Origin of the sequence: Streptomyces sp. NPDC056144, assembly GCF_042264145.1 — a bacterium.
Lineage (GTDB): Bacteria > Actinomycetota > Actinomycetes > Streptomycetales > Streptomycetaceae > Streptomyces.
In genome coordinates this window covers 55,344-111,969 of the sequence record NZ_JBHJVF010000016.1, presented here as the reverse complement: position 1 = coordinate 111,969, position 56,626 = coordinate 55,344, and the positions used below count along the sequence as shown (strand labels likewise).

The 56,626-nt window shown below is 72.3% G+C and carries 49 protein-coding genes and 1 tRNA gene (1 of these 50 running past the window's edge); 34 read left to right on the top strand and 16 right to left on the bottom strand.

Annotation, left to right across the window (positions count from 1 at the left end; translation table 11 throughout):
- Positions 1-1,059: the 5' portion of an MFS transporter gene (locus tag ACFC0Z_RS32635; RefSeq protein ID WP_376445699.1), read on the bottom strand. The gene continues 222 nt to the left of window position 1, outside the view; the window shows 1,059 of its 1,281 coding nt (coding positions 1-1,059); its start codon is at positions 1,057-1,059; its stop codon lies beyond the left edge, outside the window.
- Positions 1,060-1,142: 83 nt separating this feature from the next.
- On the opposite strand from ACFC0Z_RS32635, the gene ACFC0Z_RS32630 reads away from it, so the two are divergent.
- From ACFC0Z_RS32630 to ACFC0Z_RS32600, 7 genes are all read left to right on the top strand, one after another.
- A complete protein-coding gene (locus ACFC0Z_RS32630; RefSeq protein WP_376445697.1) occupies positions 1,143-2,138 on the top strand; it encodes a LysR family transcriptional regulator in 996 nt (331 codons plus the stop codon).
- Between the two features lie 259 nt (positions 2,139-2,397).
- Positions 2,398-3,753 (top strand): nitrate/nitrite transporter, encoded by a 1,356-nt coding sequence (locus tag ACFC0Z_RS32625; protein ID WP_376445694.1) that lies wholly within the window; start codon positions 2,398-2,400, stop codon positions 3,751-3,753.
- A gap of 84 nt (positions 3,754-3,837) precedes the next feature.
- On the top strand, positions 3,838-4,986 hold the full coding sequence (locus ACFC0Z_RS32620) for a uroporphyrinogen-III synthase (protein ID WP_376445692.1): 1,149 nt from the start codon (positions 3,838-3,840) through the stop codon (positions 4,984-4,986).
- A 32-nt stretch (positions 4,987-5,018) separates the two neighbouring features.
- The gene (locus tag ACFC0Z_RS32615; protein WP_376445689.1) at positions 5,019-5,543 is read left to right on the top strand and encodes a GNAT family N-acetyltransferase; all 525 of its coding nucleotides are present in this window, start codon (positions 5,019-5,021) and stop codon (positions 5,541-5,543) included.
- Positions 5,544-5,606: 63 nt separating this feature from the next.
- On the top strand, positions 5,607-7,976 hold the full coding sequence (locus ACFC0Z_RS32610) for a HelD family protein (RefSeq protein ID WP_376445687.1): 2,370 nt from the start codon (positions 5,607-5,609) through the stop codon (positions 7,974-7,976).
- Between the two features lie 413 nt (positions 7,977-8,389).
- Positions 8,390-9,796: an NAD-dependent malic enzyme gene (locus ACFC0Z_RS32605; RefSeq protein ID WP_376445684.1), complete on the top strand. Its 1,407-nt coding sequence runs from the start codon at positions 8,390-8,392 to the stop codon at positions 9,794-9,796.
- Positions 9,797-10,130: 334 nt separating this feature from the next.
- A complete protein-coding gene (locus ACFC0Z_RS32600) occupies positions 10,131-10,412 on the top strand; it encodes an HU family DNA-binding protein (RefSeq protein WP_017237029.1) in 282 nt (93 codons plus the stop codon).
- Positions 10,413-10,563: 151 nt separating this feature from the next.
- Here ACFC0Z_RS32600 and murA read toward each other — a convergent pair whose 3' ends face one another.
- Positions 10,564-11,910, bottom strand: coding sequence for a UDP-N-acetylglucosamine 1-carboxyvinyltransferase (murA, locus tag ACFC0Z_RS32595; RefSeq protein WP_376445682.1), 1,347 nt, complete (start codon positions 11,908-11,910; stop codon positions 10,564-10,566).
- A 276-nt stretch (positions 11,911-12,186) separates the two neighbouring features.
- Here murA and ACFC0Z_RS32590 point away from each other — a divergent pair, with 276 nt between their 5' ends.
- The 10 genes from ACFC0Z_RS32590 (at position 12,187) to ACFC0Z_RS32545 (ending at position 23,887) form a co-directional block, all read left to right on the top strand.
- The gene (locus ACFC0Z_RS32590) at positions 12,187-12,747 is read left to right on the top strand and encodes a YqgE/AlgH family protein (RefSeq protein WP_360800741.1); all 561 of its coding nucleotides are present in this window, start codon (positions 12,187-12,189) and stop codon (positions 12,745-12,747) included.
- A gap of 53 nt (positions 12,748-12,800) precedes the next feature.
- Positions 12,801-13,091 (top strand): DUF3039 domain-containing protein, encoded by a 291-nt coding sequence (locus tag ACFC0Z_RS32585; protein ID WP_318106551.1) that lies wholly within the window; start codon positions 12,801-12,803, stop codon positions 13,089-13,091.
- A gap of 158 nt (positions 13,092-13,249) precedes the next feature.
- Positions 13,250-14,899, top strand: coding sequence for a beta-N-acetylhexosaminidase (locus ACFC0Z_RS32580; RefSeq protein ID WP_376445678.1), 1,650 nt, complete (start codon positions 13,250-13,252; stop codon positions 14,897-14,899).
- 262 nt (positions 14,900-15,161) lie between these two features.
- Entirely contained in the window at positions 15,162-16,037 is an 876-nt protein-coding gene (locus ACFC0Z_RS32575) for an FAD binding domain-containing protein (RefSeq protein ID WP_376445676.1), read from the top strand.
- On the top strand, positions 16,034-17,362 hold the full coding sequence (locus ACFC0Z_RS32570) for a (2Fe-2S)-binding protein (protein ID WP_376445673.1): 1,329 nt from the start codon (positions 16,034-16,036) through the stop codon (positions 17,360-17,362). Before ACFC0Z_RS32575 ends, ACFC0Z_RS32570 begins: the two co-directional genes overlap by 4 nt.
- Positions 17,359-19,689, top strand: a complete 2,331-nt coding sequence (locus ACFC0Z_RS32565; protein WP_376445670.1) for a xanthine dehydrogenase family protein molybdopterin-binding subunit — start codon at positions 17,359-17,361, stop codon at positions 19,687-19,689. The genes ACFC0Z_RS32570 and ACFC0Z_RS32565 overlap by 4 nt, the downstream gene beginning before the upstream one ends.
- A 96-nt stretch (positions 19,690-19,785) precedes the next feature.
- Complete coding sequence (locus tag ACFC0Z_RS32560; protein ID WP_376445668.1) at positions 19,786-20,274, top strand: hypothetical protein; 489 nt, start codon at positions 19,786-19,788, stop codon at positions 20,272-20,274.
- Between the two features lie 54 nt (positions 20,275-20,328).
- Complete coding sequence (locus tag ACFC0Z_RS32555) at positions 20,329-21,942, top strand: hypothetical protein (RefSeq protein WP_376445666.1); 1,614 nt, start codon at positions 20,329-20,331, stop codon at positions 21,940-21,942.
- Positions 21,943-21,959: 17 nt separating this feature from the next.
- Complete coding sequence (gene mycP / locus ACFC0Z_RS32550; protein ID WP_376445663.1) at positions 21,960-23,222, top strand: type VII secretion-associated serine protease mycosin; 1,263 nt, start codon at positions 21,960-21,962, stop codon at positions 23,220-23,222.
- Positions 23,223-23,230: 8 nt separating this feature from the next.
- Entirely contained in the window at positions 23,231-23,887 is a 657-nt protein-coding gene (locus ACFC0Z_RS32545) for a hypothetical protein (protein ID WP_376445660.1), read from the top strand.
- Positions 23,888-23,897: 10 nt separating this feature from the next.
- Here the strand turns inward: ACFC0Z_RS32545 and ACFC0Z_RS32540 are convergent, their stop codons facing one another.
- The 3 genes from ACFC0Z_RS32540 to ACFC0Z_RS32530 all read right to left on the bottom strand — a co-directional run bounded on the left by ACFC0Z_RS32540 (position 23,898) and on the right by ACFC0Z_RS32530 (position 29,297).
- Complete coding sequence (locus tag ACFC0Z_RS32540) at positions 23,898-26,009, bottom strand: serine/threonine-protein kinase (RefSeq protein WP_376445658.1); 2,112 nt, start codon at positions 26,007-26,009, stop codon at positions 23,898-23,900.
- 33 nt (positions 26,010-26,042) lie between these two features.
- Entirely contained in the window at positions 26,043-28,205 is a 2,163-nt protein-coding gene (locus tag ACFC0Z_RS32535; protein WP_376445655.1) for a PQQ-binding-like beta-propeller repeat protein, read from the bottom strand.
- A gap of 114 nt (positions 28,206-28,319) precedes the next feature.
- A complete protein-coding gene (locus ACFC0Z_RS32530) occupies positions 28,320-29,297 on the bottom strand; it encodes a serine/threonine protein kinase (RefSeq protein WP_376445652.1) in 978 nt (325 codons plus the stop codon).
- Positions 29,298-29,650: 353 nt separating this feature from the next.
- Between ACFC0Z_RS32530 and ACFC0Z_RS32525 the strand changes: the two genes are divergently transcribed.
- The 3 genes from ACFC0Z_RS32525 to ACFC0Z_RS32515 are packed head-to-tail and all read left to right on the top strand — an operon-like array spanning position 29,651 to position 33,144.
- On the top strand, positions 29,651-30,076 hold the full coding sequence (locus tag ACFC0Z_RS32525) for a hypothetical protein (RefSeq protein WP_376445649.1): 426 nt from the start codon (positions 29,651-29,653) through the stop codon (positions 30,074-30,076).
- Positions 30,077-30,090: 14 nt separating this feature from the next.
- On the top strand, positions 30,091-32,427 hold the full coding sequence (locus ACFC0Z_RS32520; protein ID WP_376445647.1) for a hypothetical protein: 2,337 nt from the start codon (positions 30,091-30,093) through the stop codon (positions 32,425-32,427).
- Between the two features lie 39 nt (positions 32,428-32,466).
- Complete coding sequence (locus ACFC0Z_RS32515; protein ID WP_376445644.1) at positions 32,467-33,144, top strand: hypothetical protein; 678 nt, start codon at positions 32,467-32,469, stop codon at positions 33,142-33,144.
- Positions 33,145-33,161: 17 nt separating this feature from the next.
- On the opposite strand, the gene ACFC0Z_RS32510 is transcribed toward ACFC0Z_RS32515, so the two are convergent.
- Complete coding sequence (locus ACFC0Z_RS32510) at positions 33,162-33,545, bottom strand: hypothetical protein (RefSeq protein WP_376445642.1); 384 nt, start codon at positions 33,543-33,545, stop codon at positions 33,162-33,164.
- Positions 33,546-33,629: 84 nt separating this feature from the next.
- Positions 33,630-33,701 (bottom strand) — tRNA-Cys (locus ACFC0Z_RS32505).
- Positions 33,702-33,900: 199 nt separating this feature from the next.
- On the opposite strand from ACFC0Z_RS32505, the gene ACFC0Z_RS32500 reads away from it, so the two are divergent.
- The 6 genes from ACFC0Z_RS32500 to ACFC0Z_RS32475 all read left to right on the top strand — a co-directional run bounded on the left by ACFC0Z_RS32500 (position 33,901) and on the right by ACFC0Z_RS32475 (position 39,884).
- Positions 33,901-35,370 carry an MFS transporter gene (locus tag ACFC0Z_RS32500; protein WP_376445640.1) on the top strand — a complete coding sequence of 490 codons (1,470 nt, stop codon included), beginning with the start codon at positions 33,901-33,903 and terminating at the stop codon, positions 35,368-35,370.
- Between the two features lie 45 nt (positions 35,371-35,415).
- Positions 35,416-35,616, top strand: coding sequence for a CopG family transcriptional regulator (locus tag ACFC0Z_RS32495; RefSeq protein WP_376445638.1), 201 nt, complete (start codon positions 35,416-35,418; stop codon positions 35,614-35,616).
- Positions 35,613-36,038 carry a type II toxin-antitoxin system death-on-curing family toxin gene (locus tag ACFC0Z_RS32490; protein WP_376445635.1) on the top strand — a complete coding sequence of 142 codons (426 nt, stop codon included), beginning with the start codon at positions 35,613-35,615 and terminating at the stop codon, positions 36,036-36,038. The genes ACFC0Z_RS32495 and ACFC0Z_RS32490 overlap by 4 nt, the downstream gene beginning before the upstream one ends.
- Before the next feature lie 120 nt (positions 36,039-36,158).
- Complete coding sequence (locus tag ACFC0Z_RS32485; RefSeq protein WP_376445803.1) at positions 36,159-37,955, top strand: DEAD/DEAH box helicase; 1,797 nt, start codon at positions 36,159-36,161, stop codon at positions 37,953-37,955.
- Between the two features lie 432 nt (positions 37,956-38,387).
- Positions 38,388-39,029, top strand: coding sequence for a helix-turn-helix domain-containing protein (locus tag ACFC0Z_RS32480; protein ID WP_360800791.1), 642 nt, complete (start codon positions 38,388-38,390; stop codon positions 39,027-39,029).
- A 60-nt stretch (positions 39,030-39,089) separates the two neighbouring features.
- Complete coding sequence (locus ACFC0Z_RS32475; RefSeq protein ID WP_376445631.1) at positions 39,090-39,884, top strand: S16 family serine protease; 795 nt, start codon at positions 39,090-39,092, stop codon at positions 39,882-39,884.
- Here the strand turns inward: ACFC0Z_RS32475 and ACFC0Z_RS32470 are convergent.
- The 4 genes from ACFC0Z_RS32470 to ACFC0Z_RS32455 form a co-directional block, all read right to left on the bottom strand.
- Positions 39,817-41,190 carry an MFS transporter gene (locus tag ACFC0Z_RS32470; protein WP_376445628.1) on the bottom strand — a complete coding sequence of 458 codons (1,374 nt, stop codon included), beginning with the start codon at positions 41,188-41,190 and terminating at the stop codon, positions 39,817-39,819. The genes ACFC0Z_RS32475 and ACFC0Z_RS32470 overlap by 68 nt on opposite strands.
- Complete coding sequence (locus tag ACFC0Z_RS32465) at positions 41,187-41,387, bottom strand: hypothetical protein (protein WP_376445626.1); 201 nt, start codon at positions 41,385-41,387, stop codon at positions 41,187-41,189. The genes ACFC0Z_RS32470 and ACFC0Z_RS32465 overlap by 4 nt, the downstream gene beginning before the upstream one ends.
- A gap of 17 nt (positions 41,388-41,404) precedes the next feature.
- Positions 41,405-41,986: an ArsR/SmtB family transcription factor gene (locus tag ACFC0Z_RS32460; RefSeq protein ID WP_376445624.1), complete on the bottom strand. Its 582-nt coding sequence runs from the start codon at positions 41,984-41,986 to the stop codon at positions 41,405-41,407.
- A gap of 104 nt (positions 41,987-42,090) precedes the next feature.
- Complete coding sequence (locus ACFC0Z_RS32455; RefSeq protein ID WP_376445622.1) at positions 42,091-42,561, bottom strand: Lrp/AsnC family transcriptional regulator; 471 nt, start codon at positions 42,559-42,561, stop codon at positions 42,091-42,093.
- A gap of 121 nt (positions 42,562-42,682) precedes the next feature.
- Between ACFC0Z_RS32455 and hppD the strand changes: the two genes are divergently transcribed.
- The gene (gene hppD, locus ACFC0Z_RS32450) at positions 42,683-43,828 is read left to right on the top strand and encodes a 4-hydroxyphenylpyruvate dioxygenase (protein WP_376445620.1); all 1,146 of its coding nucleotides are present in this window, start codon (positions 42,683-42,685) and stop codon (positions 43,826-43,828) included.
- Between the two features lie 14 nt (positions 43,829-43,842).
- Here the strand turns inward: hppD and ACFC0Z_RS32445 are convergent, their stop codons facing one another.
- The gene (locus ACFC0Z_RS32445; RefSeq protein ID WP_376445619.1) at positions 43,843-45,258 is read right to left on the bottom strand and encodes a tetratricopeptide repeat protein; all 1,416 of its coding nucleotides are present in this window, start codon (positions 45,256-45,258) and stop codon (positions 43,843-43,845) included.
- Positions 45,259-45,356: 98 nt separating this feature from the next.
- Between ACFC0Z_RS32445 and ACFC0Z_RS32440 the strand changes: the two genes are divergently transcribed.
- The gene (locus tag ACFC0Z_RS32440) at positions 45,357-46,757 is read left to right on the top strand and encodes an FAD-binding oxidoreductase (protein WP_376445617.1); all 1,401 of its coding nucleotides are present in this window, start codon (positions 45,357-45,359) and stop codon (positions 46,755-46,757) included.
- Between the two features lie 56 nt (positions 46,758-46,813).
- Here ACFC0Z_RS32440 and ACFC0Z_RS32435 read toward each other — a convergent pair whose 3' ends face one another.
- Positions 46,814-47,305: an SsgA family sporulation/cell division regulator gene (locus ACFC0Z_RS32435; RefSeq protein WP_376445616.1), complete on the bottom strand. Its 492-nt coding sequence runs from the start codon at positions 47,303-47,305 to the stop codon at positions 46,814-46,816.
- A 311-nt stretch (positions 47,306-47,616) separates the two neighbouring features.
- Here ACFC0Z_RS32435 and ACFC0Z_RS32430 point away from each other — a divergent pair, with 311 nt between their 5' ends.
- Positions 47,617-49,089 (top strand): RDD family protein, encoded by a 1,473-nt coding sequence (locus tag ACFC0Z_RS32430; protein WP_376445615.1) that lies wholly within the window; start codon positions 47,617-47,619, stop codon positions 49,087-49,089.
- 75 nt (positions 49,090-49,164) lie between these two features.
- Positions 49,165-49,842, top strand: coding sequence for an RDD family protein (locus tag ACFC0Z_RS32425; RefSeq protein WP_376445613.1), 678 nt, complete (start codon positions 49,165-49,167; stop codon positions 49,840-49,842).
- A gap of 22 nt (positions 49,843-49,864) precedes the next feature.
- Here ACFC0Z_RS32425 and ACFC0Z_RS32420 read toward each other — a convergent pair whose 3' ends face one another.
- Complete coding sequence (locus ACFC0Z_RS32420; RefSeq protein WP_376445610.1) at positions 49,865-50,122, bottom strand: hypothetical protein; 258 nt, start codon at positions 50,120-50,122, stop codon at positions 49,865-49,867.
- 378 nt (positions 50,123-50,500) lie between these two features.
- Between ACFC0Z_RS32420 and ACFC0Z_RS32415 the strand changes: the two genes are divergently transcribed.
- Positions 50,501-52,909 (top strand): immune inhibitor A domain-containing protein, encoded by a 2,409-nt coding sequence (locus tag ACFC0Z_RS32415; protein WP_376445607.1) that lies wholly within the window; start codon positions 50,501-50,503, stop codon positions 52,907-52,909.
- Between the two features lie 122 nt (positions 52,910-53,031).
- Positions 53,032-53,343: a hypothetical protein gene (locus ACFC0Z_RS32410; RefSeq protein WP_376445604.1), complete on the top strand. Its 312-nt coding sequence runs from the start codon at positions 53,032-53,034 to the stop codon at positions 53,341-53,343.
- A gap of 3 nt (positions 53,344-53,346) precedes the next feature.
- On the opposite strand, the gene ACFC0Z_RS32405 is transcribed toward ACFC0Z_RS32410, so the two are convergent.
- The gene (locus ACFC0Z_RS32405) at positions 53,347-53,946 is read right to left on the bottom strand and encodes a nicotinamidase (RefSeq protein ID WP_376445601.1); all 600 of its coding nucleotides are present in this window, start codon (positions 53,944-53,946) and stop codon (positions 53,347-53,349) included.
- Positions 53,947-54,035: 89 nt separating this feature from the next.
- Complete coding sequence (locus ACFC0Z_RS32400) at positions 54,036-55,364, bottom strand: nicotinate phosphoribosyltransferase (RefSeq protein WP_376445598.1); 1,329 nt, start codon at positions 55,362-55,364, stop codon at positions 54,036-54,038.
- Positions 55,365-55,477: 113 nt separating this feature from the next.
- Between ACFC0Z_RS32400 and clpS the strand changes: the two genes are divergently transcribed.
- Together clpS and ACFC0Z_RS32390 are read left to right on the top strand one after the other, a co-directional pair.
- Entirely contained in the window at positions 55,478-55,783 is a 306-nt protein-coding gene (clpS, locus tag ACFC0Z_RS32395; protein ID WP_041129438.1) for an ATP-dependent Clp protease adapter ClpS, read from the top strand.
- Positions 55,783-56,367: a DUF2017 domain-containing protein gene (locus tag ACFC0Z_RS32390; protein ID WP_376445595.1), complete on the top strand. Its 585-nt coding sequence runs from the start codon at positions 55,783-55,785 to the stop codon at positions 56,365-56,367. Before clpS ends, ACFC0Z_RS32390 begins: the two co-directional genes overlap by 1 nt.
- The last annotated feature ends 259 nt before the right edge of the window (positions 56,368-56,626 follow it).

The window sequence follows — 56,626 nt, the reverse complement described above, 5'->3', positions numbered from 1 at the left end:
CTGGACCAGGCCCATGCCCGTGACCATCGTCGGGGCCGTCGCCATCCCGGCCACGAGCAGCCCGGCGGCGAGGGCGAGGAGCGAGCTCGTCGTGGCGGCGAGCAGCGGCATCGCCATCGTGACGGTCATCGCCGCCAGGCACGTACGGAGTCCGAAGGTGCGGCGGGCGCGGCCGTAGAGCAGGCCGGCCGCGCAGGAGCCCGCCGCCTGGAGCGCGAGGACGGGGCCGGCGACGGGGCCGTCCACGAAGGCCAGGGCGACCACCTCCATCGATCCGAAGACCGCGCCCGTGGCGAGGAAGACCGCGAGCAGCGGCACCATGCCCCGGGCGCGCAGCGGGGAGCCCGCGGCGGTGCGGGGCGCGACCGGCGGTTCGGTGGAGCGCTGGGCCGTGAAGAGCAGTGCCCCGGTGAGGAAGAGGACGGCCGCGAGGAGTGTGCCCGCCTCGGGGAAGAGTGCCGCGCAGACCAGGGCGGCGAGGACCGGGCCGGTCATGAAGCAGAGTTCGTCGACGGCCTGTTCGAAGGAGTTCGCGGTGTGCAGGGCGTCCGGGTCGTCCCGCAGGAGGTGCGCCCAGCGGGCCCGGGACATGCCGCCCATGTTGGGCTGCGTCGCGGTGAGCGCGACGGTCAGGAAGAGCGCCCAGGCCGGGGTCTTCTGGTGGACGCAGAGGAGCAGGACCAGCTGGCCGAGCGCGGCGTACGCGGCGGCCGGTACGGCGACGCGGGACTGCCCGTACCGGTCGACGAACCGGGCGATCCAGGGGGCGGTGAGGGCTCCGGCGGTCATGCCGGTGGCGGTGACGGCCCCGGCGAGGGCGTAGGAGTCGTACCGGCCCGCGATCATGACCACGGCGCTGATGCCGAACATGCCGGTGGGGAGGCGGGCGACGAGGTTGCCCGCGGTGAAGGCGCGGGTGCCGGGGAGGGCGAAGAGGCGGAGGTAGGGGTTGCGGGGCGTCGCCCTCGGGAGGGGGCGGCGGTCGGTGTAGCGCGGGGCGAGGGCCGGGCCCGCCGGGGTCAGGGCGAGGTCGGCTCGCGTCAGGGATCCTTGCGGCATGGATCAAGGCTCGCGGGGGAGGCGGGTGGCGGTCCAACACCTGATCGGTCGCCATTCACGCACCTGCGTTGTTAAATGGCGCGGTGACCTCACCGGCTCCCCGTGACACCGACCCCCGTCTCCTGCGCGCCTTCGTCGCCGTCGCCGAGGAGCTCCACTTCACCCGCGCCGCCGCCCGCCTGTACGTCGCCCAGCAGGCCCTGAGCCGCGACATCCGGCGCCTGGAACGGGAGTTGGGCGCCGAGTTCTTCGTACGGACCACCCGGCAGGTCGCCCTCACCCCGGACGGCGAGCGCCTTCTCCCGCACGCCCGCCGGGTGTTGGCCGCCCACGAGGAGCTCGCCGACGCCTTCCGGGTCACGCCCTGGCCCCTCCTCGTCGACCTCAACACCCCCGGCCTCGCCCATGAGCGCGTGCTGCGCCGGGCCCGCGAACTCGCCCCCGACCAGGAGCTGATGAGCCGGTACGAGAGCGGGCTCACCGGCGCCGCGCGCGAGATCCTCGCCGGTCGCCTCGACGCCTCCTTCGGGCGGTACGGAGGCCTCGCCCCCGAGCTCAGGTCGCGGCTCGACAGCGTGCTCGTGCGGTACGAGCGGATGGCCGTGCTGCTCCCCGAGGACCACGCGCACGCCGGCCTGCCCGAGGTGCCGCTCGCCGCGCTGGCCGGGGAGCAGGTCTACGCGGGCGCGGGCAACGACCTCACCCTGGAGTGGACCGACCTCGCCGCCCGGCTCTTCGCGGGGCGCGGGATCGAGGTCGCCACGTCCTGGCCGGTGGCGATCGGCCACGAGGAGTTCCGGCGGATCATGGCGAAGCACCGCAACCCGGTGCTCGTCGTGGTCGGTTTCCCGCCGACGCCGGGCTGCGTCCTGCGGCCGCTCGTCGACCCCGTACCCCTGTCACCCGTGAGCCTCGTGTGGCGCAAGGGGCGCCGCCACGCCGGCCTGGACGCCCTGCGGGCCGCCGCCGCCGAGATCGGGGCGCGGGAGGGCTGGCTGGACCGGCCACCGGGCTCGTGGCTGCCGGAGGGGGAGCCCGGAGTGCCGTGGGAACCAGCCACCCGTAGGGCCGGCGAGTGAGCCGAAGGGGCGCGTCGGGGGAACAGGGCCGAGCGCGCGGAGCCTCCCGAGGAACGAGGGAGGTGAGCACGGTCGGCCCTGTGAGCCCGACTCCAGCGCCCCGGAGGCGAACGAGCCCTGGAAAAGAGGGGGGCGCTCACAGAGCTCGCGTGCGCCGGGTGAGAGCAAGGTTCCGTCGCCGTCACCTCGTGGCACCGGGCTGAAACGCGGCCTCCCTAGCGTCGGTCGGGTCAGGGTTCCGACTGCGTGGAGGTGCGTGATGGGTGGCCGCTGGATCGAACGGTGGGAACCGGAGGACGAGACGTTCTGGAAGGAGCAGGGGGAGCGGATCGCCCGGCGGAACCTCCTCTTCTCCGTCTTCTCCGAGCACATCGGCTTCTCCGTCTGGAGCCTGTGGTCGGTCATGGTCCTCTTCATGGGCCCCCAGTACGGGATCGACCCCGCCGGGAAGTTCTTCCTGATCGCGACCGCCACCTTCGTCGGCGCGCTCATCCGCGTCCCGTACACCTTCGCCGTCGCCCGCTTCGGCGGCCGGAACTGGACGGTCTTCAGCGCCCTGCTGCTCCTGCTGCCCGCCGGGTTCGCCTTCGCGGTGATGGAGCCGGGGACCTCGTACACGACCTTCGTCCTCGTCGCCGCGCTCACCGGCGTCGGCGGCGGCAACTTCGCCTCCTCCATGACCAACATCAACGCCTTCTTCCCGCTGCGGAAGAAGGGCTGGGCGCTCGGCCTCAACGCGGGCGGCGGCAACATCGGCGTCCCCGTCGTGCAGCTCGTCGGCCTGCTCGTCATCGGCACCGCCGGGGCGATGCACCCGCGGATCGTGCTCGGCGTCTACCTGCCGCTGATCGTGATCGCCGCCGTGTGCTCCGCGCTCTTCATGGACAACCTCGCCCCCGTCAGGAACGACACCGGCGCGGTCAAGGAGGCCGTGGGAGCCCGGCACACCTGGATCATGGCCTTCCTCTACATCGGCACCTTCGGCTCCTTCATCGGCTACAGCTTCGCCTTCGGCCTCGTCCTCCAGACGCAGTTCGGCCGCACCCCGCTCCAAGCCGCCTCGCTCACCTTCGTCGGCCCGCTCCTCGGCTCCCTCATCCGGCCCGTCGGCGGCTCCCTCGCGGACCGGCACGGCGGCGCCCGCATCACCCTCGCGACCTTCGCGGCGATGGCCGCCGCGACCGGCGTCGTCATCTACGCCTCCGTCGTCGAGTCGCTCACCGTCTTCCTCGTCGGCTTCATCGGGCTCTTCGTCCTCAGCGGCCTCGGCAACGGCTCCACGTACAAGATGATCCCGGCGATCTTCCTCGCGCAGGGGCACCGCAAGGGCCTCTCCGGCGAGGCGGCCGAGGCGTACGGGCGGCGGCTCTCCGGTGCCTCCATGGGGCTCATCGGCGCGGTCGGCGCGGTCGGCGGGCTCGGCATCAACCTCGCCTTCCGCCAGTCCTTCCAGACCGCCGGCACCGGCACCGGGGCGTTCGTCGCCTTCCTCGCCTTCTACGCGGCCTGCATGCTCGTCACCTGGGCGGTATACCTTCGCCGCCCGGCCGCCGTGCCCGAGACCGCGGCCGCGGTCACGGAGGCGGAGCCCCGGCCCGGATACGCGAAGGTGTGAGCCACCGTGCCCGGCGCGGACCGTAACGACCAGGAAATACGGGTGAACCTCATCCGTCACGCGTCCGCGTCAGGCTCTGGCCTCATGGACGAGCAAGAACACGGCGCCCCCGTCGGCCCCCTCGCCGGCTTCACGGTCGCCGTCACGGCGGCGCGGCGCGCGGACGAACTGATCGCGCTCCTGCGGCGCCGGGGCGCGGCCGTCGTCCACGGGCCCGCCCTGCGGATTGTGCCGCTCGCGGACGACACCGAACTCCTCGCCGCGACGAAGGAACTCATCGCGCACGCCCCGGACGTCGTCGTCGCCACCACGGCGATCGGGTTCCGGGGATGGGTCGAGGCGGCCGAGGGCTGGGGGTACGGGGAGGAGCTCCTCGCCGTCCTGCGGGGCGTCGAACTCCTCGCCCGGGGGCCGAAGGTGAAGGGCGCGGTACGGGCCGCCGGGCTCACCGAGACCTGGTCGCCGTCCTCGGAGTCCATGGCCGAGGTCCTCGACCGGCTCCTCGCCGAGGGCGTCGCCGGGCGGCGGATCGCGATCCAGCTGCACGGGGAGCCGCTGCCCGGCTTCGTCGAGACCCTGGAGGCGGCCGGGGCCGAGGTCGTCGGCGTACCCGTCTACCGGTGGATGCCGCCGGAGGACCTCGCCCCGCTCGACCGGCTGCTCGACGCGGTGCTCGCGCGGGGCGTGGACGCGGTGACGTTCACCAGCGCCCCGGCGGCGGCGTCGCTGTTCGTCCGGGCGGCGGACCGGGGGGTACGGGACCGGCTCGTCGAGGCGCTGCGGCACGACGTGCTCGCGGTGTGCGTGGGGCCCGTGACGGCGCTTCCGCTCCAGGCGGAGGGGATCGACACGTACCAGCCGGAGCGGTTCCGGCTCGGGCCGCTCGTCCAGCTGCTCTGTACGGAGCTTCCCGCACGCGCGCGCGTGCTGCCGGTCGCGGGGCACCGGGTCGAGATCCGCGGGCACGCGGTCCTCGTCGACGGCCTCCTCCGCCCGGTCCCGCCCGCCGGGATGGCCCTCCTGGGCCTTCTGGCCCGCCGCCCCGGCTGGGTGGTCTCCCGCGCCGACCTGCTGCGCGCCCTGCCGGGCGCGGGCCGCGACGAGCACGCCGTCGAGACGGCCATGGCCCGTCTGCGGACGGCCCTCGGGACGCCGAAGCTGATCCAGACGGTGGTGAAGCGGGGCTACCGGCTGGCGCTGGACCCGGCGGCGGACGCGAAGTACGACGGGTAGGGGCCCGGAACGACGGGACGTACCGTACGGGGATGACCGCCGACGACCTCCGCATCCGGCCCGCCGTTCCCGAGGACGCCGCCGCCCTCGCGCTCGCCCTGTCCCGCAACCGGGCCCACATGGCCGCCACCGAGCCCTACCGCGACCCCGAGCGCTACTACACCCCCGAGGGGCAGGCCGAACGCCTCGCCGACGGCGGGGTGCGGTGGTTCGTCGTGGACGGGGAGCGGATCGTCGGGGCCGCGATCCTGTCCGGGATCGTGCTCGGGCCGTTCCGGAGCGGATCGCTCGGGTACTGGATCGACGGCGGGTACGTGGGGAGGGGCGTGGCCACCGACCTCGTCGAGCACGTCGTCCGTGCCGCGCGCGACGAACTCGGTCTGCACCGCGTCGAGGCGTCGACCCTCCTCGACAACGTCGCCTCGCAACGCGTCCTGGAGAAGAGCGGGTTCCGGAGGATCGGGACCGCGCCCGGATACCTGCACATCGCCGGTGCCTGGCGCGACCACCACCTCTTCCAGCGGCTGCTGCACGACGACCCGCCTCCGCGCGCCTGACACGGCACCCCCTAGTGCCGTACGCTCGACGGCTGCCCAGTGCACGTGAGAAGGGGGCCTTAGGTGGCCGCGCAGGAAGCCGTGGACACGGTCGTAGACCGTGAGATCGGTGTCGAGCAGGAACATCTCGATCAGGTCTATCGCCGTCTCGAGGAGAAGATCCACGAGGCGGAGTTCCTGATGAACGACGCCGCCCAGAAGGGCCACGTCGGCACGCCAGGCGCGCTCGCCGAGCGCGACGCGCAGGTGTTCCGCGCCGGCATCCATCTCAACCGGCTCAACAACGAGTTCGAGGACTTCCTCTTCGGCCGGATCGACCTCCTGTACGGGAAGGACGGGAAGAAGGGGCCCGACGGCGCCTACACGTCCGTCGAGCCCGCCGAGGACGCCGTGCGGGACGACAACACGGCCGAGATCGGCGAGACCCTCCACATCGGGCGGATCGGGGTCCTCGACTCCGACTACGCGCCCCTCGTGATCGACTGGCGCGCCCCGGCCGCCGCGCCGTTCTACCGGTCGACCCCCGTCGACCCCGGCCGGGTCGTCCGCCGCCGCGTCATCCGCTCCAAGGGCCGCCGCGTCCTCGGCGTCGAGGACGACCTCATGCGCCCCGAGCTGCGCGCCACCCTCGACGGGAACGAGCTGCCCGTCATCGGCGACGGCGCCCTCATGGCCGCGCTCGGCCAGGCCCGCAGCCACACGATGCGGGACATCGTCTCCAGCATCCAGGCCGAGCAGGACCTCGTCATCCGCGCGCCCGCCGCGTCGGTGACGTACGTCGAGGGGGGTCCTGGCACCGGCAAGACCGCCGTCGCGCTGCACCGGGCCGCGTACCTGCTCTACCAGGACCGGCGGCGCTACGCCGGCGGCATCCTCATCGTCTCCCCGACCCCGCTCCTCGTCTCGTACACGGAGGGCGTCCTGCCCTCCCTCGGCGAGGAGGGCCAGGTCGCCATCCGCGCCGTCGGCTCGCTCGTCGACGGCGCCGAGGCCACCGCGTACGACGACCCGGCCGTCTCCCGGATCAAGGGCTCCTCCCGGATGCTCGCCGTGCTCCGCAAGGCCGCCCGGGGCGCCCTGGAGACCCCGGCCCCGAGGAACCAGCCCGAACTGGGGGAGGAGGCCGACGCGCCCGCTCCCGCCGGGACGCCCACCCTGCTCCGGGTCGTCGCCTTCGGGCGCCGCCTGGAGCTGGAGGCCGACGAGCTCCGCCGCATCCGCCACAACGTCCTCGGCGGCACCGCGCCCGTCAACCTGCTCCGCCCGCGTGCCCGCCGCCTGCTCCTCGACGCGCTGTACGCCAAGTCCGGCTCCGCCGGGCGGCACAGCGACCCCGAGCTCGCCGCCGAGCTGCGCGCCTCCTTCGACGAGGACGTGTCGACCGAGGACGCGTTCCTCGGCTTCCTCGACGCCTGGTGGCCCGAGCTCACCCCCCGTCAGGTCCTCGACGCCATGGCGGACGAGCGGCGGCTCGGCCGCTGGGCGCGCCGGATCCTCAACCCGGGCGAGGTGCGGCGGCTCGCCCGCTCGCTGCGCCGCCCGGAGCTCTCCGTGCACGACGTGGCCCTCCTCGACGAGCTGCACACCCTCCTCGGCGCCCCGGCCCGGCCGCGCAAGAAGCGCGAGTACGACCCGCTGGACCAGTTGACGGGTCTGGAGGAGCTCATGCCCGTGCGCGAGGAGACGCAGCGCGAGCGGGCCGAGCGGCTCGCCGCCGAGCGGACCGAGTACGCGCACGTCATCGTCGACGAGGCCCAGGACCTCACGCCCATGCAGTGGCGGATGGTCGGCCGCCGCGGCCGGCACGCCACCTGGACGATCGTCGGCGACCCGGCCCAGTCCTCCTGGTCCGACCCCGACGAGGCCGCCGCGGCCCGCGACGAGGCCCTCGGCAGCCGTCCCCGCCGCCGCTTCGAGCTCACGGTGAACTACCGCAACCCGGCGGAGATCGCCGAGCTCGCCGCCAAGGTCCTCGCCCTCGCCATGCCCGGCAAGGAGTCGCCCCGGGCGGTCCGCTCGACGGGCGTGCGGCCCCGGTTCGTCACGGTCCCCGGGAAGGGGGACGCGGCGAAGGGGGACGCGGCGAAGGCGAGGCCGGATCTGGCCGGAACCGTACGTTTCGAGGCGCAGCGGCTGCTCACGGAGGTCGAGGGAACGGTCGGCGTCGTCGTCGCCATGAACCGGCGCGGGGAGGCCGCCCGCTGGCTCGCCGACCTCGGCGACCGGGTGGTGGCGCTCGGCTCCCTGGAGGCGAAGGGCCTGGAGTACGACGCCACGGTCGTCGTCTCGCCCGCCGAGATCGCCGACGAGTCCCCGGCCGGCCTGCGGGTCCTGTACGTGGCGCTGACGCGCTCCACGCAGGCCCTGACGGTGGTCTCGGGGGACCGGGACATGCCGGACGCGGACGGGGTGCCGGACCTGCTCAGGGACTGATGCGGGACTCGCTCGGGGGCTGACGCCCCTGGCCCTTACGGGGCCGATTTCAGGTCAACCTGTGGCGCTGGAATCACCAAGCAGGGTGGTTTGTTAGCCTTGTCGTGGCACCGGCTCGATCCAAGCCCCCGGGCCCAACCTTCGTCCCTTTGAGGGACCACTTGCCGCGAGGCGAGCATGGCGGGTCGGTGCCACTTAGACGTACGTACGAAGTTGAGGCCTCAGTCACCTCCGGTGACGGGGGCCTCTTCTGTTTCCCCAGCGTCTCTCGTATGGTGGAAACTACTTTCCGAAAACAAAATGACCGCATTACCTGCTACCGGCAGGTAGGTGCGACCATCGGAGGGCGCCGCCAGGGCAACCAGCCGGGGCGGCGTAGCAACGAAGCTCAGGGAAAGCAGAGGAACCCGGCCATGGCAACGGCGCCCAGCGTCTCGTACTCGATGACGGTCCGTCTCGAGGTCCCCGCGAGCGGAACGGCGGTCTCCCAGCTCACGACGGCGGTGGAGTCCCACGGCGGATCGGTCACCGGCCTCGACGTGACCGCCTCCGGCCACGAGAAGCTCCGCATCGACGTCACCATCGCCGCGACCTCGACCGCGCACGCCGACGAGATCGTGCAGCAGCTGAAGACCATCGAGGGCGTCGTCCTCGGCAAGGTCTCGGACCGTACGTTCCTGATGCACCTCGGCGGCAAGATCGAGATGGCGTCGAAGCACCCCATCCGCAACCGTGACGACCTCTCGATGATCTACACCCCGGGCGTCGCCCGCGTGTGCATGGCCATCGCCGAGAACCCCGAGGACGCCCGCCGCCTCACCATCAAGCGCAACACCGTCGCCGTCGTCACCGACGGCTCCGCCGTCCTCGGCCTCGGCAACATCGGCCCGATGGCCGCGATGCCGGTCATGGAGGGCAAGGCGGCCCTCTTCAAGCGCTTCGCCGACATCGACGCCTGGCCGATCTGCCTCGACACCCAGGACACCGACGAGATCGTCTCGATCGTCAAGGCCATCGCCCCCGGCTTCGCGGGCATCAACCTGGAGGACATCTCCGCGCCGCGCTGCTTCGAGATCGAGGCCCGGCTCCGCGAGGCCCTCGACATCCCGGTCTTCCACGACGACCAGCACGGCACCGCCATCGTCGTCCTCGCCGCCCTCACCAACGCCCTCCGCGTCGTCGGCAAGGGCATCGGGGACGTCAAGGTCGTCATGTCCGGCGCCGGCGCCGCCGGTACGGCCATCCTCAAGCTCCTCATCGCGGCCGGCGTGAAGCACGCCGTCGTCGCCGACATCGAGGGCGTCGTCCACGCGGACCGCGCCGACCTGGTGGACGCCCCGGCCGACTCCCCGCTGCGCTGGATCGCCGACAACACCAACCCGGAGGGCGCCACCGGCACCCTCAAGGAGGCCGTCGTCGGCGCGGACGTCTTCATCGGCGTCTCGGCCCCGAACCTGCTCGGCGCGGAGGACGTCGCCGCGATGGCGGAGGGCGCGATCGTCTTCGCGCTCGCGAACCCCGACCCGGAGGTCGACCCGGCCGCCGCGCGCCAGACGGCCGCCGTCGTCGCCACGGGCCGCTCGGACTTCCCCAACCAGATCAACAACGTGCTGGTCTTCCCGGGTGTCTTCCGCGGTCTCCTGGACGCCCAGTCCCGCACCGTCAACACGGAGATGATGCTCGCGGCGGCCTCCGCCCTCGCCGACGTGGTCTCCGAGGACGAGCTCAACCCGAACTACATCATCCCGTCGGTCTTCAACGACAAGGTCGCCGGCGCGGTGGCCGGAGCGGTCCGGAACGCCGCCAAGACGGCCCGCTGACAGGCTGTCGGAGACCCGTGGACGGCGCGTCGCGATTCGCGATGCCGTAAACCCGCCTTTAGGGTGGCTTTTCGGCTCCTCGCCGAAAACACGGCGTCGACGCGACGTCACCACCCCGGGGCTCCGGCGCTTTTCGTGTGACCCCAGGGGGTGCCGGATTGGCTTTCCCGCCGCTGGTGGGGGCAGGATGCGTGTTTGGGCGCGAGGGTCTGTCATTTGACCCGGGTCCGGGGACTGTCCGAGGGCCCTGGCAGCATCGGCTTCGCTGAACCCAATCGCGCGGCTTCCGCCGCGTGGCACGCCTCACAGGCAAGAAGAACACGGGAGTAACAACATGAACCGCAGTGAGCTGGTGGCCGCCCTGGCCGACCGCGCCGAGGTGACCCGCAAGGACGCCGACGCCGTGCTGGCCGCTCTCGCCGAGACCGTCGGTGAGGTCGTCGCCAAGGGTGACGAGAAGGTCACCATCCCCGGCTTCCTGACCTTCGAGCGCACCCACCGTGCCGCTCGCACCGCTCGTAACCCGCAGACCGGCGACCCGATCAACATCCCGGCCGGCTACAGCGTGAAGGTCTCCGCGGGCTCGAAGCTCAAGGAAGCCGCCAAGGGCAAGTAAGACCGCCTGCAGGCGCAGGAAGGGCGGCCACCCTGTCAGGGGGTGGCCGCCCTTCCGTTTGCGTCTGTACGGCGCCTGTACGGCGTTTGTACGGCGTTGCGCGGCGTCGCGCGGCGTTCGCACGGGCCCCCGTAGGGGCCCCTGCGGCGTCCTACACCAGCGCGCTGCCCGGCAGCTCGACCTTCGCGCCGAGCTCGACGAGCTTCTCCATGAAGTTCTCGTAGCCGCGGTTGATCAGCTCGATGCCGTGGACCCGGGACGTGCCCTGGGCCGCCAGCGCCGCGATCAGGTACGAGAAGCCGCCGCGCAGGTCGGGGATGACCAGGTCGGAGCCCTGGAGCTTGGTCGGGCCCGAGACGACGGCCGAGTGGAGGAAGTTCCGCTGGCCGAAGCGGCAGTCGGAGCCGCCGAGGCACTCCTTGTAGAGCTGGATGTGCGCGCCCATCTGGTTGAGCGCGGACGTGAAGCCGAGCCGGGACTCGTAGACCGTCTCGTGGACGATGGAGAGGCCGGAGGCCTGCGTCAGGGCCACGACCAGCGGCTGCTGCCAGTCGGTCTGGAAGCCGGGGTGCACGTCCGTCTCCAGGGCGATGGCGTTGAGCTCGCCGCCCGGGTGCCAGAAGCGGATGCCCTCGTCGTCGATCTCGAAGGCGCCACCCACCTTCCGGTAGGTGTTGAGGAAGGTCATCATCGAGCGCTGCTGGGCGCCGCGCACGTAGATGTTGCCCTCGGTGGCCAGCGCCGCCGACGCCCAGGAGGCCGCCTCCAGGCGGTCCGGGAGGGCGCGGTGGGTGTAGCCGTCGAGCTTGTCGACACCGGTGATCCGGATGGTCCGGTCGGTGTCCATGGAGATGATCGCGCCCATCTTCTGCAGCACGCAGATGAGGTCCTCGATCTCGGGCTCCACGGCCGCGTTCGACAGCTCCGTGATGCCCTCGGCCAGGACGGCCGTGAGCAGCACCTGCTCGGTCGAGCCGACCGAGGGGTACGGGAGGCGGATCTTGCAACCGCGAAGACGCTGCGGGGCCTCCAGGTACTGGCCGTCCGCCCGCTTCTCGATCGTCGCGCCGAACTGGCGCAGGACGTCGAAGTGGAAGTCGATCGGCCGACCGCCGATGTCGCAGCCGCCGAGGCCCGGGATGAAGGCGTGGCCGAGGCGGTGCAGCAGCGGGCCGCAGAAGAGGATCGGGATGCGGGACGAGCCGGCGTGCGCGTCGATGTCGGCGACGTTCGCCGACTCCACGTGCGTCGGGTCCAGGACGAGCTCACCGGGCTCCTCGCCCGGGCGGACCGTCACACCGTGCAGCTGGAGCAGCCCGCGGACCACGCGGACGTCACGGATGTCGGGCACGTTGCGCAGTCGGCTGGGACCGCTGCCGAGCAGGGCGGCGACCATCGCCTTGGGCACGAGGTTCTTCGCGCCGCGGACGCGGATCTCGCCCTCCAGCGGGGTTCCGCCGTGGACAAGCAGGACGTCTTGGCTGTCTGTGCCGGTCATGAATCTCGCGTTCCGGTCGGGTCGGTCGGGTGGCCAGAGAAAAGGGTAAGGGGCGCGCGGACCCCGATCGGGTGCCTTGGGGGGCCTGTCAGATGTAATGAATTCGGCACAACACGTTGTGTGGCCGCGATCTCGCGGAGTGTTACCCTCCGCTTCTTTGTCCCGCCTCCCCGGCGGGTGCCGTCTTCGCCCTCGTGAACTGCGACGGTTCACCGGCTTCCCCGGTTCCCGCCCTCCGCTCCCCGCGAACGGCCGGGATGCGGGATCATGTGTCGCATGACCGAGGTGTCCTCGCTCACAGGACGGCTGCTCGTGGCCACCCCCGCGCTGGCGGACCCGAATTTCGACCGCGCGGTCGTCCTGCTGCTCGACCACGACGACGAGGGCTCGCTCGGCGTGGTCCTCAACCGGCCGACGCCCGTCACCGTCGGCGACGTCCTCGCGCCCTGGGCCGGGCTCGCCGGCGAGCCGGAGGTCGTCTTCCAGGGCGGCCCGGTCTCGCTCGACGCGGCGCTCGGCGTCGCCGTCATCCCCGGCGACGAGGGCCCCCTCGGCTGGCGGCGGGTGTACGGCGCGATCGGCCTGGTCGACCTGGAGACCCCGCCCGAGCTGCTCGGGCCCGCCCTCGGCTCGCTGCGGATCTTCGCCGGGTACGCCGGCTGGGGCCCCGGCCAGCTGGAGTCCGAGCTCGCCGACGGCGCCTGGTACGTGGTCGAGTCCGAGCCCGGCGACGTCTCCGCCCCGCACCCCGAGACCCTCTGGCGCCAGGTCCTGCGCCGCCAGCGCGGGGAGCTCGCGATGATCGCGACCTACCCCGACGACCCGTCCCTCAACTGAGCCGCCCGAGCCCCGCCGTACGAGGCCCGCGGCTTTCAGTACCCTTGGCGGTTATGAGCACTCTCGAGCCCGAGCGCGGGGCAGGTACGGGAACCCTCGTGGAGCCGACTCCGCAGGTGTCCCACGGTGACGGCGACCACGAGCGCTACGCCCACTACGTCCAGAAGGACAAGATCATGGCGAGCGCCCTCGACGGGACTCCCGTCGTGGCGCTGTGCGGAAAGGTCTGGGTACCGGGGCGCGACCCCAAGAAGTACCCGGTCTGTCCGATGTGCAAGGAGATCTACGAGTCCATGGGCGCCGGCGGTGGCGACAAGGACAAGGGCGGCAAGGACAAGAAGTAACCCTTCCTGAGCCTCTGAGCCCCGGGGCGGCCCCTGCCGCGCGCACGTGAAGGTGCGCGCGACGGGGGCCGTTCCCTTTTCCGGGGGTAGTCTCGCGCCTGTTGTGCCAGACGAAACGCGCGTTGCGCATGCTGCAACGCCAGCTCGGAGGACCGGACATGGAGCCCCGCCACCCGCACGCCCCGCACGACCTCATCCCGGCACCCGCGCGCGTGGAGGGCCCGTCCGACGGCTCCTTCCCGCTGGGCGAGCGGACCGCCCTCGACGCGGCCCCCGGCACCGGGAACACCGCCCGCTGGCTGCGCGCCGTGCTCGGCGACGCCTTCGGCCTCCCGCTGCCGGACGCGCGCGAGGGAGCCGCCACCGACGTCGTACGGCTCCGCGTCGACGAGACGCTGCCCCCGGAGGCGTACCGGCTCGACATCCGCGCCGACCGGACCGCCACGCTCACCGGCGGCGGCCCCGCCGGCGTCTTCTGGGGCGCCCAGACCCTCCGTCAGCTCCTCGGCCCCGACGCCTTCCGCCGCGCGCCCGCCGCCCCGGAGCGAGCCCCCGCCCTCACCGCGCAGGTCGTCGAGGACGCCCCCCGCTTCGGCTGGCGCGGCCTCCTCCTCGACGTCGCCCGGCACTTCCTGCCCAAGGCGGACGTCCTGCGGTACGTCGACCTCCTCGCCGCCCACAAGCTCAACGTCCTGCACCTCCACCTCACCGACGACCAGGGCTGGCGCGTCGAGATCAAGCGCCACCCGAGGCTCACCGAGGTCGGCGCCTGGCGGGCCCGTACCAAGTGGGGGCACCGGGCGTCCCCGCTGTGGACCGAGGCCCCGCACGGCGGCTTCTACACCCAGGACGACCTCCGCGAGATCGTCGCCTACGCCGCCGCACGGCACATCACCGTCGTCCCCGAGATCGACCTCCCCGGCCACGCGCAGGCCGCCATCGCCGCCTACCCCGAACTCGGCAACACCGACGTCGTCGACACCGCCGCCCTCACCGTCTGGGACACCTGGGGCGTCAACCCGAACGTCCTCGCCCCCACCGAGGCCGTCCTGCGCTTCTACGAGGACGTCTTCGAGGAGGTCCTCGACCTCTTCCCGTCCCCCTTCGTCCACGTCGGCGGCGACGAGTGCCCCAAGGACCAGTGGAAGGCCTCCCCGGCCGCCCAGGCCCGCATCGAGGAACTCGGCGTCGGCGACGAGGACGGCCTCCAGTCCTGGTTCATCCGCCACTTCGACCGCTGGCTCGCCGACCGCGGCAGGCGGCTGATCGGCTGGGACGAGATCCTGGAGGGCGGACTCGCCGAGGGCGCCGCCGTCTCCTCCTGGCGGGGCTACGGGGGCGGGATCGCCGCCGCCGAGGCCGGCCACGACGTCGTCATGTGCCCCGAGCAGCACGTGTACCTGGACCACCGTCAGGCGCCGGGCGAGGACGAGCCGGTGCCCCTCGGCTTCGTCCGCACCCTGGAGGACGTCTACCGCTTCGAGCCCGTCCCGCCCGGCCTCCCGCCCGAGGCCGCCGCCCACATCCTGGGAACCCAGGCCAACGTCTGGACCGAGGTCACGGAGAACCGGGCCCGCGTCGACTACCAGGTCTTCCCGCGCCTCGCCGCCTTCGCCGAGGTCGCCTGGTCCGCGCTCCCCGCGCCCCGGGCGCGCGACTACGCGGACTTCGAGCGCCGGATGCGCACCCACTACGCCCGCCTCGACGCCCTCGGCGTCGACTACCGCCCGCCGTCCGGACCCCGTCCGTGGCAGCGCCGCCCGGGACTGATCGGCCGTCCCCTGGAGGGCCCGCCCCCGAACGTGTGAGGGACGTCGCGCCCCCGGTTCACCCAAGAGCGGCGAACGGGAAGTTACGGTCCCTCACGGGGCTTCCCGGACGGAACCGTCCTTCGCGGACCCTCGCGCCGGACGGCTCGGAAGATGTGCCAGAGTTGCCACGTCCGGCGTGTGAGCACGTACGGTACGCCCACACGCAGGCGCGACGGCGGACGTCACGGGAGACGTGACAGCAGGCGCGACGGGCGGGCACAGTCGGGGACCACTCGGGACACCGGGAAGGGGCAGCGGGTTGACCACGCACGCACCACGGACGGCGCAGTACGTGACGCTGCCCGCCTCGCTGGACGAGGCCGTGGCGGCGCTCACCGCCATGCCCGCCGCCGTGCCCGTCGCGGGCGGCACCGACCTGATGGCCGCCGTCAACCGGGGCCAGCTCCGCCCCGCCGGACTCGTCGGCCTCAGCCGCATCAACGAGATCCGCGGCTGGCAGTACCAGGACGGCCACGCCCTCCTCGGCGCCGGCCTCACCCACGCCCGGATGGGCCGCCCCGACTTCGCCGCCCTCATCCCGGCCCTCGCCGCAGCCTCCCGCGCCGCCGGACCGCCGCAGATCCGCAACGCCGGCACCCTCGGCGGCAACGTCGTCACCGCCGCCCCCACCGGCGACTCGCTGCCCGTCCTCGCCGCCCTCGAAGCCGACCTCGTCGTCGTCGGCCCGCTCGGCAACCGCGAGATCCCCGTCAGCCACCTGCTCGCCGGCCGCGACCTGCTGGTCCCCGGCGAGCTCGTCGCCTTCGTCCGCGTGCCCCTGCTGCACGCCCCCCAGGTCTTCCTCAAGGCCACCGGCCGCACCGGCCCCGCCCGCGCCACCGCCTCCGTCGCCGTCGTCCTCGACCCGGCCCGGCGCGGGATCCGCTGCGCGGTCGGCGCCGTCGCGCCCATGCCGCTGCGCCCCCTGGAGGCGGAGCGCTGGATCGCCTCGCTCGTGGACTGGGACAACGACCGGGCGCTGGCCCCCGAGGCGCTGACGGCGTTCGGCGAGTACGTCGCCGCCGCCTGCATCCCGGACCCGGAGGGCGGCGAGCCGCTGCCCCCCGCCGTACTGCACCTGCGGCGCACCGTCGCCGCACTCGCCCGACGGGCACTGGGGAGGGCGCTGGCATGAGCGGCGACGAACAGCACGGGAACCACGGCGGGACGCCGGGAGCCTGGGAGCCGATCCCGCAGAGCGAGGGCTACGACGAGGGCGCGACCGCCTTCGTGCAGCTGCCGCCCGACTTCATGCTGGACGGCGTGCCCCTGGAGGCACCCGGCCACGGCTACACCCCGCCGATGATCGTCCCGCTCCAGCCGCTGACCCAGGCGGCGGCGACGGACCCGGCGGCGACGGGCGCGTGGAACGTGCACCTGCCGACGGAGGCGGAGCAGGTCCAGTACTTCGACCAGCCCGAGCACGTCGCCGAGCCCCTGACCGGGCACGACCCGCACGCGACGGCGGAGTGGAACTTCACGGAGGTCTCCGCGCCGTCGGGCCAGTGGGAGATCCCGGCGGTGCCGGAGGAGGCCGCGCCCGAGGCCGTCCTCCCCGAGGTGCCCTCGTACGAGCACGCCCCGGCGACGCTGCCGGGCGGCGCGCCCGCGCCGTGGGCGCTCCCGGAGGAGCCGGAGGCCGTGGCCGAGGAGGCCGCCGCGCCGGAGGCCGTGGAGGCCACCGAGCCGGAGCCGGAGCCGGAGCCGGAGCTGGAGCTGGAGCCCGAGGCCGTCGACGAGGTCGCCCCGGAGGCCGTACCGGACGCGGAGCCCGTACCCGCGCCCGTACCCGCCGAGCCCGCGCCCGTACCCGTACCCGCGTACGCCTCCACCGACAGCGAGGAGCACCCGCACACCTCGTACACGCTGCGGGTCAACGGCACCGACCGGCCCGTCACCGGGTCCTGGATCGGCGAGTCGCTGCTCTACGTCCTGCGCGAGCGCCTCGGCCTCGCCGGGGCCAAGGACGGCTGCTCGCAGGGCGAGTGCGGCGCGTGCAACGTGCAGGTCGACGGCCGGCTCGTCGCCTCCTGCCTGGTGCCCGCGGCGACCGCCGCCGGTTCCGAGGTGCGGACGGTCGAGGGCCTCGCCGTGGACGGCGAACCGTCCGACGTGCAGCGGGCCATGTCGAAGTGCGGCACCGTGCAGTGCGGCTTCTGCATCCCGGGCATGTGCATGACCGTGCACGACCTCCTCGAAGGCAACCACGCCCCCACCGAGCTCGAAACCCGTCAGGCCCTCGCCGGCAACCTCTGCCGCTGTTCGGGCTACCGCGGCGTCCTCGAAGCCGTACGGGACGTCGTCGCCGAGCGCGAGGCGGCCGCCGCCGCGACCGCGCCCACCGGCACCACCGGCCCGACGGGTCCGACCGGCTCCATCGGTTCCATCGGTACGGAGGCCGCCGAGGGCATCCACGTACCGCAGCAGATTCCCCACCCGCATGACGGAGGCATGGCGTGAGCAGCGACGCGACCACCGCGATTCCCGCTCCCGTTTTCCTGGACGTCCCCGGGGCGGCCCCGGACCCGGAGCCCGTCGCGCACGGCCTCGGCGCCTCGCTCCCGCAGGCCGAGTCGCGGGCGAAGACCGAGGGCACCTTCCCGTACGCCGCCGACCTGTGGGCCGAGGGCCTGCTCTGGGCCGCGATCCTGCGCTCCCCGCACCCGCACGCGCGGATCGTCTCCATCGACACCTCGGCCGCGACGTCCATGCCGGGCGTACGGGCCGTGGTGACGGCCGCCGACGTGCCGGGCGCGGCCACGTACGGCCGCCGGGTCGCGGACCGCCCGGTCTTCGCCTCCGACCTCGTGCGCCACCACGGCGAGGCCCTCGCGGCCGTCGCCGCCGACCACCCCGACACGGCCCGGCTCGCCGCCGCCGCCATCAGCGTCGAGTACGAGGTCCTCGAACCGGTCACCGACCCGGAGAAGGCCTTCGCCGCCGAGGCGCTGCACCCCGACGGCAACCTGATCCGGCACATCCCGCTCCGCTTCGGCGACCCGGAGGTCACCGGCGAGGTCGTCGTCGAGGGGCTGTACCGGATCGGCCGCCAGGACCCGGCGCCGATCGGAGCCGAGGCCGGGCTCGCCGTGCCGCGCCCCGACGGCGGCGTCGAGCTCTACACCGCGTCGACCGACCCGCACACCGACCGCGACCTGGCCGCCGCCTGCTTCGGCCTGCCGCCCGAGCAGGTCAAGGTCGTCGTCACCGGCGTCCCCGGCGCCACCGGAGACCGCGAGGACCCGGGCTTCCAGATCCCGCTGGGCCTGCTCGCGCTGCGTACCGGATGCCCGGTCAAGATCACCGCTACGCGCGAGGACTCCTTCCTCGGCCACGCCCACCGCCACCCCACCCTGCTGCGCTACCGCCACCACGCGGACGCCGAAGGGCGGCTCGTGAAGGTGGAGGCGCAGATCCTGCTCGACGCGGGCGCGTACGCCGACTCCTCGTCGGAGTCGCTCGCGGCGGCCGTCGCCTTCGCCTGCGGCCCGTACGTCGTGCCGCACGCCTTCGTCGAGGGCTGGGCGGTCCGCACCAACAACCCGCCGTCCGGCCACGTGCGCGGCGAGGGCGCGATGCAGGTCTGCGCCGCGTACGAGGCGCAGATGGACAAGCTCGCGGCCAAACTCGGCGTGGATCCGGCCGAGTTGCGCATGCGGAACGTGATGGCGACCGGCGACATCCTGCCGACCGGCCAGACCGTCACCTGCCCGGCCCCCGTGGCCGAACTCCTCTCCGCCGTCCGCGACTTCCCGCTCCCGCCGCTCCCCAAGGACACCCCGGAGGACGACTGGCTGCTGCCCGGCGGCCCCGAGGGCGCGGGCGAACCCGGCGCGGTGCGGCGGGGCGTCGGCTACGCGCTCGGCATGGTGCACATGCTCGGCGCCGAGGGCATGGACGAGGTCTCGACGGCGACCGTCCGCGTCATGGACGGCGTGGCGACGGTCATCTGCTCGGCCGTGGACACGGGCTCCGGCTTCTCCACCCTCGCCCGCCAGATCGTGCAGGAGACCCTCGGCATCGACGAGGTCCACGTGGCCCCCGTCGACACCGACCAGCCGCCGGCCGGACCCGCCGCGCACGGCCGCCACACGTGGGTGTCGGGCGGCGCGGTCGAACGGGCCGCGAAGATGGTCCGCACGCAGCTCCTCCAGCCGCTGGCCCACAAGTTCGGCATGTCGACGGAGCTCCTCCAGATCACCGACGGCAAGATCACCTCGTACGACGGCGTCCTGTCGACGACGGTGACGGAGGCCATGGACGGCAAGGAACTCTGGGCCACCGCCCAGTGCCGCCCCCACCCGACCGAGCCCCTCGACGAGGACGGCCAGGGCGACGCCTTCGTCGGCATCGCGTTCTGCGCGATCCGCGCGGTGGTCGACGTGGACATCGAACTCGGCGCGGTACGCGTCGTGGAGATGGCCGTCGCCCAGGACGTCGGCCGGATCCTCAACCCCGCCCAGCTCGCCGTACGCATCGAGGCGGGCGTCACCCAGGGCGTCGGCGCGGCCCTCACGGAGAACCTCCGCACGGCGCGCGGCCTGGTCCGGCACCCCGACCTCACCGGATACGCACTTCCGACATCCCTGGATGCCCCGGACATTCGCATCGTGAAACTCGTCGAAGAACGCGATGTCGTGGCCCCGTTCGGCGCGAAGGCGGCGAGCGCGGTACCGGTCGTCACCTCACCGGCCGCAGTGGCCTCAGCGGTACGCGCGGCGACCGGACGCCCCGTCAACCGCCTGCCGATCAGGCCGCAGGCGGCGGTGGCCGTGCCCAATTCGTAACCGTGTGATGTCGGTTGCTTGTGCAACTGGCAGGTGCGCGCTGTCGTCGTTCGTCAGTACAGTGAACTGTCGAACACACGGGGGAGGAGCGCGGGCATGGAAGCCTACGTGGACGGGGGCGGCGGGTCCTACGCGATGCGCGGGATGAGCGCGGCGGCGGTGCGGTACAACGCCGAGACGATGACCGATCTCAAGCAGGGCATCGACGCGATCATCGACCAGCTCGTCGCCTCCGAGGCCGACAAGGGCAAGATGGAGGCCGATCCCGTCCAGCGCGGCCAGTTCGGCGGCGGCGGAGCCGGCTGGAGCGAGGCGAACGGCATCTACACGTCGTACTCGACCGTCGTCGGCAAGCTGACGGAGCTCTCCGGCCTCCTCAAGGACTGCCTCGAAGGGCTCAGCATCGCGGTCGTCGTCTCCCGCGACGGGTTCCAGGAGATGGACGACGACGTCAAGCAGAAGATGATCAACATTCATCAGCGGACCGACGACGCCAAGACGAAGGCAGACCGGGAAGCCGGACGCATCCCGACGAGCGAGGGCAGCCAGGAAGCCGCGAGCGACAGCGACAGCGCCTACAGCTAGCGCCGGTCGGCACGGTCGGACGGGGTCACGAGGCATACGGGGAAGAGGCGAAGGATGAGGGACGCAGAGAGCAGCGGATACGGCGGGACCAACTTCTACGCCATGACCCACCAGAAGATGCTGGAGTGGCTGGACGAAGCCAGCGAGCCCTCCGTCAGGCTCGCGGGCGACCGCCTGCGGCAGGCGTCCCTGGACCTGATGGACGTCGCCGAAAAGCTCAAGGGCCGCGTCGGCACGGCCAACGAGGAGTGGAAGGGCGAGGCACAGCAGGCGTTCGACGAGTGGGCCATGAGCATCGTCAGCTCGACCCTCTCGCTCAGCGACTACAGCGGCAACTCGGCCACCTGGATGGCCAACGCCTCGCAGGCCATCGCCAGCGCGAAGAGCGCCATCCCCCGCTACACCTCGCACGAGCAGGCCAAGGCCAACCTGCGGGCCGCGCAGGACTACCCCAACGACCCCGACTCGGCCGTCGTCGCCCGCAACGCGGCGAAGGCCGCCGCGGCCAGCGACAAGCTGGACGACATCCTGGCCAAGGAGGCGCAGAACAAGCAGGAGGCGGCGGCCGAGATGACGCGGCTGTCGTCCTCGTACACGTGGTCGAGCTACTACATGTCGAGCTTCGAGCCGCCTACGTTTCCGCCGCCGCCGGGGGAGTTCGTGCCGGAACGCACTGACCGGCTCGGCAGCGGCACCGCCGACTCCACGTCGGGAGGGCAGCGGTACTCCTCGTCCTCGGATACGAGGTCGGGGACGCGGTCCGACACGGTCACCGGGACGCGACCGGACGCGAACACCGGGACGGACACCGACACGGGCACGCCTCCCTCGCAGTCCCACACCCCTTCGACGCCCGACACGCCCTCGACGCCGCCGTCCGGAGACTCCACCGGGCCGAGCCGGCCGAGCACGCCCGACGGCCACACCGAGACGCGGCCGGACACCCCGGCAGACCTCGGCATCGACAGCGTCGAGACGCTGCCGCCGAGCACCACCGGACCCTCCGGGCAGACCGGACCGACGGGGCAGAACCCCGGCGGCGGGCCGCCGGTCACCAAGCCGGAGGGCGGCGCCACGCCGCCGTTCGTCACCACCACCGGCATCCCCCCGGCCGCCGGCAAGGGCGGGCTGCCGGGAACGCTGCCGTCCACCGGCCCCGTCACCGGCGGCAGCCGTGGTCCGCTCGGCTCCGGGCGCGGCATGCCCGGTCTGCCCGGCATGCCCGGCGCCGTCCGTGAGGGCATCAGCGGCGGCCGTCCGGTCCCCAGCACGCAGGGGCGGCCCGCCACGGGCATCCCGCGCGGCACCGTCATCGGCGGCGAGACGGGCGGGCGCAACGGCTCGGGCGTCGGACGCGGCGGCATGGGCATGGGCGGCGGGATGGGCGGTGCCATGGGCGGAGGCTCGGGTGCCGGCCGCAACGGCGCGACCGGCCGTCGCCTCGCCGGTGAGACCGGCGGGATCGTCGGCGGCAAGGCACAGCGTTCCGCCGGCACCGGTGGCGCGCGGCCCTTCACGGCCGGCGGCTCCGGACTCGTACGTGGCGGCAACACCCGCCCCGACGAGGAGCGCGAGGAGCGGAACGGAGAGCGTCCCGACTACCTGGTCGAGGACGAGGAAACCTGGCAGCAGGGCAACCGCCGTCCGGCGCCGCCCGTCATCGACTGATCAGCGCGAGGAAGCAGATGCCTACCAGCAGTATTCGTCGTCGCCGTGCCCGCCTGACCGGGTCGGCCGCCTTGGGGATGCTGCTCGTGGGCATCGCTTCCGTACCCGCCCACGCGGAGGGCGTGCGGGACCGCCAGTGGCACCTCACCGCGATGAAGGCCGAGGAGATCTGGCAGATCAGCAAGGGTGAGGGCGTCACCGTTGCCGTCATCGACAGCGGTGTGGACCAGGAACTGCCGGACCTCAAGGGTCAGGTCGTCAAGGGCAAGGACTTCGACCCGGGCAAGGGGGGTGACGCCGGCACCGACCACGAGGGACACGGCTCGAGCATGGCCGTCCTCATCGCCGGCACTGGTGCGGCGAACGGCGGCAAGGGCGCGTACGGCCTGGCTCCCAAAGCCAAGATCCTCTCCATACGAGTACCGGGAGGCGGCGGCGACGGCAACGCGGCTGACGGAGAGCGGCGGTTCAACACCGTCGTGCCCGAGGCGATTCGTTCCGCCGTCGACGCGGGGGCGAAGGTCGTCAACATCTCGCTGGGTTCGCGGTCGGGCTCGCAGAAGCTCACCGATGCCGTGAAGTACGCCATGGACAAGGGGGCGTTGGTCTTCGCCGCCGTCGGCAACACCGGCGACAAGAGCAACACGGTGGAATACCCCGGCGCGACCCCCGGTGTCGTCGGCGTCGGCGCCACCGACAAGAACGGGAAGTACGCCTCGTTCTCCCAGAGCGGCCCTCAGGTCGACGTAGTCGCCCCCGGCAAGGACGTCGTCGCCACTTGCGCGGCCGGGCCCAGCTGTACCTTCAACGGTACGAGTCACGCCACCGCCCTCGCCTCCGCCACCGCCGCGCTCGTCTGGTCGAAGCATCCCGACTGGACCAACAACCAGGTCCTCAAGGTCATGCTCAACACCATCAACAAGCCCGCCGGTGGTGAGGAGCGCAGCGACTTCATCGGGTACGGCATCCTGCGGCCGCTCCGTGCGGTGAAGACGCCCGGGGACCCGGGTCCGGCCGGGGTCCGGCCCATCGGGGACCTCGACGAGACGCTGACCACGGCGCCGCCCTCGGCCGACACGCCCAGCGGCACGCCTACCGACACGTCGGCCGGTGGCGCTCCCTCCACCGGCGCCACCTCCGCCCCGGCGCCCGCTCCCGTCGCGCAGGCTGACAGCGACGAGGGCGGCAACACCGGCCTGTGGATCGGCCTCGGGATCGGCGCGGCCGTGCTGCTCGGTGTCGGGATCGCCGTACCCGTCCTGCGTTCGCGACGGAGCTGACGCCCGTCGTGCGACCCGTACTGACGCGACTCGGTGCCGTCGCCGTGTTCGCCGGAGTGCTCGTGGGCTGCTCCGGCGAGGACGCCCCGGCCGGGGCGGAGGGGCGTGCGGCGGCCGAGGTCTGCGACGGGTTCGCCGCCGCGCCCGCCGCCACGGAGGCGCTCCGGCTCCTGGGCGGCGGCGAACGGTTCCGTGACGACCTGTCCGAGCCCGGCAAGGCCCTCACGCTGCTCCGCGAGGCCTCCCGCGCCCCGCTGGCCGACGCGTACCGGCCGCAGGCTCAGCCCTACTGCTGGCTGCTCGCGGCCGAGCGCGCCGAGGACGCGGAGAAGTCCGTACGTGTCGAGCTGAGGCCCGTGAAGGCCGCGCCCTCGGCGGATTCCCGGCGTGCGGACGAGGTCACCGCGTACGCCTCCGGCCTCCGCGCCTACGCCGACGACGACCTCGGCAAGGTCTTCTTCTCCTGCCGTCTCCCGGCGCCCGCCCACCCCTTCGTCGTCGAGACGGCCGTGTGGGGACCCGACGGGGCGACGACGGACGACGGCCCCGGGACGCGCACGCGCCTGATCACCCTCGCCAACGCGGCGGCCGGCCACGTCGCCGCCGAGCTGGGCTGCGCGGACACGGGTCTCGCCGAGGGCGTGCCGGTGCCGCAGAAGGCGTAGGGCCCCGGGGCTACTCGCCGTAGACCGGGAGCGCCGCGATCCGGCCGCCGCGTCCGAGGAAGACGCGGTGGGCGTCGCTCACCAGCTGGTACGGGCCCTCGCGCTGCATCGTCACGGTGAACAGGTCCTCGCCCGTCGTCTTCTTCACCGCCTTCATGGTGGCGCCGTCCGGTTCCAGCAGCCAGACCGTCCCGCCTTCGACCACGGGGGCGGTCACCGAGCGGCTCGTGCTGCCCAGCCCGCCGAGGGGCACATGCCACTCCGTGCTCGAACTGCGGGCTTCCACAAGGGTGGTGAGGCGGAAGGCCTGGTACCCGTCGATGGCCACGACGGCCTCGCCGTCGGCGCACGGGCTGCTCCAGCCGAAGTCCCGGTCGCCGAGGTTCCCGGTCTCCTCCTCCCAGAGGGAGAAGCCGTCGTCGAGTTTGCGCGCGATCAGGTCGGGACCGGCGACGTAGACCGTGTCGCCGCTGATCGCCGGTGCCTGGCCGTACGTGCCCTGGTCCTTGAGCTTCCACACGGTCTCGCCGGTGGCCGTGTCGACGACGTCGACCTGGCCGTCCCGGCCGTGGATCACGAGCCGCTTCCCGCCCACGGCGGCCTTGGCAGGGCCGAGCGAGGAGCGGGGCGAGAGCAGCGGGCGGCTCCAGGACGTCCTGACGGCCCAGGCGTCGACGGCGCGCAGCCGGTCGTCCTTCGTCACCACGTAGACGTGGGTGTCGTCGGCGGCGAGGACGTCGACCGCGTCGGCCGGGGTCTGCCAGACGGGCTTGCCGCTGGAGGCGACGAAGGCGTGCAGGACCCCGTCCTTGTCGGCGCCGACGACGAGCCGGTCGGCGACGGAGGCGTAACCGGCGTCCCCGTTCAGCTCCTTGGCGCGCCACCGTTCCTTCCCGTCCGTCACGGAGAGGGCGAGGAGCCCGGCCGTCTTCGCCTGCACGACGAGCACGTCCCGTACGGGCAGGGGGAGACGGCCGCCGGGGGCGGTCACGTCCAGCGGCCCCCACAGGGCGTCCGGGGCCTTCCCCGGCTCGCTGTCGATGAGCGAGGCGAAGGCCGCCTCGGGCTTCGGTACGGCCGGGGGCACGTCGGCGGTCGGGGAGTTCGCCCCGTCCCGGTTCAGCCACCACGCCCCCGCGCCGCCGCCCGCGCCCAGGACGGCCACGCCGACCGCCGCCACAGTCAGGAAGCGGCGCCGGGTCGTCGGGGCGGAGGGTACGGCGGTGTCCTCGGGCGCGGCCAGGCGCTTCGTGGCGGTCTCGCGGCGCTTGATGTCCTCGGCGAGCGGGCCCTTGCGCCAGGCGCGGTCGGCGCCCTTCGGCGGCGCGAAGGCCTCGGCGACCTGCGGCGCGAGGGGCCGGAACGCGGGGTCCTTCGCCAGGCACGGGCCGATGAGCTCCTGGAGCTCCGGCGGGACCGCGCTCAGGTCCGGGGTGCCGTGCACCACCTCGTACTGGAGCGCCGCCACGTGCCCGGCGTCGAAGGCGCGCCGTCCGCTCGCCGCGTAGACGAGGACCGCGCCGAGCGAGAAGAGGTCCGAGGCCGGTCCGACGCGCTGCCCGAGGACCTGCTCGGGGGCGCCGTACCCCGGCGTGACGGGGATCTGGCCGGTTGTGGTGAGGGTCAGGCCGTGCTCGGGGCGGGCGATGCCGAAGTCGATGATCCGGGGGCCGGTCGAGGTGAGCACGATGTTCGCGGGCTTGAGGTCGCGGTGGATCAGCCCGGCGGTGTGGATGTCGTGCAGCGTGCGGGCCAGCCGGGCGGCGAGCGCGCGGACCGTCGGCACGTCCATCGGGCCGTACGCGCGGACGGCCTCGTCGAGCGTCGGTCCGGCGAGGAACTCGGCGGCCATCCACGGCCGTCCGCCCTCGGTCCGCGCGCCCAGGATCCGTGCCACACCCGGACTGGTGACCGCCCGCGCCATGTCGGCCTCGCGGACGAAACGCTGGGCGAGGTGCTGGTCGTGGGCGAGTTCGGGGCGCAGGACCTTGACGGCGGCGGGCGTGCCCTCGCCGTCCCTGCCGACGTACACCTTGCCCATGCCGCCCTCGCCGAGGACGCCGAGGAGGCGGTACGGGCCGAGCCGGAGCGGGTCGCCGGTGGCGAGGGGCTTGACGGTCACGAGTCTTCGCTTTCGGGTTCCGGGTGAGTGCTGTCAGGAGAAGGGGAGGGACACGACCGACGACGGGCCCGCGCCGATGATCCGGGTCCTCGCCGTGTCGACGACGTACCGGGTCGCGTCCGTCGGGAAGACCCAGGCCGAGCGGCGGGTCTTCCGGTCGATGGCGCTCAGGCCGCCGAGGACGGGGGCGTACACGTGCGTGGTCCCGACCACCGGCGTGCGGAGAGGGTCCGGGCTCAGGTTCCGGCCGGAGGGAGCCTCTTCCCACGTCTTCGTGCCCTTGCCCGCGTCGAGGGCGACGAGTCCCCGGCCGGCCTCGTTGACGTACACCAGACCGTCCGAGACGACCGGGACGCCGAACGACCCGCCCTTGCCGTACTCCCAGGCCGTCCCGCCGTCGGTCAGGCGCAGCGCGCGCAGGCGGTCGCCGCCGAGGTAGAGGTGCCGCTCGTCGGCGGCGAGCTGGCCGGGGATGAACTGCATCGAGTCCTTGAGCGGGACGCTCTCGCGCCACAACTGGCGGCCGGTGCGGACGTCCCGGGCCTGGACAACGAAGTTCTCCAGGTCGCCGCTGTTCTTGCCGAGGACGAGCCGGTCGCCGACGACCTCGGCCAGCCACGGGCGGACGCCGTCCCAGACGTACGGCTGCCGCCAGATGACCTTGCCCGTGCGCGGGTCGACGGCGATCAGGTGCCAGCCGGTCTCGGAGGTCGCCCGGTCGCCGATCCGCGAGGCGGCGAAGAGGCGGCCGCCTGCGGCGGTGAGGAGGTGGGTGCCGAACTGCGAGCCCTCGAAGCTCTTGATCGTGACGGTCTTCCGCGCTTCCTCGCCGGTGCGGGCCGCCAGCGTCCGGATCGTCAGGGCCGTGGGGCCGTCGCTGGGGCCCTCGGAGACGTAGAAGTACGTGCCGTCGGTGACGATCTGCTCGGGGTCGACCATGCCGTCCTCCCACAGCATCGCCCCGTTCCGCGTGTCGAACGCCCGGAACGACACCGTCTCGGTGAAGCCGACGACGTCCCCGGCGACCAACGGCGTCGCCCTCTCCTCCCGGTCCAGCGACTCCGCCCGCCACAACGCCTTCGGTGCCCCGTCCGCCGCCGTCGTCGCCGGTACGGCCGTGGGGCCCGCGGCGGTCGGGGTGGCGCCCGGCGGGGTGTCGTCGCGGGTGCTCAGCCACGTCCAGAGGCCGCCGCCCGCCGCCGCCGTGCCGACGAGGGCGGCGCCGCCGAGGGTGAGGAGGCGGCGGCGGGAGAGCCGGGTCGTGGTGACGGTCGGGGCCGTCGCGGACTCGGCGGGGGCCGGGAGGCGGCGGGGGGTGTGGGTCCAGACGTCGGTGGCGCGGCGGGCGATGTCGGCGAGGAGCGGCGGCGGCAGGTGGTCGGCGAACTCGCCGTGTCCGTCGTGGAGGTGGTCGATCAGCGCGGCCGTCGTCGGGCGGGCCGCCGGGTCCTTCGAGAGGCAGGCGGTCAGGACCGGGACGAGGCCCGTCGGCACGCCGCCGAGGTCGGGGTCCGCGTACCGCACGCGGTAGAGCAGGTCGGCGGGCGAGCCCGTGCCGAACGGGCCGTGCCCGGTCGCGGCGAAGACCAGCACGCCCGCCAGCGCGAACACGTCGCCCGCGGGCGGGTGTTCCTCGCCGCTCGCCTGCTCGGGCGACATGAACGCGGGGGTGCCCGCCGCCGCGCCCGTACGCGTCAGGTGGTCGTCGCCCGCCGCCCGCGCGATGCCGAAGTCGATGATCTTCGGTCCGTACGCGGTGACGAGCACGTTCGAGGGTTTCAGGTCGCGGTGGACCACGTCCGAGGAGTGCAGCTGCGCCAGCGCGCCCGCGAGCGCGGCGCCGAGTGCGCGGACGGTCGGCTCCGGCAGCGGGCCGGCGAGCGCCACGGCGTCGTCGAGCGGCGGGCCGAGGACGTACTCGGTCGCCAGCCACGGCGTCTCCGCCAGCGGGTCCGCGTCGACCACGGCCGCGCCGTGCCGCGCCCCGATGATCCGCGCCGCGTCCGTCTCCAGGCGGAACCGTGCCCGGAACGCGGGGTCGGTCGCCAGCCGCGCGTGCACCGTCTTGAGCGCGACGGTACGGCCGCCGGGGGAGCGCGCGAGATAGACCGTGCCCATGCCGCCGGAGCCGAGGCGGGCGAGGAGCCGGTACGTGGCGACGGCGGCCGGGTCGTCGTGGGTGAGGGGCGACAGCATGGGCGGGCGGGGTCCTTCAGGGGCGGGTGGTGGGTGTCGGGGGAGTGGCGGGGCGCCGGGTGGGGCGCCGGGTGGGGCGCCCGGCGGGGCGCTCGCGGGGTCCGCGTACGCGGACTAGCGGGAGGCGGCCGCCTCCGGGAGCCGTGCGGCGGACGCCTCCGGGAGTACGGGGAGTTCCGCCGCCAGCAGTTCTGCCGACTGCCTCGCCAGCGCCGCGACCACCCGGCCCGGCAGCCAGCCCGGCGTGAGCAGCGCGCCGGCCGAGTCGAGGACCGTGTGGTGCGCGGTCGGCGGGGCGAAGGAGGACGTTAGGGCGGCCGCCGTGGGGCGGTCGGCGGGGTCGCGGGCCAGGCAGGCCGCGATCAACGGGCGCAGGGCGGGCGGGAGTTCCTCGCGTTCGGGCACGGTGTGACCGGTGGCCGCGTACGCGAGGACGGCGCCGAGCGCGTAGACGTCGCCCGGCGGGCGCGGGCGTCCGCCCGTGGCCTGCTCGGGTGCGAGCGCGCCCGGGTCGAGGCCCGGCAGGCCGGTGCGCGGTGTGCCGTCGGGTCCGGCGGCCCGTACCGCGCCGAAGCAGGTCAGGCGGGGGCCGTCGGCGGTGAGGAGGACGGCGGCGGGGGAGACCCCGGCGTGGGTGACGCCCTGGGCGTGCGCGACGGCGAGGGCTTCCGCGAGGGTGGCGCCGACGGCCCGGACGGTGGTCTCGGGAAGCGGGCCGCCGTGGACGGCGAGGGCGACGGGGAGCGGGAGGGCGGGCACGTAGGGGCTCGCGTACCAGGGGGTGGGGACGGGCGTCGTCCGGTCGGCGCCCGCGTGGTCCGTCACCGGGGCGATCCACGGGCCGACGAACCGGTGGGCCGCTTCGGCCTCGGCGGCGAAGAGCGTCAGGTCGGCGCCCGGCAGCGGGGCGCTCAGCAGGACCGTGCGTTCGCCGTCCGCGCTGCGGGCGACGAAGCGGTGGCAGGGGACGGCGGTGCCGGGCGGGTCGAGGCGGGTGACGAGCCGGTACGGGTACGGCTTCGGGTGCGGATGCGTATGCGGGCGCGGGGCCTGGTGTGGGCCGGGGTTCTCCTGCGTGCGCGGTCGTTCCACCCGTGACTCCCCCTGTCGGTGCGGCGCTCCCGGGGCCACCCGGTGCGGGACGAGCCTATCGAGGCGGTGTCCGGGGCCGGTCCTCGGCTCCGGCCGGAAGGTCCGGGCTGTCCGGGTTGCGAAGGTGAAGTGGGGATGGGGGTGCCGTGAAGCTTCGTGAAGTGCCGTGAAGATCTCGCTCCGCGCGGAATTTACCGGCCGGAATTGCTCGAACGCTTGGCCGGGGGACTACGATCGCCGTGATTTCCACGGCTCGGAACTTGCTGAGGCGAAGCCGGAAGCGAGCCGAAGCGAGTCGAAGCGAGCCGCGGGCGAGCCGGAACCGCACGAGCGCACACCGCACGGGGGAGAGCATGTCGTTCGAAGAGGAGTGGGCGTCCGTACGGACGACGTCCACGGCCAACGTGAGCATGAGGCTCAACCAGGTGGCCCCCGAGCCCGGCGGTGGCGGCGGCAGCGCCGACCTCAGCGTCGACCAGGACAAGCTGGGGGAGATCGGCAGCGCCGCGTACGCCCTGCACGGCCGGCTGGTCAAGGACGGCAACCACGCCCGTACGAGCACGACGGAAGCCGCGACCGGCATGTCGAGCAACGGCTTCCTCACCGGCTCCGCGATGTCGACCGTGCAGGAGACCTGGAGCTCGCAGCTGAACACGCTCGCCGACGCCTGCGCGAACATCTCCAACCACCTCGACTACAGCGCGGCCTCGCACGCCAAGGAAGAGGAAGACATCCGGGCGTCGCTCGCGGCATCCAAGATCAACGAATACCTCAAGTAGGCGGGGGACCTGCTGTGCTGACGTACGACAACATCGTCCACGCGCCGCTCGACAAGATGAAGGCCTCGGCCGACGACTGGTCCGCGATGAAGGGCAAGCTGGACAAGCTCGCCGAGGACGCCCGTACGACGATGGCCGCGAAGGCCAGGGACGACTACTGGCGCGGCGTGAACGCCGAGGTCACCAAGCCGTTCGTGGACAAGACGGCGAAGGAGTTCGAGGACGCCGCCAAGGCCGCCGAGGGCATCCACAAGGTCCTGGAGGACGGCTACAACAACTTCAAGAAGGCGAAGGACGAGCTCAAGGCCATCGCCGAGACCGAGGCCCCCGCGAAGGGCTTCTTCGTGAAGGCCGACGGCACCGTCGAGGCCCGCGAGCCGCTGTCGCAGACCAAGGACCAGGGGATGCGGCACGACCCCGACTTCCAGGACATGGTCCGCAAGGAGCACGCCGACATCCTGGCGATGCAGAAGCGGATCGAGGCGATCGTCGAGACCTGCGACGACGCCGACGTGTCCTGCTCCAACGCGCTCAAGGCCAACATCACCGGCGACCAGCACAACTTCAGCGCCCCGAAGTACACGAGCCTCGACGCCGAGGAGGCGCAGCGCGCCGTCGACCTGGCCAAGAAGGGCCGGGAGATCTCGCACGAGGAGCTGATGTGCCTCAACGAGCTGCTGAAGGACAACAGTGGCTCGAAGGAGTTCTCCCGGACCTTCTACGACGGTCTCGGCCCCAAGGGTTCCCTGGAGTTCTTCGGCCAGCTGTCGACGGACACGTACGACTACTCGAAGGTCGACAAGGAGCGCCTGGCGGACGTCCAGGAGCTCCAGAAGAACCTGGGCATGAACCTCGCCACCGCCACGCAGGGCGGCGACGCCTGGACCGACAAGTGGTCCACGGAGATGCGGAAGCTCGGCACCGAGCGCATCCCGCTCGCCAAGTACGACAACAACCCGGCCTTCGGCTACCAGTTGCTCGGCGGCATCATGCGCTACGGCGACTACGACAAGAAGTTCCTCGTCCCGATCGCCGAGCACGTCACCCAGCTCCACGCGAAGGACCCGTACCTCTTCGCCGACAGCAAGGCGATGGGCGGCTGGATGAAGAACCAGTACAACCCCTCGGGCGTCAACGGCTCCGGCTACGACCCGATGGTCTCGATGCTCGAAGCCCTCGGCCACAGCCCGGAGGCCTCGAAGGAGTTCTTCTCGAAGGACCCGCTGACCTCGTACAAGGAGGACGGGACCGTCGGCGGCGAGCTCAACCTCGGCAAGGACAAGGACGGCCAGAAGATCGGGAACTACCTCGACTTCTTCGCCAACGAGAAGTACGACTTCTTCCCCGACATCGACGGCCACGACCCGGACGACGCCAAGAAGTCCATGGACTACATGCCGGACGCGCTCGGCCACGCCCTGGAGGCGGCGACGCTCGGCCACGCCTGGGACGACCCGACGCCGGAGCTGAAGCGGGACGAGACCACCGCCCAGATCATGACGGACGTCGTCGCGAAGTACGGCGGTGACGCCGAGCTCCTGAAGAAGTACCAGTCCCCGCTGGCGGACAGCCTCGGCCACATGGGCGCCGGCTACGTCGACGACCTCAACTGGGCGCTCGCCAAGAACGACTCCGACAGCCCCTTCGCCCCGACGAAGGACCCGGAGTCCCACCTGAAGCTGGAGCGCGAGGACGCGGCGAAGTTCCTCAGCACGCTCGGGCAGCACCCGGACGCGTACGCCTCCGTCTCGACCGCCGAGCGGCTCTACACCACCAGCGTCCTCGAAGCGCAGGTCGGCCCGGACGGCAAGATCGACGAGGGCAAGGCCCGCTCGACCGTGTACACGGGCGCCACCCTCCAGGGAATCCTCGACGAGTCCCGTGCCAACCAGGTCGAGGCCGAGGGCATGAAGAAGCACGAGGAGTACGAGAAGGCGCAGGCCGCCAAGGCCGGCTGGGTGGAGCTCGGCGCCACCGTCGGCATCGCGGCCGGCGTCGCCTTCCTGCCGGCCACCGCCGCCGTCGGCGCGGCCGCCGTCCTCGTACCGCTCGCCGTCGACACCGGCTCGGGCGTCATGGAGCAGCTCGCCGGGCAGGTCATCGGCGACTGGTCCGACAAGTCGGTCGACGACCACAAGGACGCGACCGAGGACAAGATCCACGAGGACAACGCGGCGATCTACACGGCCGGCCGGTACAGCGCGGAGTCGCCGATGGAACGGTTCCTCGCCATGCACAGCGGCCAGGTGAGCAGCGACTTCAAGCAGGACATGATCGAGTCCGTGGACGGCGGTTACGCGAAGGGCAACGACCACGCGAACCAGGTCGGCAACGCCCCCGAGACCGGCTGACCCCCTCCGAGGAACACCGAGGAACACTGAGGAACACCGATGAGAAAAGCGTCCGTACCGACCGTCTCGACCGTGCTGGCCCTCGGGCTGCTCCTCACCGCCTGCGGCAGCGGCGAGGACGAGGCGAAGCCGCCCGCGCCGAAGTGCGACGGGACGCTCTCGACCGCGGCGGTCGGGGCCGTCGCGTCGCTCCTCGGCACGGACGCGTACGGCGAGTCCGGCATCGGGCTCGGGCGGACGACGGACGCGCTGATCGCGGACCAGGCACGGGAGGGCAGGCCGCCGGGCCACCCCGCGACGTGCGAGATCACCACCGACGCCTCCCCGAAGAGCGGGCTCGGCGTCGACGTCTGGCTGCACGACAGCGACTCCCTGTACGACGACGGCACCGCGACGTGGTGGAAGCAGGGCCGGTACCTCTACGCGATGGGCCGCGAGGCCAGCGCGGACGAGAAGGGGGCCCACCTCTTCGTCCAGTGCACGAGCCCCCGCCTGAAGGGCTCGGACAAGGAGCCGGCCCCCGTCGGGGCCTCGATCGGCTTCGACAAGCCGATCAAGGGCGCCTACCCCGCGAACACCGCCGCGACCCGGGAGGCGTACCTGACCGTCCTCCACTCCGTCACACTCGGGATCGTGAAGAAGCTGGAGTGCGAGAACAACGCGGGGCTTCCCGAGCAGCCCGTCTTCGAGACGAAGAAGTGGCGCGGCCAGCCGTGACCGGGTGACCGTACGGCTCAGGCCTCGGCCGTCTCGGCGGTCGAGGTCAGCTGGGACAGCAGGAGCACGGCGCCGCGGGTGCAGAGCGCGGCGAGAAGGATCGTCGTGAACCCCTCGACGCGGAGTTCGCCGACCTTGGGGCCGAGCCAGGAGAGCAGCCACCAGACGAGGGCGTCCTGGACGAAGCCGAGCGCACCGAAGAGGACGAGGGCGGAGGCCGGGACACGGGCCGAGGGGCCGATGTGGACGATCTGGGTCAGGACCGTGACGACCAGGACTGCGGTCATCAGGGAGAGGACCGCGTCGGCGGTCTCCGCGCCCAGGGTGATGCCGGGAAGGAGGCCTCCAGCGAGGCCGACACCTGCGAGGACGCCCAGTTTGCGTCTGCCTTGATCACTCATGGGCGGACTGTGGCACGACCTGTGGGCGGATGTGAAGGTTCCGCGAGAAGCCCCCTCGGGGGCTTCTCGCGGAACCTTCGGCAGAGACCGTGGCGGGAATTGAACCCGCGTTACTCGCTTTGCAGGCGAGCCCCTGAACCACTCGGGCACACGGTCGTGGTGTCGTGCGGTGTTGCTTGGTGCGTTGGTTAAGACCGTAGAGCGGGGCCGGAAGGGGCTCAAGGGATACCGGGGCCGTGCCACGCGACTGCCATACCGCGTTCACAATCAGGCGTCGGGACGTACGACCAAGGGCGGAGGACGATCAGCCCTCCCGACAGGGGTCATTGAATGGTTGACCACTTACTCTGGGGGGATGAGCGCCCTCGATTCCCCCGATCTCGGCACCGCCGGGACCCCGATACCCGTCGACGACCCGCCCGCCCCCCGGGGCACCGTCCTCGACGCCGCCCACCGGGCGCTCAGCATCGGCATCGTCTCCGTCGTCCTGCTCATCGCCTTCGAGGCGACCGCCGTCGGCACGGCGATGCCCGTCGCCGCCCGCGAGCTGAACGGCGTCTCCGTCTACGCCTTCGCCTTCTCCGCGTACTTCACCACCAGCCTCTTCGGCATGGTCCTGGCCGGCCAGTGGTCCGACCGGAGCGGCCCGCTCGCCTCCCTCACCAGCGGCATGACCGCCTTCGCCGCCGGACTGGTCCTCTCCGGGACCGCCGGCAGCATGTGGATGTTCATCCTCGGCCGGGCCGTGCAGGGCCTCGGCGGCGGGCTCGTCATCGTCGCGCTGTACGTGATCGTCAGCCGCGCCTACGAGGAACACCTCAGGCCCGCGATCATGGCCGCGTTCGCCGCGAGCTGGGTCGTCCCCTCGGTCGTCGGCCCCCTCGCCGCCGGGACGATCACCGAGCACCTCGGCTGGCGCTGGGTCTTCCTCGGCATCCCGATGCTCGTCGTCTTCCCGCTCGCCCTCGCCCTCCCCGCGATCCGCCGGACGGCCTCCGGCCCCGCCGACCCGGAGGCGCCCCTCGCGCCCTGGGACCGGCGCCGGATCGTCCTCGCGCTCGCCATCTCGGCCGGCGCCGGGCTGCTCCAGTACGCGGGCCAGGAACTGCGCTGGATCTCGCTGGTCCCGGCCGTCCTGGGCGCCGCGCTCCTCGTCCCCGCGATCCGGGGCCTCCTCCCGCGCGGCACCGTACGGGCGGCGCGCGGACTGCCCTCCGTCATCCTGCTGCGCGGCATCTCCGCCGGTTCCTTCATCGCGGCCGAGTCCTTCATCCCGCTGATGCTGGTCACCCAGCGCGGGGTCAGCGTGACCATGGCCGGGTTCTCGCTGGCCCTCGGCGGCCTGACCTGGGCCCTGGGCTCCTGGATCCAGTCCCGGCCGTGGACGGAGCCGTACCGCGAGCGCCTCGTCGTCCTCGGGATGGTCCTCGTCGCCCTCGGCATCGCGACGGCGCCGAGCGTGCTGATCGCGGCGGTGCCGGTGTGGGTGGTCGCGGTGGTGTGGGCGTTCAGCTGCTTCGGCATGGGCGCGGTGATCTCCTCGACGAGCGTGCTGCTCATGAAGCTGTCGCCGCCGGAGGAGGCGGGCGCGAACTCGGCCGCGCTCCAGATCTCCGACGGCCTCTCCAACGTCCTCCTGCTCGCCGTCGGCGGCGCGGCCTTCGCGGCGCTCGGCGGCGGCGCGGTCGGCCACGCGGTCACCGCGGACGCGGCCCAGAGCTCCCACCCGGCGGCCTTCGCGGCGGTCTTCCTGCCGATGGCGGGGGTGGCGGCGGTCGGCGCGTGGGTCGCCACGCGGCTGCACGCGGCGCCGGACCCGGCCTGACCGATCGGCCCGCCGGAATGACCCCAAATCGGTACCATTTCCGGCGTGGCCATGAACCTGCGTCTCCGTGACGACCAGACCGAGGCACTGCGCCGGCGGGCACGGGAGGACGGCGTGAGCATGCACGCGCTCGTCCTCCGGGCCGTGGACGACTACCTCGCGCGGACCGCGCACGAAGCGCGGGTGCGGCAGACCGCCCGCGAGGAAGCGGCCAGGTGGAGCGAGCTCCTGGACCGGCTGACGTGACCGTCTACCTTTCCGCCGAGGACGTCTTCGCCGTAGCCGAGGCCGCGTCCGGCGACACCCCGGTCGCGCGCGACGTGGGACTCGTCGCCGAGGCCGCGTACCGGCCGACGGTGGTCCACGACGGCGCGGACGTCTACCCGGGTGTCGTGGAGAAGGCCGCGGCCCTTCTGCAGTCGCTCGCCGTCGGGAACGCCTTCGTCGGTGACCGCCATCGCACCGCCTGGCTGTCCTGCGTCACCTTCCTCGCCCTGAACGCCGTCCGCCTGCGGCCCGACGCGGCCGCGGCGGAACGCCTGGTCACCGCCGTGGCGGACGGCGAGACGTACGACGTCGAGGTGATCGCGGCGGCCCTCCGCGAGCTGATCGTCCCCGACGCGGAGGGAGTTCCGCCGGACCGCGGGGTACGTTTCCCCGCGACGTGAGGTGCATCGCAACCTCCTCACACCCGCCCCGTTTCCTACGAGGTTCCGACCGGCCCGCCGGTAAGGTGGACCGGTTGTCGTATCTGGAACTGTCATCCGTGACGAGCGTCGAACCCGGAGATCGTGACTACTACCACCGCCTCCTCCCATCACCTTTCTCCCGCCTTCCCAGGACGGGCCCCTTGGGGTACCGCCAACAAGCTGCGTGCCTGGCAGCAGGGGGCCATGGAGAAGTACATCCAGGAGCAGCCCCGTGACTTCCTCGCGGTCGCCACGCCCGGCGCCGGTAAGACCACCTTCGCGCTGACCCTGGCCTCCTGGCTGCTGCACCACCACGTCGTGCAGCAGATCACCGTCGTCGCGCCCACCGAGCACCTGAAGAAGCAGTGGGCGGCGGCCGCGGCCCGGATAGGGATCAAGCTCGATCCCGACTACAGCGCCGGGCCGCTCAGCAAGGAGTACGACGGGGTCGCCATCACGTACGCCGGTGTCGGCGTCCGCCCGATGCTGCACCGCAACCGCTCCGAGCAGCGCAAGACCCTCGTCATCCTCGACGAGATCCACCACGCCGGTGACTCCAAGTCCTGGGGCGAGGCCTGCCTGGAGGCCTTCGAGCCCGCCACGCGCCGCCTCGCGCTCACCGGTACGCCCTTCCGGTCGGACACGAACCCGATCCCCTTCGTCACGTACGAGGAGGGCAACGACGGCATCCGCAGGTCCTCCGCGGACTACACGTACGGCTACGGCAACGCCCTCGGCGACGGCGTCGTCCGGCCGGTCATCTTCCTCTCCTACAGCGGCAACATGCGCTGGCGCACCAAGGCGGGCGACGAGATCGCGGCCCGGCTCGGCGAACCGATGACGAAGGACGCCGTCTCGCAGGCCTGGCGCACGGCGCTCGACGCCAAGGGCGACTGGATGCCGAACGTGCTGCGCGCCGCCGACCAGCGGCTCACCGAGGTCCGGAAGTCCATCCCGGACGCCGGCGGCCTCGTCATCGCCTCCGACCAGGACTCGGCCCGCTCGTACGCGAAGCTGATCCGGGAGATCACCGGGACGAAGGCGACGGTCGTCCTCTCCGACGACAACGGCGCCTCGAACCGCATCGACGAGTTCAGCGAGAGCACCGACCGGTGGATGGTCGCCGTCCGCATGGTGTCCGAGGGCGTCGACGTCCCGCGCCTGTCCGTCGGCGTGTACGCGACGACGATCTCGACCCCGCTCTTCTTCGCGCAGGCCGTCGGGCGCTTCGTGCGTTCGCGCAGGCGCGGCGAGACCGCGTCCGTGTTCCTTCCGACGATCCCCAGCCTCCTCGGTTTCGCCAACGAGATGGAGGTCGAGCGCGACCACGTCCTCGACAAGCCGAAGAAGGCGGGCGAGGACGAGGACCCGTACGCCGAGTCCGAGAAGGAGATGGCGGAGGCCGAGCGCCAGCAGGACGAGGACACCGGCGAGCAGGACATGCTGCCGTTCGAGGCCCTGGAGTCCGACGCCGTCTTCGACCGCGTGCTGTACAACAGCGCGGAGTTCGGCATGCAGGCCCACCCGGGCAGCGCCGAGGAGCAGGACTACCTGGGCATCCCCGGACTCCTCGAACCCGACCAGGTCCAGCTGCTGCTCCAGAAGCGGCAGGCCCGGCAGATCGCGCACAGCCGCAAGAAGCCGGACGAGGAGGCCGACCTCCTGGAGCTTCCGGCGGAGCGGCGGCCCGTCGTTTCCCACAAGGAGCTGCTCGAACTGCGCAAGCAGCTCAACACGATGGTCGGCGCGTACGTCCACCAGACCGGCAAGCCGCACGGCGTGATCCACACCGAGCTGCGGCGGGTGTGCGGCGGCCCGCCGAGCGCCGAGGCCACGGCCGGGCAGATCCGCGAGCGGATCAAGAAGGTCCAGGAGTGGGCCACCCGCATGCGGTAGCCACGAAGCGTCGTGAGGTGAGCGGCGTCGTGATGTGACTGAGGCCCGTACGAGTCTGCGCGTACGGGCCTCACGCATCCCGCGGCGACGGGATCCGACTCGGAGACCGGCCCCCACGGTCGATCTCCGGGCACCCTCCACGCTAGGTGCACGACCGAGGGGATCTTGTCCGCCAAAGTCCCCCATCCGGCCGACGAAGGTCCTGAACCGTCTTTATCCGGTCGTCGGCGCCCGGATTCTGGACGAGGTCTTCCGCTGAGCGGAGCGGGTCGCTACTGTCCCGGCTCAAAGCATTCGCCCCGTGGCAGCGCCGCCGCGGAGCGCAGCCGGTGTACCCCTTCCTGCCGGCGGCCTCTGACGTGCGTCGCCGACGGGACCGGCGTCGCGATCCCGTAAGAGCCCGTCGCCACTCACTCCGAAGGAGAGGGCGTCGTGACCGCGGAGACCTCCCAGACGCTCGACAGAGGACTCAGAGTCCTCAAACTGCTCGCCGACACCGACCACGGCCTGACCGTCACCGAGTTGTCCAACAAACTCGGCGTCAACCGGACCGTCGTCTATCGGCTCCTCGCCACGCTCGAACAGCACGCCCTCGTCCGCCGCGACCTCGGTGGACGTGCCCGCGTCGGCCTCGGTGTGCTGCGGCTCGGCCGCCAGGTGCACCCGCTGGTCCGCGAGGCGGCCCTCCCGGCGCTGCGCTCGCTCGCCGAGGACATAGGGGCGACGGCCCACCTGACCCTCGTCGACGGGGCGGAGGCGCTGGCCGTCGCCGTCGTCGAACCGACCTGGACCGACTACCACGTCGCCTACCGGGCCGGCTTCCGTCACCCGCTGGACCGGGGCGCGGCCGGCCGCGCGATCCTCGCCGCCCGCCAGGGCTCCCTGATCGAACCCGGCTTCACCCTCACCCACGGTGAACTGGAGGCCGGCGCGAGCGGCGCCGCCGCCCCGCTCGTCGGCGTGACCGGTGTCGAGGGCAGCGTCGGCGTCGTCATGCTCACCGACGCGGTCCCCGAGCGGGTCGGCCCCCGCGTCGTCGACGCGGCCAGGGAAGTCGCCGACGCCCTGCGGTAGACAGCCCGTGGAGCGCGGGGCGTCGGGAACGGATCCTCCGGGCCCCAGTAGATTGGGGACGTGCTCTCCAGTCTCTCCCGTCCTCGTGCCCTCGCGCTCTGCGCGCTGCCCGTCGCCGCGCTGTTCGCCGTCGTCGGGCTCGCGCCGCTGCCGTACGCCATCGCGCAGCCCGGCACGACGGCCGACGTGCTCGGCGAGGACAAGGGGCGCGAGGTCATCACGATCACCGGCGCCCCGGTCCGGCCGACCAGCGGCCAGCTGCGGATGACGACCATCGTCGCCACCGGCCCGTCCACCGAGGTCGACCTCGGGGACGTGGCCGACGCCTGGTTCCGCACCGACCGCGCCGTGCTCCCGCACGACTCCGTCTACCCCTCGGGGAAGTCCGACGCCGAGATCGAGAAGCACAACCTCGGCCAGATGAAGGAGTCGCAGGACGCGGCCACCCTCGCCGCCCTCGGCTACCTGAAGCTGGACCCCGCCAAGGTGAAGGTGACCCTGCACCTCGCCGACATCGGCGGCCCCAGCGCCGGCCTGCTCTTCTCCCTCGGCATCGTCGACAAGCTCGACGGCGACGGGGACGGCGGCGACCTCACCGGCGGCAAGACCGTCGCCGGTACGGGCACGATCGAGCCCGACGGGAAGGTCGGCGCCGTCGGCGGGGTCTCGCTCAAGACCCAGGCCGCCGCCCGTGACGGCGCCACCGTCTTCCTCGTCCCGAAGGACGAGTGCTCCGACGCCAAGGCCGAGCAGCCCGAGGGCCTCCGGCTCGTCCCCGTCACCACCCTCACCGACGCGGTGGACTCCCTGCGGGCCCTGGAACAGGGGCAGGAGTCGAAGGTTCCGAGCTGCTGAGCCCGTCGCCCGCCGCACCCGGACCGGGCGGGCCGGGCGGGCCGGGTATGTCCTTCGGCGGCGGCGCGGTGTCCATGCCCCGCCACGAGGGGAAGACGAACGGGGCGAGGGTCGCGAGGAAGTAGGCCGCCCCGATCCCGAGCAGCGTCGGAGTGATCCCCACCCGCTCGACCAGGAGTCCCGCCGCCAGACCGCCGAGCGGCATCGCCATCAGCACGCCCGCCGTGCTCGCGCTCACGACCCGGCTGCGCAGGTCGTCCGGCACCTGCTCGTACATGACCGTCGTCAGGATCGGGTTGAGGACTCCGACCCCCAGGCCTGCCGCCGCCATCGTCACGAGCAGCGGCGCCGTCGTGTCGGTGAGCGCCGCCACCACGTACGGCGGGGCGCCCCCGACGAGGAAGCCCGTCGCGTACACCGCGCGCCGGGGGAAACGGTGGCCGACCGCCCCGTACAGCAGCGCTCCGGCGAGCGCGCAGCCGGCGAAGACCGCGCCGAGCAGGCCCTGTGCGGCGGGCCCGCCGAGCTCCTCCCGGGCGTGGACCGGCAGCAGCACCGCGCTCCAGCTCTGGGCGAGGCCGTTGGTGACCATCACCATGACCATGATCCCGAGCATCAGCCGTCTGCCGAACAGGAACGCGTACCCCGTGCGCAGGTCGGCCCGGTAGCGGGCGAGGGAGAGGCGCGGGGCGTCGCGCATCGGCTCGGCCGACGGCACCCCGCGCAGGCCCGCGAAGACGAGCAGCGCGGAGAGCCCGAAGGTGGCCGCGTCGAGGAACAGGACGGAGTCGGAGCCGAGCAGGGCGACGAGCACGCCGGCCGTCGCGACCCCCGCCATCCTGGCGCCCCGCGCCACGGCGTCGTACAGACTCGCCGCTCTCGTCAGCGGCGTCCCCGCGCGCCGGGCGAGGTCGGGGACCAGGACGTGCCGGGCCGTCTCGCCGGGCGCGTGGAAGAGGCCGTTGACCCCCATCAGCGCGCACAGCATCCAGAGTTCGAGGACGCCGGCGTGGTGCAGGAGCGGGATCGCGGCCAGGGCGAGCCCGCAGACGAGGTCGGAGACGATGCTGACCCGGCGGCGGCCGAGCCGGTCGATGACCGGCCCGCCGGCGATGGCCGAGAGCAGCACGGGCAGGGCCGTGCAGAAGGCGACGAGCCCCGCCTTGCCGGGGCTTCCCGTGGTCTCCAGCGCGAACCACGGGACGCCGATGAGCGTGAGTGAATTACCGGCGATCGAGACGGCGTTGGCCGTCAGGACGGTGGCCAGCGGCCGACGGTCCTTCGTGTCTCCCCCCTGCGCGGTCATGCTGCCAGGCTCACCCGGCGCGCGGCCGCAGGGGCCGGTGTGGCCATCCGCAGCCCCAGCTCGACGAGCTTCCAGCCGAGTTGGACGCGGAAGGTGGGGGTGTGGGGGGACTGCGGCGCGGTCGCGGCGATGGCGGCTTCGCGCTGCCGGTCGGCCGCTGTCAGGGCGTGCAGGTGGAGGTGGATGTCCGCGTGCATGGTGCGTGTTCCTTCCGTCAGTCGTTGTGCTGGGGGAACGCGTGGAAGTGGACGCGGACGCGCTCGGCGTTCGGCGCGTCCTGCTCCGGGATGTCGCGGTACGACTCGACGAGTTCGTGTATCCGCTCGCCGAGCTCGCGCAGCTTCTCCGGCGGCACCCGCAGGGTGAAGTCGCTCATGTCCGAGGCGCCGGCCCAGTCGCCGGTCCAGTCGTGCCGGGTGCCCAGGTAGGTGTTCATCTCCTGGGTGTGGATCGTCGCCACCTCGTACAGGAAGACGTCCAGGGCGCCCTGGATCTCGGGGTCCGGGTTCTTGTGGATCGTCTCGTCCAGGGAGGTCCCCTGCTGGGCGGCCTTCCACCATCTCTCCCGGCCCTTGCCCCGCGTCGGGTCGTCCTCGACGAACCCGAACAGCGCGAGCTGCCGCAGGTGGTAGCTGGTCGCACCGCTGGACTCGGCGAGCCGCTCGGCGAGTTGGGAGGCGGTGGCCGGCCCGTGGCGGCGCAGGCTGCGCAGCAGCTGGATGCGCAGGGGGTGGGCGAGCCCGCGCAGGGAGCGCGGGTCGAGCATGCGGGACAGATGCTTCTCTGGCTCGGACATGGTTCAACCGTAGAGTTGCAAAGAAGGAGTTGCAAGAGGTTCTTTGCAACTCCTTCTTTGCATCACCCTTCCGGGTGAGTCCTCATGCGACGCTCACGCGCCGCTCACTCCTCTCCCGCCGCCTGCTCCACCAGCGGGATGATCCGCAGCGGCACCGGGTTCTCCATCACGATCGCCGTCGACGCCCGCATGATCCCCTCGAACGCCACCACCTTGTCGATCACCCGCTGAAGGTCCGCGTTCGAGCGCGCCACCAGCCGGCACAGCATGTCCCCGTGGCCCGTCGTCGTGTGCAGTTCGAGCACCTCGGGGACCGTCGCCAGGTGTTCCCGTACGTCCGCTCCCTGCCCCTGCTTGATCTCCAGCGTCGCGAACGCCGTCACCGGGTAGCCCAGCGCCGCCGGGTCCACCTGCGGGCCGAACCCCCTGATCACCCCGCTCGCCTGGAGCCGGTCCAGCCGCGCCTGCACCGTCCCGCGCGCGACCCCGAGGCGCCGCGAGGCCTCCAGGACCCCTATGCGCGGCTCCCGCGCGAGGAGCGCGATCAGCCGGCCGTCCAAATGATCGATCGCCATAGCGGCCTCTCCGTGGTCAGGATGTACAAGTCGCACGGCCATACTCGACTCTCGCTGTGCAGATTGACCAGGGGAAAAGCAAACTCTTGCGCACCTTGCCGTCCAGCGGGACATTGCTGCCATGACTGAGACCATCGAGCACACCCCTTCCGCCGCGCGCGAGGCCGATCCCTTCCCGGTCAAGGGAATGGACGCGGTCGTCTTCGCCGTCGGCAACGCCAAGCAGGCCGCGCACTACTACTCCACGGCCTTCGGCATGAAGCTGGTCGCCTACTCCGGACCGGAGAACGGCAGCCGCGAGACCGCCAGTTACGTCCTCACCAACGGCGCCGCCCGTTTCGTGTTCACCTCCGTCATCAAGGCCACCAGCGACTGGGGCCGGTTCATCGACGAGCACGTCGCCGAGCACGGTGACGGCGTCATCGACCTGGCGATCGAGGTCCCGGACGCCCGCGCCGCCTACGCCCACGCCGTCGCGCAGGGCGCCACCGGCCTCGTCGAGCCGTACGAGCTGAAGGACGAGCACGGCACCGTCGTCCTCGCCGCCATCGCCACGTACGGCAAGACCCGCCACACCCTCGTCGAGCGCTCCGGCTACGACGGCCCGTACCTCCCCGGCTTCGTCGCCGCCGACCCGATGGTCGAGCCCCCGGCCAAGCGCACCTTCCAGGCCATCGACCACTGTGTCGGCAACGTCGAGCTCGGCAAGATGAACGAGTGGGTGGCGTTCTACAACCAGGTCATGGGCTTCACGAACATGAAGGAGTTCGTGGGCGACGACATCGCGACCGAGTACTCGGCCCTGATGTCGAAGGTCGTCGCCGACGGCACCAAGAAGGTCAAGTTCCCGATCAACGAGCCGGCGATCGCGAAGAAGAAGTCGCAGATCGACGAGTACCTGGAGTTCTACGGCGGCCCCGGCGTCCAGCACATCGCCCTCGCCACCAACGACATCGTCGCCACCGTCCGCGCGATGCGCGCCGCCGGCGTCCAGTTCCTCTCCGTCCCGGACACGTACTACGACACGCTCGGCGAGTGGGTCGGCGACACCCGCGTGCCGATCGACGAGCTGCGCGAGCTGAAGATCCTCGCCGACCGCGACGAGGACGGCTACCTGCTCCAGATCTTCACCAAGCCGGTCCAGGACCGCCCGACCGTCTTCTTCGAGATGATCGAGCGCCACGGCTCCATGGGCTTCGGCAAGGGCAACTTCAAGGCCCTGTTCGAGGCGATCGAGCGCGAGCAGGACAAGCGCGGCAACCTGTAGTCACCAGCGCGCCTTCAGGGGGTCCGGGGCTCGTCGCCCCGGGCCCCCTTCCGCGTCTCCGCCGGCTCCTTTGTCAGCTCCTTCGGCAGCTCGTCCGGCCACTCCCCGAGCGCCGCCAGCGCCTCCGTCGCCCGCCGCGCGTGCAGCGGCGAGAAGCGCGGGTTGATCCGCAGCGCCTCGGCGAGGTGCCGCCGCGCCGGACCCTCCCGGCCGAGGACCCGCTCGATCTCTCCCCGGTGGTACGTGAAGAGGGCGCTCCGCACCCCCTCCTCCGTGGCCAGCTTGGCGTAGCCCAGCGCCTCCCTCGCCTTCCCCGCCCGGAACAGCGCCCAGCCCATTGCGTCAGCAGCCGTCACCGACCGGTGCCCGCGCGCCCACTCCGCCCGCATCCGCCGTTCCGCCGCCGCCGGGTCGCCGTGGTCCGCGTCGAGCAGCCCGAGCGTCACCTCGGCCCGCGCCCAGGAGCCCGTCCGCAGCCGCTGGTAGAACACCTTCGCGTCCCCGTCGAGCCCCATCGACTCGGCCAGCTCGCCCGCTTCGAGCACGTACTCCGGCAGGGGCAGCCGGGCCAGCGCCGCCCGCCAGTCGCGCAGCGCCTCCTCCGGCCGGTCCAGGGCCGCGTGGGCCCGCGCACGCCCCGCGAGGGACGGCCCGTGGTCCCGTACGAGCCGCAGCGCCGACTCGTACCGCGCGAGGGCCTCAGCCGCCTCGCCCCGCTCCCACGCCAGGTCCCCGAGCCGCCCGAGCGCCGCCGCCTTGTCCGGGTCCGTCTCCGCGAGCGCCGCCGCGTCGAGGGCCGCCGCGTCGGCGTCCTCGCGCCACCCCCGGTCGCGGTACGTCCCCGAGGCCCTGGCCCGCACCACCGCGCCCCCGTGCAGCTCCTCCAGGCTCTCCAGGGCCTCGCGGGCCTTCTCGTACTCCCCGAGGCCGTTGTACGCGTCGATGAGCAGCGGGTACACCGGCCAGCGCTTCGGCTCGGCCTTCCGCACCCGCTCGCCGAGCGCCCGCGCGGTCCGCCAGTCGCCGCGCGCCCCCGCGAGCGCCCCGAGCGCCAGCTCCGCCGCCGGATTGCCGCGCGCCGCGGGCCGTTCGGCCAGGGACCGCCTGAGCGCCCGTTCCGCGCGCGGATAGTCCCGTACGTCCCCGGTGCGCGTCCCGCGTTCGGTGTACGCGGCGCCGAGCACCGCCCACGACTCCGCGTCGCCCGGGTGCTCGCCGAGCCAGGTCTCCCGGTCCGCGATCAGCGCGCCCAGGTCCGGCAGCGCCGCCTGCGCGCCGGCGTGCGCCGCGCTCGTCGCCCGCTCCGCCGGACCGGGCTCGCGCGGCGGCCCGGGGTCGACGGCCCCGGGGACGTACACCAGCGCGGCCGCCGCGAGCACCGCCCCCACACCCGCCGCGAGCACCGTCCTCGACACGTTCTCGCTCTTCATGGCGCTCACTGTGCGCCCCCCGACGCCGGTACGAAGAGCACACGAAGCGCCCGCCCCGGCGGGTTCACACCGATGGCCCCCGGTGCCAGGCTGGACGCATGGACGATCTCCAGGCAGCTCCCGCACCTTCCCCCACGCGGCTTCACGCGGCGCTGCGCGCCGGGCTCCCCGCCGAGGCGGTCCTCACCGACCCGGACGTCACGGCCTCCTACGCCCACGACATGGCGAGCTTCTGCGCGGCCGGCACCCCCGCCGCCGTCGTGCTCCCGCGCACCGTCGACCAGGTCCGGCACGTGATGCGGACCGCCACCGAACTCCGCGTCCCCGTCGTCCCCCAGGGAGCCCGCACGGGCCTGTCCGGCGGCGCCAACGCCACCGACGGCTGCATCGTGCTCTCCCTGGTCAAGATGGACCGCATCCTGGAGATCAACCCGGTCGACCGGATCGCCGTCGTCGAACCGGGTGTCGTCAACGCCGTGCTCTCACGGGCCGTCGCCGAACACGGCCTGTATTACCCGCCCGACCCGTCCAGCTGGGAGACCTGCACGATCGGCGGGAACATCGGCACCGCCTCGGGCGGTCTGTGCTGCGTGAAGTACGGGGTCACCGCCGAGTACGTCCTCGGTCTCGACGTGGTCCTCGCCGACGGCCGGCTCCTGTCCACCGGCCGCCGCACCGCCAAGGGCGTCGCCGGATATGACCTGACCAGGCTCTTCGTGGGCTCCGAGGGCAGTCTCGGCATCGTCGTGGGGGCCGTGCTCGCCCTGCGTCCACAGCCACCGGAGCAGCTCGCGCTCGCCGCCGAGTTCCCCTCCGCGGCCGCCGCCTGCGAGGCCGTCTGCGCGATCATGGAGCGCGGCCACACCCCGTCGCTGCTCGAACTCATGGACCGGACAACCGTCCAGGCCGTCAACAAGCTTGCCCACATGGGTCTGCCAGACACCACGGAAGCCCTGCTCCTGTGCGCCTTCGACACCCCGGACCCGGCCGCCGACCTGGCCGCCGTCGGGGAGCTGTGTGCGGCGGCGGGTGCCACCGAGGTCGTCCCGGCCGCCGACGCCGCCGAGTCCTCGCTCCTCCTCCAGGCGCGCCGGCTCTCGCTCACCGCCCTGGAGACGATCAAGCCCGCGACGATGATCGACGACGTCTGCGTGCCCCGGACGAAGCTGGCCGCGATGCTCGACGGCACGTCGGCGATCGCGGAGAAGTACGACCTGACGATCGGCGTCTGCGCGCACGCGGGGGACGGCAACACCCACCCGGTCGTGTGCTTCGACCACCGGGACGAGGACGAGTCGCGGCGGGCGCGGGAGTCCTTCGACGAGATCATGGCGCTCGGCCTCGCGCTCGGCGGCACGATCACCGGGGAACACGGCGTGGGCGTCCTCAAGAAGGAGTGGCTGGCGCGGGAGTTGGGGCCGGTCGGCCTCGAACTCCAGCGCGGGATCAAGCGCACCTTCGATCCGCTCGGGCTGCTCAACCCCGGAAAACTGTTCTGACGTATCTCCCCTGGGGGGTACGAGGGTGAGGTGGGCGCGCGTGAGAGGGGCGCGGCTCACAGGTCGCCGTCCTGCGACTCGTCCGACGGCCACGGGTCGCTCAGCCACAGCTCGTCGGTGAAGACGGTGGTCGCGAGGAGCTCGGCGAGCCCCTCGTCCATCCCGAGCCGCTCGGTCTCGGTGCCGGGCGGCACCGCGCGCAGGGTCCGCTCCAGCCAGGCGGACACCTGCGCGGACGGGGCTTCGAGCAGCGCGTCGCCGTCGGGGGAGGACAGCGCCATCAGGACGACGCTGCTGCCCTCGACCTTCGTCGGCCAGATGCGGACGTCGCCGTGGCCGCACGCCCGGAAGACTCCCTCGACGAGCAGCTCGCGCGCGAAGGTCCAGTTGACCGGGTGGTCGGTGCCGACGTGGAAGGTGATGTGGACGGCGTACGGGTCGTCGGTGCGGTACGCCAGCCGCGCGGGCACCGGGACGGCGCGCTCGGGGGAGAGCACCAGCTTCAGCTCCAGCTCGCGCTCGACGGTGGTGTTGTGGGTGTTCTGCATGGTCGGTACGTCCTCTCGTGTCGGGCCCCGGACGGGCCTTCACCTGGAGAGAGAGGGGTCCACGCGGTTCATTACGCGGGTTCGGGAAGTTTTTTCGGGAAGTTTTTTCCCGTACGGGGCAGAAGCCCGAATGCGTCGGCCCGAACATCACGGTGAGTGAGGAATTCCGTTTCCTGTCGCCCGAAGGCGGCCTTTCTCGTGGGCTCTTTCATCCCCGGGGGGCGTTCTTCGTTACTGTCCTCCTTGGGCGCGGCACGCCCGGGGGAGCGGCCGTGGGATCAAAGGCGTTGTGACTGAACGGAGTCGGGGCAGTGGCTACTCCTCCCGGAGGAGGCGGAGAAGTACCGCAGGCGGGGTACTACCCGGACCCCTCCATTCCCGGATACATCCGGTACTGGAACGGAGGCGCCTGGGTACCCGGTACGAGCCGGCCCGCGCCCAAGGACGGCGAGGGCACGCCGACCCCGCCCGCCGGGGCGATCCCCGCGGGCCCGATCCTGGCCCCGGGCCCGGCCCCCGCGCCGGTGGTCACGGCCCCGGCCCCGGTTCCGGCACCCGCTCCGGCTCCCGCGCCCGACCCGGCTCCCGTGGCCGCGTACACGGCCCCGAGCCCGGCGTCCGCCCCCGCGAACGTGCCCGTCCCCGCCGTCGAGGAGACCGGCCCGGTCTTCTTCGACGACCTCGACGAAGGCCCCGCGACGCCGGAACCGTCCTCGGCCTGGCAGGCGGACACCTCCCGGCAGGGCGGCTTCGGCGGCGAGCGCGACCAGAAGGTCTCCTGGGGCGCGCCCCAGCCCCAGTCCCCCCAGTCCCCCCAGTCCCAGCCCCAGGACCAGGTGCCCGCTCCGGCACCCGTGCCCGACCCCCGTACCCCCGCGGAGTGGCCCGTCGCGGGCGCGAGCGAGCCGGCCGAGCCCCGGGCGGCGGCGGCCACCCCCGCCCCCGCCCCGGCTCCCGTGGCCGACCCCCGGGCCGCCGGAGGAGCCGCCCGCCTCGGCGGCATGCCCGTGACCCCGATGCCGGCGCCCGCTCCCACCCCGGCCCCGGCGCCCGCTCCCGCCCCGGCTCCTGCTCCCGCGCCCGTCGCCCAGCAGGCCCCGGCCCCCGCCCCCGTACCCCAGCAGACCCCCTCCTGGACCCAACAGCCGCAGCCGCAGGCGCAGGCTCAACCCCAGGCCCAGGCCCAGGCTCAGCCGCAGGCGCAGCCCCAGGCTCAGCCGCAGCCCGAGCCCCAGCAGCCCGTCGCCCCCTGGAAGCCGCCCGTCGAGGACGTCTTCCAGAAGGCCGCCCGCGAGCAGGCCTCCGCCAAGCCCGCCGGGCTCGGCCGCCGTCTGCTCGCCCGGCTGATCGACACCGTCGTGCTGGGCGCCCTCGTCGGTGCCGCCGCCGTGCCCTTCGTGACGGCCGCGCTCGACCACATCGACGGCAAGATCGAGGCGGCCAAGCAGTCCGGCACCACCGTGCAGGTCTGGCTCCTGGACGGGACGACCTCCGTCCAGTTCGGCATCGTGCTCGCCTCCTTCCTCGTCATCGGCGTCCTGTACGAGGCGCTGCCCACCGCCAAGTGGGGCCGCACGCTCGGCAAGAAGCTGTGCGGCGTCCAGGTCCGCGACATCGAGGGGCACCAGCCGCCGTCCTTCGGCAAGGCGCTCCGCCGCTGGCTCGTCTACAGCCTCCTCGGGCTCCTGGCGATCGGTGTCGTCAACGTCCTCTGGTGCCTCTTCGACCGGCCCTGGCGCCAGTGCTGGCACGACAAGGCGGCCCGCACCTTCGTGGCCCGCTGACCGTTCGCGGAAACGCGTCCCCCGTTCGGGGGACGATCTTTTGCGAGGTCGGCGCCCCCGGGATGCACTGCCCCCATGAGCACCGACCAGCCGCCGCCCGGCCAGCCGCCCGAGGAGGACCCCTTCCTCAAGAGGCCCCAGGAGCCCACACCCCCCTCCGAGCCCCCGCCGGGCGGGCCGCCGCCCGGCAACCCGTACGGCAGCCCGTACGACAACATGCCCCCGCCCCCGCCCCCGTACGGGAGCGGCTACGGCGGCGGCTACGGCGGGGCCGACCCGCTCTCCGGCATGCCGCCGCTCGCGGAGACCGGACGGCGCGTCCTGGCCCGGCTGATCGACTGGCTGATCATCGCGATCCCGCTCGCGCTCATCGGCATCCCGTTCGACATCTACAAGCGGGTGTCCGAGGACGACCTCGGCGACACCGTCAGCAGCTTCAGCGGCAGCAGCCTGGGCTTCCAGCTGCTGACGATCGTCGCGTACGTCGCGTACGACACGGTGATGACGGCGAAGACGGGCCAGACGCTCGGCAAGAAGCTGATGAAGCTCCGGGTCGCGATGCTCAACGACGGCTCGACGCCCCCGATGAACCAGTCGCTGCTGCGTGCCGTCGTGCTGTGGCTGCCGGCGCTGATCTGCTGCGCCTGCCTGTGGCCGCTGATCCTGCTCATCCTGATCCTGGTCGACAAGCCCTACAAGCAGGGCCTGCACGACAAGGCGGCGAAGACGGTGGTCGTCACGGCAGCCCCGTAACAGGGCTTTCACGGACGAAGCGTCACGAAGAGATCCGGGTATCGCTCCCCGCGCCCACGCGCTGAGCCGGTACCCGGATCTCTTCGCGTACGGGGGGCTTGACGGGCCGGGTCCGCACGGGCATCGTCACCGCCACGAGGACGCCGAGCAGCAGACCGGCGGTACAGACCGCCGCGATGCCCAGGGGCGTCGTCGTGCCGGAGAGCAGCAGCAGGGCGACGGTCGCGAGCACGACGGTGGCCGAACCGTAGGCGAGCTGTGCGGTGTTCGGACGCGGCATGACTGATCCGTCCCTCGGGGTCCCGGCTTCCCGGTCGACTCTGCGGGCGACACGGCGGTCGACTCTGAGCACGACTCTACGAGTTCCATGCCCGGGTGGTCCCGGCGGTAAGCGTGACCTTACTCAGAGGGCGGGGCACGAGGGGCGCACGGCGTCATGAAATCCGCCACACGCGCCGGTGGATGCGCCCGTGACCGGCCGGGAGAGTGTCCGATTACCGGAATTCCGATCTCGCATAGTGCACTTGGTCTGTGCAAGTCAAGATCTGTCTTTTCTCGCGCCACTCCGGTCAAATGTCGTCACTTGTGACGCGCGACCCCGCCCGACGGACACCCCACCTTCGGTCCGAGGCGTGGGCGCCGGGGAGGACTACACCAAGTGACCAACACTCGACGGGCGTTCAGAGCGTCCGCAGTCGTCGTGGCTCTCATGGCCACGACCGCCACCGCTTCGGCCTTCACCACCGCCACGGCGGTCGACCCCGGCAAGGGGGAGCCGGCAGGCATCCAGACCGTCGACAAGACGACGGTCGACCACGACCTCGAAGGTCCCTTCAGCGACCAGCAGGCGAAGCAGCGCACCGCTGCCCTCCAGCAGGTCCTGACCGGCGAGGCCAAGGTCGAGGAGCGGGCCGGCTCCAAGGTCGTCAAGCTCGACAACAAGAAGTACGTCGAGCTCGGCCGGGAGAAGACCGACAAGATCTTCACGATCCTCGTGGAGTTCGGCGACCAGGTCGACAACACCACCCTCGTCGACCGCAAGGACGACGACACGACCGACCTCAAGCCGAAGTACGGCGGCGAGCCCGGTCCCCTGCACAACCGCATAGCCCAGCCCGACCGTGCGAACGACAACTCCACGGCCTGGCAGGCGGACTACAACCAGCAGCACTTCCAGGACCTGTACTTCGGTACCGGCAAGGACGCCAAGGGCAAGCCCAAGGAGTCCCTGAAGACCTACTACGAGAAGACCTCGTCCGGCCGTTACTCGGTCGACGGCACGGTCTCCGACTGGGTCAAGGTCCCGTACAACGAGGCCCGTTACGGCTCCAACTACTGCGGCCAGACCAACTGCGCCAACGTGTGGGACACCGTCCGCGACGGTCTCAACGCCTGGGTCGCCGACCAGAAGGCCAAGGGCCAGACGGACGCCCAGATCAAGGCGCAGCTCGCCTCGTACGACGCGTGGGACCGCTACGACTTCGACGGCGACGGCAACTTCAACGAGCCCGACGGCTACATCGACCACTTCCAGCTCGTGCACGCGGGCGAGGACGAGTCGGCCGGCGGCGGCGCCGAGGGCACCAACGCCCTCTGGGCCCACCGCTGGTACGCCTACGGCACCAACGCGGGCAAGACCGGCCCGGCCAACAACAAGGCCGGCGGTACCCCGATCGGTGACACCGGCATCTGGGTCGGCGACTACACGATGCAGCCGGAGAACGGCGGCCTCGGCGTCTTCGCGCACGAGTACGGCCACGACCTCGGTCTGCCGGACCACTACGACACCTCCGGTGGCGAGAACTCGACCGGGTTCTGGACCCTCATGTCCTCGGGCTCCTGGCTCGGCGAGGGCAAGGACTCCATCGGTGACCTGCCCGGCGACATGACCGCGTGGGACAAGCTCCAGCTCGGCTGGCTGAACTACGCCAAGGTCAGCGACTGGCAGCGTGGCACCAAGACCACCCACAAGCTGGGCGTCTCGGAGTACAACACCAAGAACCCGCAGGCGCTCGTCGTCGAGCTGCCGAAGAAGACCGTCGTCACCGACGTCGTGGCCCCCTCCGAGGGTGCCTCGCAGTGGTGGAGCGGCATGGGTGACGACCTCAAGAACACCCTGACCCGCTCGGTCGACCTCACGGGCAAGACGTCCGCCTCCCTTGAGCTCAAGGGCTGGTACGACATCGAGGCCGAGTACGACTACCTCTACACCGAGGTCTCGACGGACGGCGGCGCCAACTGGACCGCCCTCGACGGCACCGCCGACGGTGTGGCGCTCCCGCGTGACGCGGCCGGCTCCCCGGCGCTGACCGACGTCTCCGGCACCACGAAGAGCCTCGCCTACAACCTGAACGCGTACGCGGGCAAGAAGTTCGACCTCCGCTTCCGCTACCAGACGGACGGCGGCGCGGGCGGCAAGGGCTTCACCGCCGACGCCATCAAGCTGACCGCCGACGGTTCCTCCGTCTTCGCCGACGGCGCCGAGAACGGCGACAACGGCTGGGTCGCGAAGGGCTTCTCGCGCATCGGCAAGGGCTTCAGCAACGAGTACGAGCAGTACTACATCGCGGAGAACCGCCAGTACGTCTCGTACGACAAGACCCTCAAGGTCGGCCCGTACAACTTCGGTTTCACGGGTGACAAGGCCAGCTGGGTCGAGCACTACGCGTACCAGAACGGTCTGCTGATCTGGAAGTGGGACCTGTCCCAGAAGGACAACAACACCTCCCAGCACGAGGGTGTCGGCCGGGTCCTCCCGATCGACTCGCACCCGAGCCCGCTGAAGTGGTCGGACGGCACGCTCATGCGCAACCGCGTCCAGGCGTACGACTCGCCATTCACCATCGCCCGCACCGAGGGCTTCCAGCTCCACAAGGCCGGTGTCGGCACGTGGGTCCCGTCGCAGGCCGGTAACCCGACCTTCGACGACCGCAAGGGCACGTACTGGTTCCCGGAGACCCCGCGCGCGGGCGTCAAGGTAACTGACACCAACACCAAGATCCAGGTCGTCAAGGAGCCGAAGGATGGCCAGACGATCACGGTTCAGGTCGGTCCTTCGACCAAGTAATTAGCAAAACCGCAGGTCAAAGCATGATCGGCCGTCGCCCTCTAGCGGGCGGCGGCCGATCGTGTTTAGGTGCGTCTGACGCAGTTCTTATTGACATCTGATCCACGGGGGAGTGGTTCCGCATGCCCAACGGAGGGTTCTGCAAGTTGCCCGGCGGCAGCGTGGTGGTCGCGATAGGGCTCCCGAGCCCGGCCCGCGACGGCCGCAGCGTCCGCTTCCTGGTCCACGCGCCGAACCGCGCCCGAGCCCTGACCCGGCTCCGGAACCTGGGCCTCCGGGCGGTCTACCTCCGCGGCAACAGCGAGCCGCCGACCCCGGACGAGATCACGGCCGTCCTGCACCACCCGGACGGCCTCCTGTGGAAGTCGGCCCCGGGCGCGGCCCAGGAGCTCTGGCACCCCGTACGGTCCCTGCCGAAGGAGCCCGTCGCCTAGGGCCTAGGCCACCACCGGGCTGCCCGTGAGCTCCACGCCCGCCGCGCGGAGCTCCTCCAGGGCCCTGTCCGTGGTCTCGCGGGCGACGCCGGCCGTCAGGTCGAGCAGGACGTGGGTGCGGAAGCCCTCGCGGGCCGCGTCGAGCGCGGTGGCGCGGACGCAGTGGTCGGTGGCGATGCCGACGACGTCGACCTCGGTGACCTCCCGTTCGCGCAGCCACTGCGCGAGCGTCCGGCCGTTCTCGTCGAAGCCCTCGAAACCGCTGTACGCCGCCTCGTAGGCGCCCTTGTCGAAGACGGCGTCGATCGCCCCGCTGGCGACGGTCGGCGCGAAGTTCGGGTGGAAGCCGACGCCCTCCGTGCCGGCCACGCAGTGGGCCGGCCAGGAGGAGACGAAGTCGGGGGCCTCGCCCTGCGGGGCGAAGTGCGCGCCCGGGTCGACGTGGTGGTCACGGGTGGCCACCACGTGCCGGTACGAACTGCCCGCGGCCTGGCCGACCAGGTCGGTGATGGCGGCGGCGACGTCCGCGCCGCCGGTCACCGCGAGGCTGCCGCCCTCGCAGAAGTCGTTCTGAACGTCCACAACGATCAATGCGCGGTGCATGGCGGGTGTCCTTAGCGCGTCGGCGGGGGAAAGGGGCGAGATCGAGCCTAGAGACTTCCCCCTCCCGGCGGGAGGGGGCGTCCGAAGCCTCAGATGTACTCCGTCGGCAGCACCGGCTCACCCCGCGAGAGCTGGATCGCCGACATCGGCAGCCCGGCGCGGGCCGCGATGTGCCGGGACCGCGCGGCCTCCAGGGGCTCGCGGGCCACCACGTCGCCGCCCTTGACCAGCTCGACGAGGAGCTGCTGGTCGGCGAGCTCCGGCGGGACCGGGCCCGTGCCCACGACCTCCGCCTCGGCGACGCCGTACGCGTCCTGCCGCCGGGCCGCCCACTTGCGGCCGCCGACCGAGGCCTTGCCGCCCAGGGACTTCTTCGCGACCGGCACCAGGGGCGCCTTCGGGTCGGCGGAGGCGGCCCGGGCGACGAGCTTGTAGACCATGGAGCAGGTCGGGTGGCCGCTGCCGGTGACCAGCTGCGTGCCCACCCCGTACGCGTCGACCGGCGCCGCCGCCAGCGAGGCGATGGCGTACTCGTCGAGGTCCGAGGTGACCACGATCCGGGTGTCCCGGGCCCCGAGCTCGTCCAGCTGCGCCCGGACCCGGTGGGCCACGAGCAGCAGGTCGCCCGAGTCGATCCGTACGGCTCCGAGCTCGGGACCGGCGATCTCGACGGCGGTCCTGACCGCCTCGGCCACGTCGTAGGTGTCGACGAGCAGCGTCGTACCGCGCCCGAGGGAGTCGACCTGGGCCCGGAAGGCGTCCCGCTCGCTGTCGTGGAGCAGCGTGAAGGCGTGCGCGGAGGTCCCGACGGTCGGGATGCCGTACCGGAAGCCGGCCGCGAGGTCCGAGGTGGAGTCGAAGCCGCCGACGTACGCGGCGCGGGCCGAGGCGACGGCCGCGAGCTCGTGGGTGCGCCGGGCGCCCATCTCGATGAGGCGGCGACCGCCGGCGGCGGCCGACATGCGGGAGGCGGCGGCGGCGATGGCCGAGTCGTGGTTGAGGATCGAGAGGATCACCGTCTCCAGGAGCACGCACTCCGCGAAGGAGCCCTCGACGCGCAGCACGGGCGAGCCGGGGAAGTACACCTCGCCCTCGGGGTAGCCCCAGATGTCGCCGGAGAAGCGGTATCCGGCCAGCCACTCCAGGGTCGGCTCGTCGACGATGTCCCGCTCGCGCAGGAAGCCGAGGACGGCCGGGTCGAATCGGAAGTTCTCGACGGCGTCCAGGACCCGTCCGACGCCCGCGAGGACGCCGTACCGGCGGCCCTCGGGCAGCCGGCGGGTGAAGACCTCGAAGACGGAGCGCCGGTCGGCGGTTCCGGCCCTCAGGGCCGCCTGGAGCATGGTCAGCTCGTACTGATCGGTGAAGAGCGCGGTCGACGGCACGTCCACCGGCAGCCCAAGGTCCGCAGCGTTCATGGCAAGGATGCTAGCGCAGAAATCGTCAGAGTGACGAATAGTGGCGCGGCGAGGCTCCCGCGACGCCGCCCCCGTTTGTGCGGCGGGCCCCCAGGGGTGACAACATGGGCTGAGTGAGCGTCGCGCCTATTGAGATCGAACGTACGGAATCGGCCGAGGAGGTCTCCGCCGTCGTCGAACCCGACGTGCCGTGGGTGACCCTCGTGCACAACGACCCGGTCAACCTGATGAGCTACGTGGAGTACGTGTTCCAGTCGTACTTCGGCTACTCCAAGGACAAGGCGCACAAGCTGATGCTCGACGTGCACAACAAGGGCCGCGCGGTGGTCTCCAGCGGCACCCGCGAGGAGATGGAACGGGACGTGCAGGCCATGCACGGCTACGGACTGTGGGCGACGCTCTCCCAGGACCGTTTCTGATGGCCGGCCAGTTCGAGGCCCTGCCCGGCGGTGGGGCCGCCGTCGCGCTCGACGAGGTCGAGATCTCCATCCTCCGCTCCCTCTCCGTGCAGCTCATGGAGCTGATCGGCCCGGGCGACGAGCCCGACGCAGACGCGGACCCGCTGGCCGCGCTCTTCGCCGAGGGGCCCTCCGAGCCCCCGTCCGACCCGGCCCTGCGGCGCCTCTTCCCCGACGCGTACGGGGACGGGAGCGAGGAGCTCCGGGCGGCGGCCTCCGACTTCCGCCGCTACACCGAGAACGACCTGCGGGCCCGCAAGCGCGTGGACGCCCTCACGGTCGTCCGCGCGCTCGACGAGCTCGCCGGCGCCTCGGCGGGCGAGGGCGGGGCCGTCCTGAAGCTGACCCCGGACGAGTCCCGGGCCTGGCTCGGCGCGCTCAACGACCTCCGGCTGACCATCGGGACCCGCCTGGACATCCAGGACGACGAGGAGAGCGAGCGACTGTACCGGCTGCCGGACTCCGACCCGCGCAAGCCGATGGTGATGGCGTACCTCTGGCTGGGGGCGCTCCAGGAGTCCCTCGTCGGCACGCTGATGCCGTAATCGGCGGTCCGTGGTCCACATGGTGGACGGGGGAGAGTGTTCGCTCAGCGGACGCTCAAATCCGGATAACGAATACGTCATCAGAGGGTCACTTTTCCCTCTGATGACCCTTTTGTGTGCATTTTCCACCCCGTGGGGCGTGATAAATCTTCACGACCTCTCGGGGACGCCACCCATGTTCCCGAGGGCGCTTTGACCGGCTGACCGCCGGTGGCACTCCATCCACATCCGGGGGGATCAGCATGGAGAAAGGCGCACC

Coding starts and splice junctions, on each gene's coding strand:
- ACFC0Z_RS32625 (WP_376445694.1), top strand. CDS start 2,398: ATGGGTGGCCGCTGGATCGAACGGTGGGAACCGGAGGACGAGACGTTC.
- ACFC0Z_RS32620 (WP_376445692.1), top strand. CDS start 3,838: ATGGACGAGCAAGAACACGGCGCCCCCGTCGGCCCCCTCGCCGGCTTC.
- ACFC0Z_RS32615 (WP_376445689.1), top strand. CDS start 5,019: ATGACCGCCGACGACCTCCGCATCCGGCCCGCCGTTCCCGAGGACGCC.
- ACFC0Z_RS32605 (WP_376445684.1), top strand. CDS start 8,390: ATGGCAACGGCGCCCAGCGTCTCGTACTCGATGACGGTCCGTCTCGAG.
- ACFC0Z_RS32600 (WP_017237029.1), top strand. CDS start 10,131: ATGAACCGCAGTGAGCTGGTGGCCGCCCTGGCCGACCGCGCCGAGGTG.
- murA (WP_376445682.1), bottom strand. CDS start 11,910: ATGACCGGCACAGACAGCCAAGACGTCCTGCTTGTCCACGGCGGAACC.
- ACFC0Z_RS32590 (WP_360800741.1), top strand. CDS start 12,187: ATGACCGAGGTGTCCTCGCTCACAGGACGGCTGCTCGTGGCCACCCCC.
- ACFC0Z_RS32585 (WP_318106551.1), top strand. CDS start 12,801: ATGAGCACTCTCGAGCCCGAGCGCGGGGCAGGTACGGGAACCCTCGTG.
- ACFC0Z_RS32580 (WP_376445678.1), top strand. CDS start 13,250: ATGGAGCCCCGCCACCCGCACGCCCCGCACGACCTCATCCCGGCACCC.
- ACFC0Z_RS32570 (WP_376445673.1), top strand. CDS start 16,034: ATGAGCGGCGACGAACAGCACGGGAACCACGGCGGGACGCCGGGAGCC.
- ACFC0Z_RS32560 (WP_376445668.1), top strand. CDS start 19,786: ATGGAAGCCTACGTGGACGGGGGCGGCGGGTCCTACGCGATGCGCGGG.
- ACFC0Z_RS32555 (WP_376445666.1), top strand. CDS start 20,329: ATGAGGGACGCAGAGAGCAGCGGATACGGCGGGACCAACTTCTACGCC.
- mycP (WP_376445663.1), top strand. CDS start 21,960: ATGCCTACCAGCAGTATTCGTCGTCGCCGTGCCCGCCTGACCGGGTCG.
- ACFC0Z_RS32535 (WP_376445655.1), bottom strand. CDS start 28,205: ATGCTGTCGCCCCTCACCCACGACGACCCGGCCGCCGTCGCCACGTAC.
- ACFC0Z_RS32525 (WP_376445649.1), top strand. CDS start 29,651: ATGTCGTTCGAAGAGGAGTGGGCGTCCGTACGGACGACGTCCACGGCC.
- ACFC0Z_RS32515 (WP_376445644.1), top strand. CDS start 32,467: ATGAGAAAAGCGTCCGTACCGACCGTCTCGACCGTGCTGGCCCTCGGG.
- ACFC0Z_RS32510 (WP_376445642.1), bottom strand. CDS start 33,545: ATGAGTGATCAAGGCAGACGCAAACTGGGCGTCCTCGCAGGTGTCGGC.
- ACFC0Z_RS32500 (WP_376445640.1), top strand. CDS start 33,901: ATGAGCGCCCTCGATTCCCCCGATCTCGGCACCGCCGGGACCCCGATA.
- ACFC0Z_RS32470 (WP_376445628.1), bottom strand. CDS start 41,190: ATGACCGCGCAGGGGGGAGACACGAAGGACCGTCGGCCGCTGGCCACC.
- ACFC0Z_RS32465 (WP_376445626.1), bottom strand. CDS start 41,387: ATGCACGCGGACATCCACCTCCACCTGCACGCCCTGACAGCGGCCGAC.
- ACFC0Z_RS32460 (WP_376445624.1), bottom strand. CDS start 41,986: ATGTCCGAGCCAGAGAAGCATCTGTCCCGCATGCTCGACCCGCGCTCC.
- ACFC0Z_RS32455 (WP_376445622.1), bottom strand. CDS start 42,561: ATGGCGATCGATCATTTGGACGGCCGGCTGATCGCGCTCCTCGCGCGG.
- hppD (WP_376445620.1), top strand. CDS start 42,683: ATGACTGAGACCATCGAGCACACCCCTTCCGCCGCGCGCGAGGCCGAT.
- ACFC0Z_RS32445 (WP_376445619.1), bottom strand. CDS start 45,258: ATGAAGAGCGAGAACGTGTCGAGGACGGTGCTCGCGGCGGGTGTGGGG.
- ACFC0Z_RS32440 (WP_376445617.1), top strand. CDS start 45,357: ATGGACGATCTCCAGGCAGCTCCCGCACCTTCCCCCACGCGGCTTCAC.
- ACFC0Z_RS32435 (WP_376445616.1), bottom strand. CDS start 47,305: ATGCAGAACACCCACAACACCACCGTCGAGCGCGAGCTGGAGCTGAAG.
- ACFC0Z_RS32425 (WP_376445613.1), top strand. CDS start 49,165: ATGAGCACCGACCAGCCGCCGCCCGGCCAGCCGCCCGAGGAGGACCCC.
- ACFC0Z_RS32420 (WP_376445610.1), bottom strand. CDS start 50,122: ATGCCGCGTCCGAACACCGCACAGCTCGCCTACGGTTCGGCCACCGTC.
- ACFC0Z_RS32410 (WP_376445604.1), top strand. CDS start 53,032: ATGCCCAACGGAGGGTTCTGCAAGTTGCCCGGCGGCAGCGTGGTGGTC.
- ACFC0Z_RS32405 (WP_376445601.1), bottom strand. CDS start 53,946: ATGCACCGCGCATTGATCGTTGTGGACGTTCAGAACGACTTCTGCGAG.
- ACFC0Z_RS32400 (WP_376445598.1), bottom strand. CDS start 55,364: ATGAACGCTGCGGACCTTGGGCTGCCGGTGGACGTGCCGTCGACCGCG.
- ACFC0Z_RS32390 (WP_376445595.1), top strand. CDS start 55,783: ATGGCCGGCCAGTTCGAGGCCCTGCCCGGCGGTGGGGCCGCCGTCGCG.